The 55,110-nt window shown below is 70.7% G+C and carries 58 protein-coding genes and 1 riboswitch; of the genes, 26 read left to right on the plus strand and 32 right to left on the minus strand.

Translation table 11 applies throughout. From position 1 onward, the window contains the following. Both ABZ910_RS32430 and ABZ910_RS32435 read right to left on the minus strand, forming a co-directional pair. Nucleotides 1-640 (minus strand): maltotransferase domain-containing protein (locus tag ABZ910_RS32430; RefSeq protein ID WP_361372302.1); only part of this gene is annotated, 640 nt, incomplete at its 3' end. Nucleotides 641-709: 69 nt separating this feature from the next. Beyond that, nucleotides 710-1,009, minus strand: coding sequence for a DUF5133 domain-containing protein (locus tag ABZ910_RS32435; RefSeq protein WP_361372305.1), 300 nt, complete (start codon nucleotides 1,007-1,009; stop codon nucleotides 710-712). A gap of 439 nt (nucleotides 1,010-1,448) precedes the next feature. Between ABZ910_RS32435 and ABZ910_RS32440 the strand changes: the two genes are divergently transcribed. Together ABZ910_RS32440 and glgX are read left to right on the plus strand one after the other, a co-directional pair. Next, a complete protein-coding gene (locus tag ABZ910_RS32440; protein WP_361372309.1) occupies nucleotides 1,449-1,952 on the plus strand; it encodes a pep a2 in 504 nt (167 codons plus the stop codon). A 23-nt stretch (nucleotides 1,953-1,975) separates the two neighbouring features. Continuing rightward, a complete protein-coding gene (glgX, locus tag ABZ910_RS32445; protein WP_361372440.1) occupies nucleotides 1,976-4,102 on the plus strand; it encodes a glycogen debranching protein GlgX in 2,127 nt (708 codons plus the stop codon). 108 nt (nucleotides 4,103-4,210) lie between these two features. Here the strand turns inward: glgX and ABZ910_RS32450 are convergent, their stop codons facing one another. Next, complete coding sequence (locus ABZ910_RS32450; protein WP_361372312.1) at nucleotides 4,211-5,011, minus strand: VOC family protein; 801 nt, start codon at nucleotides 5,009-5,011, stop codon at nucleotides 4,211-4,213. A 248-nt stretch (nucleotides 5,012-5,259) separates the two neighbouring features. Then, a complete protein-coding gene (locus tag ABZ910_RS32455) occupies nucleotides 5,260-6,051 on the minus strand; it encodes an RNA polymerase sigma factor SigF (RefSeq protein ID WP_361372315.1) in 792 nt (263 codons plus the stop codon). Nucleotides 6,052-6,543: 492 nt separating this feature from the next. On the opposite strand from ABZ910_RS32455, the gene ABZ910_RS32460 reads away from it, so the two are divergent. Next, complete coding sequence (locus ABZ910_RS32460; protein ID WP_361372318.1) at nucleotides 6,544-7,068, plus strand: hypothetical protein; 525 nt, start codon at nucleotides 6,544-6,546, stop codon at nucleotides 7,066-7,068. A gap of 85 nt (nucleotides 7,069-7,153) precedes the next feature. On the opposite strand, the gene ABZ910_RS32465 is transcribed toward ABZ910_RS32460, so the two are convergent. Beyond that, the gene (locus tag ABZ910_RS32465; protein ID WP_361372442.1) at nucleotides 7,154-7,909 is read right to left on the minus strand and encodes an NPP1 family protein; all 756 of its coding nucleotides are present in this window, start codon (nucleotides 7,907-7,909) and stop codon (nucleotides 7,154-7,156) included. A 217-nt stretch (nucleotides 7,910-8,126) separates the two neighbouring features. Here ABZ910_RS32465 and ABZ910_RS32470 point away from each other — a divergent pair, with 217 nt between their 5' ends. After that, nucleotides 8,127-8,528, plus strand: a complete 402-nt coding sequence (locus ABZ910_RS32470) for a PPOX class F420-dependent oxidoreductase (protein WP_361372321.1) — start codon at nucleotides 8,127-8,129, stop codon at nucleotides 8,526-8,528. A gap of 142 nt (nucleotides 8,529-8,670) precedes the next feature. Here the strand turns inward: ABZ910_RS32470 and ABZ910_RS32475 are convergent, their stop codons facing one another. Further along, complete coding sequence (locus tag ABZ910_RS32475; RefSeq protein ID WP_361372323.1) at nucleotides 8,671-9,024, minus strand: hypothetical protein; 354 nt, start codon at nucleotides 9,022-9,024, stop codon at nucleotides 8,671-8,673. Nucleotides 9,025-9,320: 296 nt separating this feature from the next. On the opposite strand from ABZ910_RS32475, the gene ABZ910_RS32480 reads away from it, so the two are divergent. Continuing rightward, entirely contained in the window at nucleotides 9,321-9,809 is a 489-nt protein-coding gene (locus ABZ910_RS32480) for a hypothetical protein (RefSeq protein WP_361372326.1), read from the plus strand. Between the two features lie 67 nt (nucleotides 9,810-9,876). Here ABZ910_RS32480 and ligD read toward each other — a convergent pair whose 3' ends face one another. From ligD to ABZ910_RS32495, 3 genes are all read right to left on the minus strand, one after another. Continuing rightward, nucleotides 9,877-10,830 (minus strand): non-homologous end-joining DNA ligase, encoded by a 954-nt coding sequence (ligD, locus tag ABZ910_RS32485; RefSeq protein WP_361372444.1) that lies wholly within the window; start codon nucleotides 10,828-10,830, stop codon nucleotides 9,877-9,879. 71 nt (nucleotides 10,831-10,901) lie between these two features. Then, complete coding sequence (locus ABZ910_RS32490; RefSeq protein WP_361372328.1) at nucleotides 10,902-11,717, minus strand: XRE family transcriptional regulator; 816 nt, start codon at nucleotides 11,715-11,717, stop codon at nucleotides 10,902-10,904. Between the two features lie 246 nt (nucleotides 11,718-11,963). After that, the gene (locus tag ABZ910_RS32495) at nucleotides 11,964-12,479 is read right to left on the minus strand and encodes a hypothetical protein (protein WP_361372331.1); all 516 of its coding nucleotides are present in this window, start codon (nucleotides 12,477-12,479) and stop codon (nucleotides 11,964-11,966) included. A gap of 397 nt (nucleotides 12,480-12,876) precedes the next feature. Here ABZ910_RS32495 and ABZ910_RS32500 point away from each other — a divergent pair, with 397 nt between their 5' ends. Next, nucleotides 12,877-13,347, plus strand: a complete 471-nt coding sequence (locus ABZ910_RS32500) for a peroxiredoxin (protein ID WP_361372334.1) — start codon at nucleotides 12,877-12,879, stop codon at nucleotides 13,345-13,347. Nucleotides 13,348-13,473: 126 nt separating this feature from the next. Here the strand turns inward: ABZ910_RS32500 and ABZ910_RS32505 are convergent, their stop codons facing one another. Further along, nucleotides 13,474-14,118 carry a DNA polymerase ligase N-terminal domain-containing protein gene (locus ABZ910_RS32505; protein WP_361372337.1) on the minus strand — a complete coding sequence of 215 codons (645 nt, stop codon included), beginning with the start codon at nucleotides 14,116-14,118 and terminating at the stop codon, nucleotides 13,474-13,476. A 119-nt stretch (nucleotides 14,119-14,237) separates the two neighbouring features. Beyond that, nucleotides 14,238-15,068 (minus strand): aldo/keto reductase, encoded by an 831-nt coding sequence (locus tag ABZ910_RS32510; protein WP_361372340.1) that lies wholly within the window; start codon nucleotides 15,066-15,068, stop codon nucleotides 14,238-14,240. 150 nt (nucleotides 15,069-15,218) lie between these two features. On the opposite strand from ABZ910_RS32510, the gene ABZ910_RS32515 reads away from it, so the two are divergent. Next, nucleotides 15,219-16,229 (plus strand): TauD/TfdA family dioxygenase, encoded by a 1,011-nt coding sequence (locus ABZ910_RS32515; RefSeq protein ID WP_361372342.1) that lies wholly within the window; start codon nucleotides 15,219-15,221, stop codon nucleotides 16,227-16,229. Between the two features lie 14 nt (nucleotides 16,230-16,243). Here the strand turns inward: ABZ910_RS32515 and ABZ910_RS32520 are convergent, their stop codons facing one another. The 3 genes from ABZ910_RS32520 to ABZ910_RS32530 all read right to left on the minus strand — a co-directional run bounded on the left by ABZ910_RS32520 (nucleotide 16,244) and on the right by ABZ910_RS32530 (nucleotide 19,132). Beyond that, nucleotides 16,244-17,398 carry a hypothetical protein gene (locus ABZ910_RS32520; protein WP_361372345.1) on the minus strand — a complete coding sequence of 385 codons (1,155 nt, stop codon included), beginning with the start codon at nucleotides 17,396-17,398 and terminating at the stop codon, nucleotides 16,244-16,246. Between the two features lie 104 nt (nucleotides 17,399-17,502). Further along, the gene (locus ABZ910_RS32525; RefSeq protein WP_361372348.1) at nucleotides 17,503-18,396 is read right to left on the minus strand and encodes a hypothetical protein; all 894 of its coding nucleotides are present in this window, start codon (nucleotides 18,394-18,396) and stop codon (nucleotides 17,503-17,505) included. A gap of 232 nt (nucleotides 18,397-18,628) precedes the next feature. Beyond that, nucleotides 18,629-19,132: a DUF2000 domain-containing protein gene (locus ABZ910_RS32530; protein ID WP_361372351.1), complete on the minus strand. Its 504-nt coding sequence runs from the start codon at nucleotides 19,130-19,132 to the stop codon at nucleotides 18,629-18,631. 48 nt (nucleotides 19,133-19,180) lie between these two features. On the opposite strand from ABZ910_RS32530, the gene ABZ910_RS32535 reads away from it, so the two are divergent. Together ABZ910_RS32535 and ABZ910_RS32540 are read left to right on the plus strand one after the other, a co-directional pair. After that, nucleotides 19,181-20,026: an AraC family transcriptional regulator gene (locus tag ABZ910_RS32535; RefSeq protein WP_361372353.1), complete on the plus strand. Its 846-nt coding sequence runs from the start codon at nucleotides 19,181-19,183 to the stop codon at nucleotides 20,024-20,026. A gap of 395 nt (nucleotides 20,027-20,421) precedes the next feature. Then, the gene (locus ABZ910_RS32540; protein ID WP_361372356.1) at nucleotides 20,422-22,812 is read left to right on the plus strand and encodes a M4 family metallopeptidase; all 2,391 of its coding nucleotides are present in this window, start codon (nucleotides 20,422-20,424) and stop codon (nucleotides 22,810-22,812) included. A gap of 77 nt (nucleotides 22,813-22,889) precedes the next feature. Here ABZ910_RS32540 and ABZ910_RS32545 read toward each other — a convergent pair whose 3' ends face one another. From ABZ910_RS32545 to ABZ910_RS32555, 3 genes are all read right to left on the minus strand, one after another. Continuing rightward, nucleotides 22,890-24,098, minus strand: a complete 1,209-nt coding sequence (locus ABZ910_RS32545; protein WP_361372359.1) for a glycoside hydrolase family 64 protein — start codon at nucleotides 24,096-24,098, stop codon at nucleotides 22,890-22,892. 163 nt (nucleotides 24,099-24,261) lie between these two features. Next, nucleotides 24,262-25,017, minus strand: coding sequence for a dienelactone hydrolase family protein (locus tag ABZ910_RS32550; protein WP_361372363.1), 756 nt, complete (start codon nucleotides 25,015-25,017; stop codon nucleotides 24,262-24,264). Between the two features lie 109 nt (nucleotides 25,018-25,126). After that, entirely contained in the window at nucleotides 25,127-25,747 is a 621-nt protein-coding gene (locus tag ABZ910_RS32555) for an L-threonylcarbamoyladenylate synthase (RefSeq protein WP_361372366.1), read from the minus strand. Between the two features lie 118 nt (nucleotides 25,748-25,865). On the opposite strand from ABZ910_RS32555, the gene ABZ910_RS32560 reads away from it, so the two are divergent. After that, nucleotides 25,866-27,404, plus strand: a complete 1,539-nt coding sequence (locus ABZ910_RS32560; RefSeq protein ID WP_361372446.1) for a helix-turn-helix domain-containing protein — start codon at nucleotides 25,866-25,868, stop codon at nucleotides 27,402-27,404. Between the two features lie 196 nt (nucleotides 27,405-27,600). On the opposite strand, the gene ABZ910_RS32565 is transcribed toward ABZ910_RS32560, so the two are convergent. From ABZ910_RS32565 to ABZ910_RS32575, 3 genes are all read right to left on the minus strand, one after another. Beyond that, a complete protein-coding gene (locus ABZ910_RS32565; protein ID WP_361372369.1) occupies nucleotides 27,601-28,836 on the minus strand; it encodes a cytochrome P450 in 1,236 nt (411 codons plus the stop codon). 74 nt (nucleotides 28,837-28,910) lie between these two features. Beyond that, nucleotides 28,911-29,387, minus strand: a complete 477-nt coding sequence (locus tag ABZ910_RS32570) for a hypothetical protein (protein ID WP_361372371.1) — start codon at nucleotides 29,385-29,387, stop codon at nucleotides 28,911-28,913. A 238-nt stretch (nucleotides 29,388-29,625) separates the two neighbouring features. After that, nucleotides 29,626-30,723, minus strand: coding sequence for a PP2C family protein-serine/threonine phosphatase (locus ABZ910_RS32575; protein WP_361372448.1), 1,098 nt, complete (start codon nucleotides 30,721-30,723; stop codon nucleotides 29,626-29,628). A gap of 282 nt (nucleotides 30,724-31,005) precedes the next feature. Between ABZ910_RS32575 and ABZ910_RS32580 the strand changes: the two genes are divergently transcribed. Then, a complete protein-coding gene (locus tag ABZ910_RS32580) occupies nucleotides 31,006-31,914 on the plus strand; it encodes a GNAT family N-acetyltransferase (RefSeq protein WP_361372374.1) in 909 nt (302 codons plus the stop codon). A gap of 6 nt (nucleotides 31,915-31,920) precedes the next feature. On the opposite strand, the gene ABZ910_RS32585 is transcribed toward ABZ910_RS32580, so the two are convergent. Next, nucleotides 31,921-32,841 (minus strand): helix-turn-helix transcriptional regulator, encoded by a 921-nt coding sequence (locus ABZ910_RS32585; protein ID WP_361372377.1) that lies wholly within the window; start codon nucleotides 32,839-32,841, stop codon nucleotides 31,921-31,923. Nucleotides 32,842-32,957: 116 nt separating this feature from the next. Beyond that, on the minus strand, nucleotides 32,958-33,200 hold the full coding sequence (locus tag ABZ910_RS32590; protein WP_361372380.1) for a DUF397 domain-containing protein: 243 nt from the start codon (nucleotides 33,198-33,200) through the stop codon (nucleotides 32,958-32,960). Between the two features lie 223 nt (nucleotides 33,201-33,423). Here ABZ910_RS32590 and ABZ910_RS32595 point away from each other — a divergent pair, with 223 nt between their 5' ends. Together ABZ910_RS32595 and ABZ910_RS32600 are read left to right on the plus strand one after the other, a co-directional pair. Then, nucleotides 33,424-33,969, plus strand: coding sequence for a hypothetical protein (locus tag ABZ910_RS32595; RefSeq protein WP_361372383.1), 546 nt, complete (start codon nucleotides 33,424-33,426; stop codon nucleotides 33,967-33,969). 116 nt (nucleotides 33,970-34,085) lie between these two features. Next, nucleotides 34,086-34,310: a hypothetical protein gene (locus ABZ910_RS32600; protein ID WP_361372386.1), complete on the plus strand. Its 225-nt coding sequence runs from the start codon at nucleotides 34,086-34,088 to the stop codon at nucleotides 34,308-34,310. 76 nt (nucleotides 34,311-34,386) lie between these two features. Here the strand turns inward: ABZ910_RS32600 and tgmB are convergent, their stop codons facing one another. The 4 genes from tgmB to ABZ910_RS32620 form a co-directional block, all read right to left on the minus strand. Continuing rightward, a complete protein-coding gene (gene tgmB, locus ABZ910_RS32605) occupies nucleotides 34,387-35,346 on the minus strand; it encodes an ATP-grasp ribosomal peptide maturase (protein ID WP_361372389.1) in 960 nt (319 codons plus the stop codon). A gap of 15 nt (nucleotides 35,347-35,361) precedes the next feature. Beyond that, nucleotides 35,362-35,553, minus strand: coding sequence for a putative ATP-grasp-modified RiPP (tgmA, locus tag ABZ910_RS32610; RefSeq protein WP_361372392.1), 192 nt, complete (start codon nucleotides 35,551-35,553; stop codon nucleotides 35,362-35,364). A 119-nt stretch (nucleotides 35,554-35,672) separates the two neighbouring features. Next, the gene (locus ABZ910_RS32615) at nucleotides 35,673-36,539 is read right to left on the minus strand and encodes a fructosamine kinase family protein (RefSeq protein ID WP_361372395.1); all 867 of its coding nucleotides are present in this window, start codon (nucleotides 36,537-36,539) and stop codon (nucleotides 35,673-35,675) included. Nucleotides 36,540-36,595: 56 nt separating this feature from the next. Continuing rightward, entirely contained in the window at nucleotides 36,596-37,465 is an 870-nt protein-coding gene (locus ABZ910_RS32620; protein WP_361372398.1) for a hypothetical protein, read from the minus strand. A 213-nt stretch (nucleotides 37,466-37,678) separates the two neighbouring features. Next, nucleotides 37,679-37,761, plus strand: a riboswitch (cobalamin riboswitch). 59 nt (nucleotides 37,762-37,820) lie between these two features. On the opposite strand from ABZ910_RS32620, the gene ABZ910_RS32625 reads away from it, so the two are divergent. Both ABZ910_RS32625 and ABZ910_RS32630 read left to right on the plus strand, forming a co-directional pair. After that, nucleotides 37,821-38,042: a CbtB-domain containing protein gene (locus ABZ910_RS32625; protein WP_361372400.1), complete on the plus strand. Its 222-nt coding sequence runs from the start codon at nucleotides 37,821-37,823 to the stop codon at nucleotides 38,040-38,042. Between the two features lie 20 nt (nucleotides 38,043-38,062). After that, nucleotides 38,063-38,824 carry a CbtA family protein gene (locus tag ABZ910_RS32630; protein ID WP_361372402.1) on the plus strand — a complete coding sequence of 254 codons (762 nt, stop codon included), beginning with the start codon at nucleotides 38,063-38,065 and terminating at the stop codon, nucleotides 38,822-38,824. Between the two features lie 70 nt (nucleotides 38,825-38,894). On the opposite strand, the gene ABZ910_RS32635 is transcribed toward ABZ910_RS32630, so the two are convergent. Next, nucleotides 38,895-39,491 (minus strand): histidine phosphatase family protein, encoded by a 597-nt coding sequence (locus ABZ910_RS32635; RefSeq protein ID WP_361372404.1) that lies wholly within the window; start codon nucleotides 39,489-39,491, stop codon nucleotides 38,895-38,897. A gap of 85 nt (nucleotides 39,492-39,576) precedes the next feature. Further along, nucleotides 39,577-40,746: a PP2C family protein-serine/threonine phosphatase gene (locus tag ABZ910_RS32640; protein WP_361372406.1), complete on the minus strand. Its 1,170-nt coding sequence runs from the start codon at nucleotides 40,744-40,746 to the stop codon at nucleotides 39,577-39,579. Between the two features lie 180 nt (nucleotides 40,747-40,926). On the opposite strand from ABZ910_RS32640, the gene ABZ910_RS32645 reads away from it, so the two are divergent. The 6 genes from ABZ910_RS32645 (at nucleotide 40,927) to ABZ910_RS32670 (ending at nucleotide 46,205) form a co-directional block, all read left to right on the plus strand. Next, complete coding sequence (locus tag ABZ910_RS32645) at nucleotides 40,927-41,655, plus strand: class I SAM-dependent methyltransferase (protein ID WP_361372408.1); 729 nt, start codon at nucleotides 40,927-40,929, stop codon at nucleotides 41,653-41,655. A gap of 120 nt (nucleotides 41,656-41,775) precedes the next feature. Next, on the plus strand, nucleotides 41,776-42,183 hold the full coding sequence (locus ABZ910_RS32650) for a cold shock domain-containing protein (RefSeq protein ID WP_361372410.1): 408 nt from the start codon (nucleotides 41,776-41,778) through the stop codon (nucleotides 42,181-42,183). A gap of 161 nt (nucleotides 42,184-42,344) precedes the next feature. After that, nucleotides 42,345-43,022, plus strand: a complete 678-nt coding sequence (locus ABZ910_RS32655) for a hypothetical protein (protein ID WP_361372412.1) — start codon at nucleotides 42,345-42,347, stop codon at nucleotides 43,020-43,022. Between the two features lie 197 nt (nucleotides 43,023-43,219). Then, complete coding sequence (locus ABZ910_RS32660; protein WP_361372414.1) at nucleotides 43,220-43,465, plus strand: ferredoxin; 246 nt, start codon at nucleotides 43,220-43,222, stop codon at nucleotides 43,463-43,465. Continuing rightward, nucleotides 43,455-44,846, plus strand: coding sequence for an FAD/NAD(P)-binding oxidoreductase (locus tag ABZ910_RS32665; protein WP_361372416.1), 1,392 nt, complete (start codon nucleotides 43,455-43,457; stop codon nucleotides 44,844-44,846). The genes ABZ910_RS32660 and ABZ910_RS32665 overlap by 11 nt, the downstream gene beginning before the upstream one ends. Nucleotides 44,847-44,963: 117 nt before the next feature. Next, entirely contained in the window at nucleotides 44,964-46,205 is a 1,242-nt protein-coding gene (locus ABZ910_RS32670) for a cytochrome P450 (protein ID WP_361372418.1), read from the plus strand. A 52-nt stretch (nucleotides 46,206-46,257) separates the two neighbouring features. Here ABZ910_RS32670 and ABZ910_RS32675 read toward each other — a convergent pair whose 3' ends face one another. From ABZ910_RS32675 to ABZ910_RS32685, 3 genes are all read right to left on the minus strand, one after another. Next, nucleotides 46,258-47,787, minus strand: a complete 1,530-nt coding sequence (locus ABZ910_RS32675; protein ID WP_361372420.1) for an FAD-dependent monooxygenase — start codon at nucleotides 47,785-47,787, stop codon at nucleotides 46,258-46,260. Nucleotides 47,788-47,884: 97 nt separating this feature from the next. Further along, the gene (locus tag ABZ910_RS32680; RefSeq protein ID WP_361372422.1) at nucleotides 47,885-48,370 is read right to left on the minus strand and encodes a spore germination protein GerW family protein; all 486 of its coding nucleotides are present in this window, start codon (nucleotides 48,368-48,370) and stop codon (nucleotides 47,885-47,887) included. After that, nucleotides 48,367-49,041 (minus strand): class I SAM-dependent methyltransferase, encoded by a 675-nt coding sequence (locus ABZ910_RS32685; RefSeq protein ID WP_361372424.1) that lies wholly within the window; start codon nucleotides 49,039-49,041, stop codon nucleotides 48,367-48,369. Before ABZ910_RS32685 ends, ABZ910_RS32680 begins: the two co-directional genes overlap by 4 nt. An 85-nt stretch (nucleotides 49,042-49,126) precedes the next feature. Here ABZ910_RS32685 and ABZ910_RS32690 point away from each other — a divergent pair, with 85 nt between their 5' ends. From ABZ910_RS32690 to ABZ910_RS32705, 4 genes are all read left to right on the plus strand, one after another. Beyond that, a complete protein-coding gene (locus tag ABZ910_RS32690; protein WP_361372426.1) occupies nucleotides 49,127-49,588 on the plus strand; it encodes a MarR family transcriptional regulator in 462 nt (153 codons plus the stop codon). Nucleotides 49,589-49,657: 69 nt separating this feature from the next. Next, nucleotides 49,658-50,581: a PfkB family carbohydrate kinase gene (locus ABZ910_RS32695; RefSeq protein WP_361372428.1), complete on the plus strand. Its 924-nt coding sequence runs from the start codon at nucleotides 49,658-49,660 to the stop codon at nucleotides 50,579-50,581. Between the two features lie 414 nt (nucleotides 50,582-50,995). After that, on the plus strand, nucleotides 50,996-52,219 hold the full coding sequence (locus ABZ910_RS32700; protein WP_361372430.1) for a hypothetical protein: 1,224 nt from the start codon (nucleotides 50,996-50,998) through the stop codon (nucleotides 52,217-52,219). Beyond that, nucleotides 52,216-52,989: a hypothetical protein gene (locus ABZ910_RS32705; RefSeq protein ID WP_361372432.1), complete on the plus strand. Its 774-nt coding sequence runs from the start codon at nucleotides 52,216-52,218 to the stop codon at nucleotides 52,987-52,989. Before ABZ910_RS32700 ends, ABZ910_RS32705 begins: the two co-directional genes overlap by 4 nt. A 225-nt stretch (nucleotides 52,990-53,214) precedes the next feature. Here ABZ910_RS32705 and ABZ910_RS32710 read toward each other — a convergent pair whose 3' ends face one another. Next, nucleotides 53,215-53,832: a helix-turn-helix domain-containing protein gene (locus ABZ910_RS32710; RefSeq protein WP_361372434.1), complete on the minus strand. Its 618-nt coding sequence runs from the start codon at nucleotides 53,830-53,832 to the stop codon at nucleotides 53,215-53,217. 76 nt (nucleotides 53,833-53,908) lie between these two features. Here ABZ910_RS32710 and ABZ910_RS32715 point away from each other — a divergent pair, with 76 nt between their 5' ends. After that, nucleotides 53,909-55,087, plus strand: a complete 1,179-nt coding sequence (locus ABZ910_RS32715; protein ID WP_361372436.1) for an FAD-dependent monooxygenase — start codon at nucleotides 53,909-53,911, stop codon at nucleotides 55,085-55,087. Nucleotides 55,088-55,110 lie beyond the last annotated feature (23 nt).

The raw sequence follows: 55,110 nt of genomic DNA on the forward strand, positions 1-55,110 counted from the left end.
CCGACCCCTCCGAACGCGGGAAGAACTCGTACCACGAGCCGAACAGCGCACGCTCCCGCTCCACCAGCAGCGGCAACGCCTCCGACGCGGTGACCAGTTCGCGCAGCGGATGGCGGGCCAGCACCTCGTCGACCTCAGGCGCCAGCGCCGCCGCGAGGCGGGTCTGCAGGGAGAGGGAGTCGTCGCCCAGCGTCCGGGCCGCCGCCAGCACGGTGGCGCGCTCCGGCCCCTCGGGCACCCCCGCGGCCGCACGGGTCAGGAGTTCGGCGCCCTCCTCCAGCACCAGCCCGGTGTCGATGCCCGCCGTGACCTTGACGCGGGCGATGTGGCGCCAGGTGGTGACGGGGTCGCTCCAGGCCTCCACCGCGTAGGACCAGCGGCCCGGCGCGGTCGGTGTGACATCCGCGCCCCAGCGGTCCGAGCCGGGGGCGAGTTCCCGCATCGGCGTCCACGGGCCGGGGTGGCCTTCCGGATCGCGGAGTACCACGTTGGCGCCGACGGCGTCGTGGCCCTCCCGGAAGACGGTGGCGGAGACCTGGAACGTCTCCTGCGCGACCGCCTTCGCCGGACGCCTGCCGCACTCCACGGCCGGCCGGACGTCGCGTACCGGGACGCGGCCGATGACCGGAGTCGAACTCATGGATCTCACCTCCGCCGTGCGCGAAGCCGGGCCCGGGGCCCGGCTCTGGATCGATTGGGTGCCGGAAGGTCAGTGCCTTCCCGCGGTGGGACGCCGGTCCGCGGGCGGCGCCCGCCGGGGCGCACGGCTCTGGTGGGTGCGCCCGCCGTACTCCTGCAGGTAGCTGCCGAGGCTGCTGCGCAGGTAGCGCTCGGCGGCATCGACCGCCTCCCGGGCGCAGCGCTTGCCCATCAACACACAGAGCGTGTAGCCCGCGTCCTCGAACGTGGCCCGCACCGTGCGATCGGCCGGCGAAGCGAGCATCACGCGTTCCCACGCCCGGAACCGCCGCAACTGCCGGGCCACTTCGGCCTTCGCGGGTAGCAGCATGGCCTGGCCACCTTCCGACGCAGTCGACTGGACGCGCCTCCCGACGGTCGGACGGGTCTCCGCGTGGTCTCCGCGCACGGGCGCGCACGCAGAGGCACGAAGCCGTTACGGCGATCGAGGGCACTTTCACTCATGGTGCACGTGTGGAGACTCAGCGTCTTGTTGGATCTTCAATCACTCCGCCGGTGGGTCTGGATTCACCCGGCCGGTGCGTGTCGATTCACCCGGCCGGTGCGTCTCGATCACTTTGCCGACTCGCTTCGATCACCTCATTGACGTGCCTCAATCGCCTCACTGGTGCTCTCGTGTTGCACGAATGGCGTAGTGCCCGCACTGTGGATCTGACTCAGAAGCGATCAGTGCTCGACGCTCCGTGATCGGGGCCAAGGGCCCGCGCTTGAGGACGGGCGAGAGCTTCGCCGGTGAGGAGCAAGCGACTATGAAGACCGCAGTGCCCTGCTACTACCACCTCGACGTGGAGGTCAGCCCCGAACGGGTGGGACAGATCAGCCGCATCCTGGCCGCCCACCTCCACTACTGGGACCTCGAGAATCTCGTGGAGCCCGTCTGTCAGGCCACCGAGCTGCTGCTGTGCGCCATCGACCAGCACGCCTCCGACAAGCACACGTCGATCGAGATGTGGTGGAACGGCCAGCACCTGATCACCGCCATCGGCGACGACGACCGCGATCTGCGCCCCGACCAGGATCTGCGCAGCTGTCTGGCCCATCTCGCCGCGACCAGCGACGGTTGGGGCTGCTGCACCTCCGAGACCGGCAGCAAGATCATCTGGTTCTCGCAGCGGGCCCGCGCCGGCGAGCGCGTACCGCTGGTCCCGACGGCCCCGGCGCCCAGCCTGCGCCAAGTCTGCCCGCTGCCTCGCGCCACGCGGGTCGCCGCGCTCGCCGCCTCGGCGGACGCGGCCCTGGAGGCCGCCCGGTGACGGCGCGATCCTCCCGGAAAGGGGTGCCCGTGTGGAGCGGGCACCCCTACCCCTTGGGTGCCGCCTTCGACGGCCAGGGCACCAACTTCGCCCTCTTCAGTGAGGTCGCCGAGCGCGTCGACCTGATCCTGGTCGACGACGCCGGCCGCGAGAGACCGGTCCCGCTCACCGAGGTCGACGGTTTCGTCTGGCACGGCTACCTGCCCGGGACCGGGCCGGGGCAGCGCTACGGCTACCGCGTGCACGGCCCGTGGGACCCGTCCGTCGGCCACCGATGCAACCCGGCGAAACTCCTCCTCGACCCGTACGCGCGGGCCATAGACGGCCAGATGGACAACCACGCCTCGCTCTACGAGCGTGCCCCGCACGGCCCCTCTCCGGCCGACAGCGCCGGCCACTCCCTGCTCGGCGTCGTGACGGACCCGTACTTCGACTGGGGCGACGACCGCCCGCCCCGGCGGCAGTTCTCCGACTCGATCATCTACGAGGCCCACGTACGAGGCCTGACCCGCACCCACCCCGACGTCCCGCGCCGCCTGCGCGGCACGTACGCGGCCCTCGCGCACCCCTCCGTCATCGAGCACCTGACCTCGCTGGGCGTGACCGCCGTCGAGCTGATGCCGGTCCACCAGTTCGCGCAGGACGGCGTGCTCCGGGACCGCGGGCTGTCCAACTACTGGGGCTACAACACGATCGGCTTCTTCGCCCCGCACAACGCCTACGCCGCGTACGGCACCCGCGGCCAGCAGGTCAACGAGTTCAAGGCGATGGTCAAGGCGCTGCACGCGGCCGGCCTCGAGGTGATCCTCGACGTGGTCTACAACCACACCGCCGAGGGCAACGAACGCGGCCCCACGCTGTCCTTCCGTGGCATCGACAACGCGTCGTACTACCGCCTCGTGGACGGCGACTGGGCGCACTACTACGACACCACCGGCACCGGCAACAGCCTGCTGATGCGGCACCCCTACGTGCTTCAGCTGATCATGGACTCGCTGCGGTACTGGGTCACGGAGATGCACGTCGACGGCTTCCGCTTCGACCTCGCGGCCACGCTGGCCCGGCAGTTCCACGAGGTGGACCGGCTGTCGGCGTTCTTCGACCTCATCCAGCAGGACCCGGTGATCAGCCGGGTCAAGCTCATCGCCGAACCCTGGGACGTGGGAGAGGGCGGCTACCAGGTCGGCAACTTCCCTCCGCTGTGGTCGGAGTGGAACGGCAAGTACCGCGACACCGTACGGGACTTCTGGCGGGCGGAACCGGGCTCGCTCGGCGAGTTCGCCTCCCGGCTCACCGGCTCCTCCGACCTCTACCAGCACAGCCGGCGCAGGCCGCGCGCCAGCGTCAACTTCGTGACGGCGCACGACGGTTTCACCCTGCGCGACCTCGTCTCGTACAACGACAAGCACAACGAGGCGAACGGCGAGGGCAACCGGGACGGCGAGAGCGCCAACCGGTCCTGGAACTGCGGCGTCGAGGGCGACACCGCCGACCCGGCCGTCCTGGAGCTGCGCTCCCGCCAGCAGCGCAACCTGCTGGCCACCCTGCTGCTGTCACAGGGCATCCCGATGCTCTGCCACGGCGACGAACTGGGCCGCACCCAGCGCGGCAACAACAACGCCTACTGCCAGGACAACGAGATCTCCTGGATCGACTGGCGGCTGACCGACGAGCAGTGCACGCTCGCCGACTTCACCCGGTACGTCATCGGCCTGCGCGCGGCCCACCCCGTCCTGCGCCGGCGCCGCTTCTTCCGCGGCGAGACGGCCGTCCGGGCCGGACAGCCGCTGCCCGACCTGGTGTGGCTGCTGCCCGACGCGCGCGCGATGACCGCCCGCGACTGGCAGCGCTCCGACGCGCACTCCGTCGGCGTGTTCCTCAACGGCGACGCCATCGCCGAACGCGACCCGTACGGGCGACGCGTGGTCGACGACTCGTTCCTGCTGCTCCTCAACAGCTACTGGGAACCGGTCGACTTCCGGCTGCCCGACGACACCTACGGCGACCGCTGGACCACGCTGATCGACACCGCGGACCCCGACGGGGCCCCCGACGAGTGCGAGCGCAAGGCGGCCACCAGGCTGCGCGTCGAGGCCCGCAGCCTGGTGCTGCTGTCGCGGCCGTCGCGCGGTGGCCGCGAGAAGAGGTAGTGGATAGCCGGTGACGGGAAGGGCCTGTCTGTTTCGGATCCGGAGCGGGATCCACCAGACAGGCCTGGTGAGTTGAGACATTCAGGGGTTCAACGAGGCTTCCCGGGCTCACCGTTCGAGGCGTGAGGTCACCGTGAACTGCGCGCCGTCCGGGTCACGCAGGATCGCCTCGTTGTCGCTCTCCCGCAGGACGCTGCCGCCGTGCTTCTCCGCGGCCCGGGCACACGCCGCCGCGTCGTCCACGGCGAAGTGGATCTGCCAGTGCGGCCGCACCGACGGATCGGGGGCCGCCTCCGCCGCGCCCGAGTCGATCCGTGCCACCACGTCGCCCCGGCTGCGCAGTACGACCTCGCCGCCCTCGTACTCGACCTCGCAGCAGCCGGGGCGTTCCGAGGCCCAGTCGAGGATCTCGCCGTAGAAGATGGCCGAGTCGAAGGCATTGCGGGTGTGGAGCCGGATGAAGGTCGGGGACGCCTGCCGCCACGCCTCCCAGTTCGAGACGAGTTCCCCCTCCCAGATCCCGAACGTCGCCCCGTCCCGGTCGGCGAGCAGGGCCGCCCGCCCGGGCGGGAAGGCGAGCGGACCGACCGCGGCCGTCCCCCCGCGCTCGCGGGCCCGGGACACGGCGACATCCGCGTCCGGCACGGCGAAGTACGGCGTCCACGCCACGGCCATCTGCCACATGCCGGCGACGGCGGCGATCCCGGCGACCGGCACACCGTTCGCCAGCGCGATCCGGAAGTGGTCGCCGAGCTTGACTTTCCGCCACTGCCAGCCCAATAGGGCCGTGTAGAAGTCCTCGGTGGCCTTGATGTCGCGGCTGGTGAGGCTCACCCAGCACGGGGCGCCGAAGACGGAGTGCGTGGAGACGACGTCCTGTGCACCCACGGAGGTCCTGTCGTGATTCATGGCTGTCGCGTCCTGGTCTCGGAGACCGGTGGCCACCGGTCTCCCCCCAGTGTCCAACCGGAAGCGGCGGTGCTGCCTGTCGAGCGGCGCGGTGGCGGTACGAGACGCGTTCACGAAGTGCGGAGCGAGATGGGTGATGCGCGCGCCGAGACGTGTGGCGAAACGTGCACGGAGCGTAGTGCGACAAAGTCGACCAGAGTCGACCAGAGTCGATCCGAGCCGAGTGGAGTCGACGGATCTCAGGCCGCTCAGCCCGCCCCGGCGATCAGTTCCTTGCGCAACCGGTCGCAGCAGCCGCTCAGCAGCCGGGAGACGTGCATCTGCGAGATCCCCAGCTGATGGGCGATCCGGCTCTGCGTCATCCCGCGGAAGAACCGCAGGTAGAGGATGGTGCGCTCACGCTCGGGCAGCGCCTGCAGACAGGGCTTGACGGCCGCGCGGTCGACGACCAGGTCGTAGCCGGGATCGGGTCCGCCGAGGGTGTCCGCCAGCGAGTGCCCGTCGACGCCGGGTGTCTCGGCGTCCAGCGACAGCGCCGTGAAGCACTCCAGGGCCTCCAGGCCGGTGCGGACCTCCGACTCCGTGAGCTCCGCGCGTTCGGCGATCTCGGAGACGGTCGGTGCCCGGCCCGGGGTCGTCTGGGCCAGCTCCCGCGAGGCCCGGCGGACCCGGTTGCGCAGATCCTGGACCCGGCGGGGCACGTGGAGGGTCCACATGTGGTCACGGAAGTGGCGCTTGATCTCCCCGGCGACGGTGGGCACGGCGTACGCCTCGAAGGCGCGGCCGCGCGCCGGGTCGTAATGGTCGACGGCCTTGACGAGGCCCAGCGCCGCCACCTGGTACAGGTCCTCCAGCGCCTCGCCGCGACCGCGGAAACGTACGGCGATCCGCTCGGCCATGGGCAGCCACAGCCGGACCAGCTCGTCCCGCAGGGCCCGGCGCTCACGCCCCTCGGGCAGTGCCGCGAGCCTCTCGAAGGCCTCGGCCGTGTCGGGCGCATCGTCGTGCGGATGGGGCCTGTTTCTGCCGGTGACGGGCATCCCCGCACCTCCTGCAGCAGATGCTGGTGGGACAGACACCGCGGGAGGCGCGCTCCGACTGCACGGAACGGAGAAGACCGGGGCCCGGTCGGCCCGCCCCCGCGGGCGTGCCTCCTGTCCGAAGCACTAGGGCACCACTGAGGTGCCGATTCCCGTGATGGGATATATCCAAACAATTCATCCGAATCAGTGACGTAATCCCAGTCTGCTCCTGATCCCCCGGGGAGGAAACGCGATCTTGCCGCGAACGTGACGCGGGCATGCCGTATCCGTGCCCGCGCCCGTGCCGCGTCCATGTCGCGCCCGTGCGGCGAACGTGATGTGCGGCACGCGTACGCATGCGCCCTCGGGGCCGCGGGCGGGATCCTCGCTGCGTAGCGCTTGATCGCTGATCAAAGGGCGTGAATCCCCTGACCACAGTGCATTCCGCTCATTTGACAGTGCACTGAGCACACAGATAGACAGCAGCTCTCTGAGGTCGAGAGGGGCACCGTGTACGAGCCGAACGTGGTCGGGGACTGGCAGGAGTACGACGAGCATGCCGGTCTGCGGGTCCGCGTCCACCGACTGGAGGCGGCCGAGCCGCCACGCGGACGCGACGACGCCGCGGTCGGGCTGACGTACTTCAGTGTCCGGGTGACCGTCGAGAACCGCGGAGCCCGGAACTTCTGCGTGCACCTCGAGGACGGTCAGTTCGACGTCCGTGTCGGCTCCGACGGGGAGGGCGCGTTCATCGACTGGCGCAACTCCCAGTTCATCGAGGGCTTCGACGTCTACCCGCTGCGCCGGGCCACCGCCGTGCTGTACGCGGCCGCACCCGAGGCCTCCCTGGGCCTCGTTGACGTACAGGTCCAGCTGCGCGTCGACGACGAGTGGGCCGACCGCCGGCTGTGGGTCGGCTGCATCGGAGGGGCGGAAGGGTCGGTGACGCCCGCGCCCGCGGGTGCCGTTCCGGGCGGTCTTGCCCACCAGGCGAGCGCTTTCCTGAGGGACCAGCCGGAGCCGGGCACCGCCTGACGGCCGGGGGTGCTGCCGGCCCCGGCGGCCCCGGGTCGGTCAACTTGCCACGATCGCACTCGACTTGGGCGAGCGAGCCGCGGCCTCAGGCGTTCGGGTCGAACGGGATGCCGGACGGCTTGGCCGAGGCCAGGTGTGACGCGAAGTTCCCGTCCTTCAGGGCGAAGTGGGCGCTGCCGAAGTCGTACGCGCTCAACTTCTCGCGCAGGCCGGCGGGATAGCCGTTCCAGCCGACGAGCGGCGGGTACTGCCAGGTGCCCTTGTGGTTCTCCGGCGGCTCGTCGTTGGCGTTGGCCAGCCGGAAGCAGTGGGTACCGATGCCGTCCTTGTGGTAGACGATCTTCGGGTGCGTGCCGTCGAAGCGGACCTCGGACGCCGCGTGCACGGTGAACGAGCCGTGGTTGGACGTGGACACGTACTGGACCCGGTTGTCCTGCACCCACACCACCACGTGCTCCCAGTCGTTCCGGTGCCCGCCGATGCTGCTGCCGGGTACGGCCTGGTCCTTCTCGAAGTACAGGCCGTACATATAGCCGCACCAGCCGTTGTTGCACTTGTAGCGCGAGTAACTGTTGGTGTTGTCGAGGTCGGAGGCGTCGTGACACTGGCCGTTGAGGGCGCCCGTCGGATTGAGACCGGGATTGATGGTGCCGTCCGGGCCGATGGCCGGCGTCGGATAGCAGCCGTCCGTGTCGTAGTCGAAGGCGGGCTGGTACGTCTTCTCGACCGCCTCGGCGTTGCCGGGCAGGGCCTGGGGCGGCACGGCGAAGGCGACGGCGGGAAAGGCGACGACGAGAGCGACGGCACCGACGAGACCGGTGAACCATCTCCGGGGGCCTATGGGTAACGTCCGAAGCGACGTCCGTAACGGTGTCCGTAACGACACGGATTCCTCCAACGGCGGTGGGGGGCAAGGGAGTTCAGGATCCACGCCGTAACTGTCGTTGCCAAGATGCCACGGGCGCAGCGCCGGTGAAGTTCCGCTTGAGCACAGTGGCTACCGTGGCCCCAGCAGTAGCACTCGCACCTGACCGCTCAACCACCCCTGGAGAACCCCCGTGCCCGTACCGCTCGACGAGGAGGTGCTGGCGTTGCTGCGGCGCGCCAGCACCTGCTACCTCGCGACGACGATGCCTGACGGCTCCCCTCAGCTCACCCAGACATGGGTCGACACCGACGGCGAGCACGTCCTGATCAACAGCGTCGAGACGCACCAGAAGACCCGGAACATCGCACGCGACCCGCGAGTGGCCGTCGCCGTCTCCGACCCCTCGGATCCCGCCTCCTATGTCCAGATCCGCGGCCGTGTGGTGCGTGTGACCACCGAGGGAGCGGTCGACCACATCGAGACGCTCGCGCAGAAGTACCTCGGCGGCCCTTACCCCTGGTTCGGTGGCCGCGACCAGGTCCGAGTGATCTACGTGATCCAGCCCGAACGGATCACCAGCCCCCGCGGCTGACAACTTGCGTGCCGGCGGCGGTCGTTCAGCGGCTCTGTCGATCGCCGTTCCGGCCATCACGTCATCACGCCGAAGGCCCAGTCCCCGGCCCCGACCAGGGACTCACGATCTCAGCCGGGGGAGGCTCTCCCGGCACCGCAGCTCAGGTGCCCAGGGAACTCAGATCACGACGGAGAACGTCGCGAGCGGCTTCGGTCGTATCTCTGTGTGCCTGCCTGGCCGCCTGATAGGCCGGTGTCGGCACGGTGGAGCCGGAGGCCAGCACCTCGCGGATCTCCCGGAGCGAGATGTACGACGCGTCGATGGCCGCCACCACTTCATCGGTTTCCTCGTGCACTCTCCGAAACGCGACGAGACGGTCCACGTACATGCTCCGGCGATCGTGCAGCTTGTTGTCTCGGGTGGTGCGCCGCCAACGCACATGCTCCCCGGCCAAGGTGGCCCCCACCCCCAGTACGGCCCCAAGCCCCGTCCCCACCAGGCTCAACCACTCCACGGCCACGGATGGTGCCACACGGGCACGGGACGCAAAACCCTCTGCTTCCGTGCGGCGACCCCGGCCAGTCGGACAACGGGTCGGATCGACCACCCGTTGCGCGCCCGGGGTCCGTATTTCCGACCGGGGCCTGCCCCGCCTGACCGCCGCCTGCTGCATTGGCGTCACCGGCGTCACTGGGTCGGGGGACTGGGCCTTCCGCCGCCGAGCCGGATATTCCGGATAGGTGTGACGATCACATCATGGTGGCGTTGCGACTCCCGCCCGCCACCACAGTTGGCAGGAGGAACCAATCGATGAACCTCACTCCGAAGCGCCTGCTCGGCGCTACCGCCGCGGTGGTCACAGGTGCCACGGCCCTGCTCGGCACCGGCGTCGGCACCGCAGGCAGCGCGGGCGCTGCCGACACGGCAGTCAGAGCGGACAGAGCAGCCAGGGCGGATGGCGCAGTCAGGGTGGCAGTCAGCGCGGCCAGCGTGAACAAAGGGGGCAGCACGCAGAGAGCGCACAGAGCGCACTGTGACCGCGTCGAGCGGCCCATCTGGAGCGGCGATGGGAGCGGCGATCCCAGCCGCAACATGACCGGTCACGGCTGCAGTCTGCCGGACAGCAAGCGCCCCTGGTACAAGGTCGAGATCGACACCCTCGTGGAGCCCCACCACAAGACAAACTACCTGAACGGAGAGGTCGACCGGACCGAGACCCTGCACGACAGAACCATCACTTGCATGGGTTACACATCCGACAACGGCACGGTGAACTGGTTCGGCTGCATACCCCACTGACACACCTGCCGGGGGTCCCGGCGGGATGCGAATCCACGTCCGTGCACGTGCCTCCCAGGACGCCGGGTCACACCGCATCCTCCGGGAGGTCGGCGGCCGACTCCTCGGGCGTGAGGTCCGGGCGCAGTCGTAGCCAGGACGGCTGGCGCAGGAGGCCTGTGCGGGTGCGGGTGCTGTAACTGACCTCGCCCACCAGTCGGGGGAGCACCCAGCGCGCGCCGGGGACACGAGGGGCCGGGGTGAAGGGGCAGGTGTCGGTCTCGGCGGCCCGTAGCAGCGCGGCCAGTTCGGCGCGTTCCGCCTCGCTCCAGCCGGTGCCCACCCGGCCGACGTACCGCAGATGGCCGGCCGCGCGCTGGCCCAGGAGTACGGCACCGGGGAGGCCGGTCAGTCGTCCCTTGCCCGGTAGCCAGCCGCCGACCACGACATCCGCGCTGCGCATGTTGCGGATCTTGATCCAGGAACGGGAGCGAACGCCCGGCTCGTACACCGAGTCCAGTCGCTTGCAGACCAGGCCCTCCAGACCGTGCTCGCGCGTGGCCCGGAGGGCCTCGGTGCCGTGGCCCACGACGGCGGCCGGAGTCGACCAGGTCGGGCCGTCGAGGGTCAGTTCCTGCAGCCGCGCCCGGCGCTGGGCGTAGGGGAGGGTGAGCAGAGGGCGTGCCAGGTGCATCACGTCGAACAGCACGAGGTGCACGGGGGTCTGCGCCGCCAGGCGTGCCGCCCGCTGCGGTGAGTGGGCCAGGCCCATGCGGCTCTGCAGCAACTGGAAGTCCGCGCGCCCGTGTGCGTCGAGGGCCACCACCTCGCCGTCCAGGATCGCGGGCGTGCTGCCCAGGGTGCCGCCCAGTGGCCGCAGTTCGGGGTAGGCGCCGGTGATGTCCTCGCCGGAGCGGGCGCGCAGGAGCACACTGCCGTCGCCGGGCAGGTAGACCACCACGCGCTGGCCGTCCTGCTTGGTCTCGTAGGCCCACCGGTCGTCCTGTGCCGGGGGCGGCAGTGTGCCGGGCGTGGCGAGCATCGGCGGGATCAGCGGCAGGGGTACGGGGGATGGTGCGGTCACGGCTGAGATGTCGACCGCGACCGGCGGCCTCACGCGCTTTGCGATGCCCGTTCGCCTGAACGGGGGGCTCTGGCATCCGCGAACTCCTCCACGTTCAGGCCGGTGCACGCCAGCTCCTCGTCCACCTCCGCGCACGCCTCCGCGCCCCGCGGTGACGACACGGCGAGCATCGGGCTGGCGTACCCGGTGGAGTTCCGGGCCGGGTAGGTCGCCGAGAGCACGTCCTGGCCCGCACGCACGGAGACCTCCCGAGCGTGCCCCGAACGCACCAGCACCTCCGCCCAGACGGTGCCGCAGGACGGCGAGTGGCGCAGCCGGACGACGTACGCGGGGCCGGTGACCGTGCTCTTGGTCCGCGCGTCGCGCGCACAGGCCGACGCGTCCGGCAGCATGCCCTGGCAGGACCTCCCGTGGCAGCGGGGTGCGGCGACCACGTTCTGCGCACCGTGTGGGCTGTGCCGGCCCGACATGGCGAAGGCTGCGATGGCCGCGGCGGCGAGGGTCAGCAGAGCGAGCATCGGCAGTGGCAGTCGGCTCCGCAACCGGGCCCCACGCGGGCGCACTTGATCGGTCTCGTCGGGTGGCCTCGCGATCGGCGGGGCGTCCGCGGCCTCCCAGAGGGACAGTACGGGGAAGGGGTCGGCGTCGGCGAGGCGGGCGAGGGCCTCCACGGCCGAGCGGGGCGGGCGCTGGGTGCCGGACAGATAGCGATGCCAGGCGGACTTGCTGTACGGGGTGCGGGCGGCCAGCGCCACCAGGCTCAGTCCCGTACGGTCCCTCAGTTCGCGCAGTCTCACCAGCAGCGGCTCGTCCGGAGTGGCCTGTTCGTGGAGCTGCCGCATCATGCGTTCCTCGACTCCCGTTCCGCTATGGGCGTTTCGCCCCTGTTGTCGGAATGAATGCCCAGGGTGGCGCTGCACAATCGGCGGCGAGGTATGAGGAAGGTGAGGCAACGGGCAACGGGCAATGCGTAATAGGCAATGGGTCGTGGGTATCGGGCGTTGCGCGACGTCGTGCCGAAGGCCCGTTCGGGAGCGCGGGCTCGCGAACAGGCCTCGGCGGTCAGGGCGTCGTACGGAGGGGCGGAGCCGTCAGCACCACGGCACGGCGGAGCCGACCCGCACGTAGCGCGCGGAGACGTACCCCCTGTGGTGAGTGAGCCGGTACCAGACGTAGTTGCCGCGCACCCGGGACCCGTACGTCTTGCAGGTGAGCGCCAGGAGCCGGTTCCTGTACCGGTGGCCGACCACGCGGTAGCCGGTACCCGGACCGGAGCGGACGTTCAGCCGGACGCGGTGCGTGGCCACGCGCCCCACGGCGGGCAGCCCACGGCCGTACACGGACCGCCGTGCGGAGTGACGGGATCGCTTCGCGCACCCCGTGGTGCCCCCGCGTACATGGTGCCGCCGGTGCTTGGTGCTGTGCAGCGCCCGAGTGTGCCGGGTGGGAACCGGCACGAGTCCGGGGCGGGGGGACTGTGTGACGACGGCTGCGGGCAGGGAACTCGGCGCGGCGTGGCCCGAGTCGGCGGCAGCGGCCGCCGTGGGCAGGAACGCGAGCACCGCGACCGCGGTCAGCACGCCGCTCCTCACGGTCTGTCGGATCATGGAAACCTCCGGGCTGTCGTTCTCGTGACCACGAGGCGCGATCACGACGATCAGCGTTGCCGTGGCGGGCCGTCAGGATGCCGTCCCCGCATCCCGTGGGACATTCGGGACGTCTCGGGGGAAGGGGGCGCCAGACCGGCGCGCCGCCGGCGTCCGTGTGTCGGCCATCGGATCTGCCTGCCCCCGGCAGCAAGGTCGAACGGCGCCCAACTCGCTTACCGTCAAGTAATATCCGGCGGCAAGTCGTCAGAGGAGAAACCGTGTCCTGGTCCCAACGCTCCCCCCTGCTGCCGGCCGGCCTACCGGCCACCGGGGGTGCCGCCCACTTCGCTTCACCACACAAGTTCGACGAGACGACCCCGCGCACGTCGCCGGGTTCGCACGGGGAGGTTCGGTCGTGACGGAACAAGTCAACGTCGGTGACAGCATCGAGGACTTCGCACTGCCGGACGAGAGCGGCACGGTGCGACGGCTGTCCGAGCTGCTCGCCGACGGGCCCGTGGTGCTGTTCTTCTACCCGGCCGCGCTGACGCCGGGCTGCACCGCCGAGGCCTGCCACTTCCGCGACCTCGCCGCCGAGTTCGCCGCGGTGGGCGCGCGGCCCGTCGGGATCAGCGGAGACTCCGTCGAGCGCCAGCAGGAGTTCGCGGGACGGCACACGCTCGGCATGCCGCTGCTGTCCGACGCCGACGGATCGGTCCGTGAACGCTTCGGCGTGAAGCGGGGTTTCTCCCTCGCGCCCACCAAGCGGGTCACCTTCGTCATCGCCGAGGACCGCACCGTTCTGGAGGTCGTCCGCAGCGAACTGCGCATGAACACCCACGCGGACCGCGCCCTGGCCGCCGTGCGTGGTGCCCATCGGGGGTGAGGTGACGTACCCGCCAGGGCCGCCAGGGGGTAATGACTGGGATTGCTGACGGGCGTCACTGGAAGGAGCAGTCCGTGTTCGGCGCCCTCGGAGAAGGGCGCCCCGTGCGGCGGGATGTACAGCACATCAATCCGCGGTCCCGGTCTCGCTCCCGTTCCCGGACCCGGTTCCGGTCTCGTCTTCCGAGACCTGGGCGAGGGTGCGCCCGGTACGGACCGAGCGGGCCCGGCGCGGATCCGGTGTGCCGTGTGCCGACGCCCGCCCGGAGCCCTTCTTCACCAGCAGCCACGCGTCCTCGCCGTCGCGGCCGCGGAACCGGGTCAGGGCGTACTCGCCGCGCAGCTTGCTGCCGTGCAGCCGGAACGTCGCGTGTCCGCGCTCCAGCGACTCCTCGAAGTCGACCGGCCGCCCCTTGCGGTCGTGGCTGAGGGGCTCGTACGTCCCGTGGTCCCAGACGATGACCGTTCCGCCCCCGTACTCGCCCTTCGGGATCACCCCCTCGAAGTCCTCGTACTCCAGTGGGTGGTCCTCGGTCGGCACGGCCAGCCGCTTGTCCTGCGGGTCGTCGGACGGTCCCTTCGGGATCGACCAGGACTTCAACACGCCGTCGACCTCCAGCCGGAAGTCGAAGTGCATCCGGCGCGCGTCATGGATCTGGACGACGAACCGCGGCTCGTCCCCGGAGGAGGCGCTCTTGCCCGACGGCTCGCGGGTCCGCTCGAAGTCACGCTTCCCGCGGTACTTCCGCAGCCGGTCGTCGTCCGTACCCACCTGAGACTCCTTCCGTACGAGCGGTACGACTCGTACACCCCGTACGACGCCCACAGTGCCTGCGATGCGTACGTCCACCCCGCGCGTCCCGAGTACCCGTGCGAGCCTGTCCGACCCCCTCAGAACTCCTCGTGCGTCTCGGGGTCTCCGCCGAGCCGTCGGCGGACCTGGCCGGAGATCGCGGCGACCTGGGCGGGGTCCAGCCGGAAACCGAAGACGTCGAGGTTCTCGCGCTGGCGTTCGGGGGCGGCGGATTTCGGGATCGGAACGACGCCCAGCTGGATGTGCCACCGGAGCACCACCTGCGCGGGCGTCACGCCCAGCTCCTCGGCGATCGCGACGACGGCGGGCTCGTGCAGCGGCAGTCTGCCCCGGCCCAGCGGGCTCCAGCTCTCGGTGAGGATGCCCTTGTCCGCGTGGAAGGCACGGCGTTCCTCCTGCGGGAACAGGGGGTGCAGCTCGATCTGGTTGACGGCGGGGAGGACGCCCGTCTCGTCCTCCAGCCGCGCGATGTGCCGCGGCGTGAAGTTCGAGACGCCGATGGAGCGGGCCAGACCGTCCTCCCGCAGTTTGATCATCGCCTTCCACGAGTCGACGTACTTGTCGAGGCGGGGGAGCGGCCAGTGGATCAGGTACAGATCGACGTACTCCAGGCCCAGCCGCTGCCGGGACTCCTCGAACGAGGCGAGGGTCTCCGCGTACCCGTGGTGGCGACCCGGCAGCTTCGTCGTCACCACGACCTCCTCGCGGGGGACGCCACTACGTGCGATGCCCCGGCCGACTCCCGTCTCGTTGTGGTAGTTCGCCGCGGTGTCCACCAGTCGGTATCCGAGGCCCAGCGCGCCGCTCACGGCCTCCTCGGCCCGCACGTCGTCCATCGGCCAGGTTCCCAGGCCGATGGCGGGGATCGTCGTACCGTCGTTGAGTGTGTGCGCCGGGATGCTGCTCACAGGGGGACCTCCGTCGGCTGTGTCCTACCCCCAGCGTCATGGAGGGGGCGCGCTGTCGCCAGGCCGTGGATTCGCTGTCACGATCTTCGTGGGGCCGGTACGACGACCAGCGGACGACCATCCGTGGAGACGACCATCATGGGAGCACGCATGACGACGGACAGCGGAACCCCACGGCAGACACGGCGGGCAGGGCAGACGCAGCGGACGGACCGCCCGGAGCCGGTCGCAGGCATCGGCGTGCACCCGGTCGCCGGGCACATCGGCGCCGAGATCACGGGCGTCGATCTGGCCGACGCCCTCGACGCTGCCGTCGTCGCTCTGATCAGGGAGGCGGTGCTGCGCTGGAAGGTGGTGTTCTTCCGGGGGCAGCGGCTCGACCACGCCGGTCATGTCGCGTTCGCGAGCCGGTTCGGTGAACCGGTCGTGCTCGGGCGGCGCGGCAGCGCGTCCCCGGCCGACTTCCCGGAGGTGGAGACGACCGCCGACCGGCTGGAGCTGGGCGGAAGGTTCGGCATGGAGCACGAGGAGTGGCTGGGGAGGCGCCGGCACACCCTGCTGCGCGGCTGGCACTGCGACCACGGCGCCCGGATCGACCCGCCGGCGGCGACCATCCTGCGCGCCGAGACGGTCCCGCCGTACGGCGGTGACACCACCTGGTCCAACCTGGCGGCCGCCTACGCCGGGCTGTCCGCACCCGTGCGGGCGTTCGTGGACGGGCTGCGGGCCGAGCACCGGCTCGGCGTCGGCTACCAGCCCCGGCCGGGCGACGACGCCTACCTGCGCCACCTGCTGGACCATCAGGTCGCTTCCGTACACCCACTGGTGCGCGTGCACCCCGAGACGGGGGAGCGGGTGCTGTTCGTCAACGGCTACTACGTCGAGCAGATCACCGGCGTCTCCCGGCCCGAGAGCGCGGCGCTCCTGGAGATGCTGCTGGAACAGGCCGTACGGCCCGAATACACGGTCCGCTTCCGTTGGGAGCCGGGCAGCGTCGCCTTCTGGGACAACCGGGCCACCATCCACCTGGCCCCCAGCGACAGCACCCACCTGGAATTCCCCCGGATCATGCACCGGGTGATGCTCGCCGGCGACGTACCGGTGGGCGTGGACGGACGGCGGTCACAGGCGGTGGTGGGCACGGAACCCGGGCGCTGGTGAGCGGCTGAGGTGCGTCACGGGGAGGGATAGCCGAGCATCCAGTACCGATACGTCGAACGGCGCCTGCCCTCCTCGGAGTTGGAGTCGATGTCCGGCGGCGGACAGAAGGCGCTGACCACCAGGTTCTTGTGGTCCGGCGAGAACGAGGTGCTGAACTGCGCCGGGGGCGCGGGCTTGGTGACCGACGCGCAGACGGAGGGGAAGGGAAGCGGGACGGTGGCCAGGGTGCGGCCGGACACGGGCTCCCAGAAGAACAGGCGCGCGTCCTGCAGTACGGCCGCGACACGGCCGGCGTCCGCCACTGGCTGGATCGGGCTGCGCCGGGTGCCGACCGTCTTGTCGGCGATGATGTCGCCCAGCACGGGGCGGGGTTGCCCGGGTGCGGCCTGGGCGCTCGGCAGCGGGCTGGTCCTGAGGTAGTTCAGCAGCAGGGCGTGGCGGAACGTGCCGTAGAGGATGCGGCCGTGACCGACCATGCCGTTGCCCAGGCTGGGGAAGTAGACCTGACGCTCCAGACGGAGTGTGGACGCGTTCCAGACGTTGGCGCAGGTGTCGTAGGACGCGATGAACTCGGTGCCGACGAAGCCCATGTCGCGGGCGCCGGAACAGTCGTAGGTGGCGCCCGGAAGCCAGTGGGGTGAGCCGCTGCCGTGCAGGTCGAGGATGCCGATGTCGTCCGTCTGCGCGGCGACGCGGGTGCCCGTGGTGTCGATGGCGAGCTGGCTCGGCGGGATCTCGGCGGCATAGGGGGAGTCGGTCCGAAACCAGCGGCGGACGACGCGGGAGTCCGGGTGGGCCGTGTCCACCACGGCGAGTTGGCCGAATTCGCTGGCGGCCGCCAGCCACCGTCCTCCACGGTCGAAGGCCAGTTTCACCACTCGCCCGGTGAGGCCCGTGATCCGTCGAGGGCCGGAGTGCGTCGACGCGGCGTAGACGCCACCGTCCGCGGTCCCGTACACCACGGTGCCGTTACCTGCCGCGACCGTGACGACCAGTTGCCCCGCGACGGTCCGTGGCAGCGGGTGAAGACGGGGCGGGGCCGACGGCCGAGGCGGCCCGGCAGCGCCGTCCGGGGATGCGTTCCCGAGCCGTAGGACGAGCAGGGACAGGAGCATGCCCATCGCGACGGCGGCGGCGAGTACGGCGACGACGACGCGTCCGCTCAGCACGCGCCCGTGCGCCCGGCTCTCGGACCGCCCAGCTTCCCCGGCCTCCTCAGACTTTGCGAACCGCCCGGCATCCTCGGCCTCCGCGGACCCCGTGCTCCCGGGGTTCACGACGTCGAGCCCGACAGGCTCGCGGAGTCGCCGCTGCCGTTCGTCTGCCGATGCCAGCCGCTTCCGTGGGGATCCAACTCCCATACGGCCATGCCGTGGGGGCGGGTCACGGTGGTGAACGGCCGTCCGTCGTCGTCCACGACAACGGTGCGCTTGTGACCGTCCTCGACGAGATCCACGGCCAGTTTCCACTGGGCGGCACCATGGGAGATGTCGGCCGTGACCAGGAAGGTCTCCAGGCCGCCGCCGGCCACCGTGAACTCCGGCGGACCGCTCTTGCCGTTCTTCTCGTAGACGCCGTACGGCTGGGCCTTGTCGAGGTTGATGCCCACCGAGTACACCTTCGCCTCGCCCTGGGTGCGGCACATGGTCTCGACGACGGAGGACACAGGCTTGCGGGAGATCACCTCGGCGCGCATGCCGGTGATCAGCGCCGTGTTCGACCCGCTGTTGGACACCGTCAGCTGCATGCTCGTACGGTCCTCGTCCACTCCTCCCCGGGCCCGCGTCCAGTGCCAGAAGCCGGCGCATCCGTCGCGCGGGGTGCTGTTGTCGAACCGCTGGGCCGGGACGAGTTGGACGAGATCCTGCTCGGCGTCCAGGCGCATGGGGTCCGTCTCCACGGACAGGGAGACCTTCGACGAGTCGGGCCACAGGTTCAGCACGCCGGTGAACAGTGCGGTGGCGGCCGCGGCGCACAGGGTGGTGAGGACGGTGGAGGCGGCGAGGCCCGGCACCGTGCGCAGCCACCTGCCCGTACGCCCGCGGAACGTGGCCGGCGTGGCGGCATCCCCGTCGGGTGCGGCAGTCGAAGGGGCATCGCCGGTCCCGCCCCGAGCGGGCGGCGGCGCCGAGCCGTCCTGCGGTTCCGACTCCGATTCCGGCTCCACGTCCGGTGCCGGTTCCGATGGCGAATCCGAATCCGGTTGCGAGTCCGGGTGGTTGTCGCCGTCGTGTCCCGCAGGCGCCGGTAATCCTGCCGTCACCGCAACCACCCCCAGAGCCGTCTTCGCGAGCCGCGCCCATCCGGCACTCGGCTCCCCACCGTCCGCTTCCCCCACTCATACCAGGAGCGCCGCCGTGACGCGGGCGGCTGCCGGAGTATTCACCGGTCCTGTCTGCTCAGGAGTGCATGCGCGCCCCCTTGAGCGCCTTGTCGACGCTGTTGCGCGGCCCGTACACGGCGAGCCCCACCAGGTCCAACTGGTCGCGCGGCACGGCCCGTACAGCCGCCCGGTTGTCGTGGTCGTTGCCCGTGGCGAAGAGGTCGGAGGTGAAGACCGACCGGGGCAGGCCACGGGACAGGGCGCGTGCGTGCGCCGCGGTCAGCGTCTCCTTCGTCGCCTCGAAGATCAGCACGGGCTGGCGGAACATCGGCAGATACGGGGTGCCGTCGGCGTCGGCATACGGCTCGCCGATCACCTCGGGGACCTTCGCCCCGAGGCCGCTGACGAGGAACGCGGTGACGTTCAGCCGCTGCCAGGTCTGCAGGTCCTCGCGCAGGACCACCGCGATCTTGGTGTCGAAACGTGCGGGTCGTGCGGGCGCGGAGGTGGTCTGAGCGGAGGCGGTCTGTGCAGAAGCGGGCTGCTGTGAAGTGCCGGGCTGGGGGCTGTCGTTCGTCATGCCTCTATGCTTTCGATCCCCTGTCACACCGTCTTGTACGTTCTTTGCATGCCGTCCCAGCAGGAGACTTCCGCGTGGCGCCCGCAGGTGCCGGGTGTCGTCGAGGTCTTTCACGCGCACTTCACCGAGCACGCGTACCCGATGCACGTCCACGACGCGTGGACCCTGCTGATCGTCGATGACGGCGCCGTACGCTACGACCTGAACCGGCGCGAGCGGGGCACCCCGCACGACACGGTGTCGCTGCTCCCGCCCCAGGTACCGCACAACGGCTCACCCGCCACCGCGCACGGCTTCCGCAAACGCGTGCTGTACCTCGACGCACCCCAGCTCGACGCGAGCCTCATCGGCCCGGCGGTGGACGCCCCCGACATGGCCGACCCCTTGCTGCGCCGACGCGTCGGACAACTGCACGCGGCCCTGGCGCACCCTGGCGACGAGCTGGAGGCCGAGAGCCGGCTCGCCCTGATCGGCGAACGACTCCGCGCCCACCTGCGCCCGCGCCACGCGGCAGACCGCTCGACGTCGGATCATCCGAAGCCGGACCGCGGAGCGGCCCTGGCCCGCACCCTGCGAGAACTGCTCGACGAACGGCTGCTGGAGGGCCTGACGCTGGACGAGGCCTCGACCCTGGTACACGCTCATCCCACGCACCTGGTACGGGCGTTCAGCACCGCCTTCGGCATCGCCCCGCACCAGTACCTGACGTCCCGCAGGGTCGACCGCGCCCGCCGGCTGCTCCTCGACGGCCGCTCACCCGCGGAAGTGGCGACCAGGGCCGGCTTCTACGACCAGGCGCATCTGACCCGGCACTTCAAACGAGTCGTGGGGGTCACGCCGGGGCGGTACGCGGGACGGCCCGCCGGCCGGGATCGTCCGGCGACCCGCGACTGACCCATCCGGTCCGTCCCGCCCTTCCGGACCATCCCGCTCATCCCGACCGTCCCCGTCCTGCCCGACCGGCCGGCCCCGCACACCTCATCTCATCCTCATCACGCGTCGCCTCTCCCGTCTCAAATCCCCCCACCAGGCTCGGCAGACACGGCCGTCTGACCAGCGACATAGGGAAAACCCTCGATTGTGCGCAGCGACAGTGGCATGGACGCATCAAAGCTGCCATTCTCCCCCCGGCACCCGCAGAGATCCATTTCAGTTCTTTCACGGATCGCGGGCCCGTACCGCCCCGCACAGCTCGCAACGCCCGCACAGCCCCGCTGTTCCCGGTCAGCACACCCGTCTGCCCGGTCTGTCATCGGCCGCCCCCAGTGGCCGCAGCAGGAGGAGTTCGAGTGAGACGCATTCCCCACAGGCGCTCCGCGGTCGGAGCGGCCTTGCTCTCCGCCGCAGCCTTCCTCGCCGTCGGTATGCAGTCCGTTCCGGCTTCCGCACAGTCCGCCACTCCCCACCCCAGCCACCTCCGCACGGGCGGTCTCGAGGCGAAGCTCTCCCCGGCCCAGCACTCCGCGCTGGTCAAGAGCGCCAAGGACAAGGCCGCCACGACCGCCCGCACCCTCGGCCTCGGCGCCAAGGAGAAGCTGCTCGTCAAGGATGTCGTCAAGGACAACGACGGCACGCTGCACACCCGTTACGACCGTACCTACGACGGGCTGCCCGTCCTCGGCGGCGACCTCGTCGTGCACACCCCGCCCGCCTCCCTGGCCGCCGGCACGGTGAGCACGACCTTCAACAACAAGCACGCGATCAAGGTGGCCTCCACCACCGCGACCTTCACCAAGGCCGCAGCGGAGTCGAAGGCCCTGAAGGCCGCCAGGACGCTCGACGCCAAGAAGGCCGAGACGGACAGCGCCCGCAAGGTGATCTGGGCCGGCACCGGGACGCCGAAGCTCGCCTGGGAGACCGTGATCGGCGGCTTCCAGGACGACGGTACGCCGAGCCAACTGCACGTGGTCACCGACGCCTCCACCGGCAAGGAGCTGTACCGCTTCCAGGCGGTCAAGTCCGGTGTCGGCAACACCCAGTACAGCGGCACGGTCACCCTCAACACCACGCAGTCGGGCTCCACCTTCACGCTGAACGACGGCACGCGCGGCGGACACAAGACGTACAACCTGAACCACGGTACGTCCGGAACCGGCACCCTGTTCTCGCAGACCACCGACACCTGGGGCAACGGCACCACGTCCAACGCCGCGACCGCCGGAGCCGACGCGCACTACGGCGCCGCGATGACGTGGGACTTCTACAAGAACACGTTCGGCCGCAGCGGCATCAGGAACGACGGCGTGGCAGCCTACTCCCGCGTCCACTACAGCAACGCGTACGTCAACGCGTTCTGGGACGACACCTGCTTCTGCATGACCTACGGCGACGGCACTGCCAACAACGACCCGCTGACCTCGCTGGACGTCGCCGGTCACGAGATGAGCCACGGTGTCACCTCCAACACCGCCGGGCTCAACTACACCGGTGAGTCCGGCGGGTTGAACGAGGCCACCTCCGACATCTTCGGCACCGGCGTGGAGTTCTACGCCAACAACTCCTCCGACCCCGGTGACTACCTCATCGGCGAGAAGATCAACATCAACGGCGACGGCACGCCGCTGCGTTACATGGACAAGCCGAGCAAGGACGGCGGGTCCGCCGACAGTTGGTACTCCGGAGTCGGCAACCTGGACGTGCACTACTCCTCGGGTCCCGCGAACCACATGTTCTACCTGCTGTCCGAGGGCAGCGGCAGCAAGGTCATCAACGGCGTGACGTACAACAGCCCCACGTCCGACGGCGTCGCCGTCACCGGCATCGGCCGGGCCGCGGCCCTGCAGATCTGGTACAAGGCGCTGACGACGTACATGACGTCGAGCACCAACTACGCCGGTGCCCGTACCGCCGCCCTGAACGCCGCCTCCGCCCTGTACGGCACCAACTCCGCCCAGTACGCCGGGGCGGGCAACGCCTTCGCGGGCATCAACGTCGGCAGCCACATCAACCCGCCGCCCAACGGCGTCACGGTCACCAACCCGGGCAACCAGTCCTCGACCGTCGGCACCGCGGTGAGCCTGCAGATATCGGCCAGCAGCACCAACCCCGGCGCCCTGACCTACGCGGCGTCCGGCCTGCCCGCCGGTCTGTCCATCAACAGCTCGACCGGCCTGATCTCGGGCACGCCCACGACCGCGGGCACCTCCAGCACCACCGTCACGGTGACCGACTCGACCGGCGCGACCGGCACGACCAGCTTCACCTGGACGGTCAGTACCACCGGCGGCTGCACCGCCCGACAGCTGCTGGGCAACCCGGGCTTCGAGTCCGGCAACACCACCTGGACCGCGTCCTCGGGTGTCATCACCAACGACCCCAGTGAGCCGGCGCACGGCGGCTCGTACAAGGCGTGGCTCGACGGGTACGGCATCACGCACACCGACACGCTGTCCCAGTCGGTGACCGTCCCTGCCGGGTGCCGGGCGAGCCTCACCTTCTACCTGCACGTCGACACGGACGAGACCACCAGCAGCACGCAGTACGACAAGCTGACGGTGGCCGCCGGTTCGACGACCCTGGCGACGTACTCGAACCTCAACGCCGCCACCGGCTACACCCAGAAGACCTTCGACCTGTCCTCCTTCGCGGGCTCGACGGTCACGCTCAAGTTCACCGGCGTGGAGGACTCCTCCCTCCAGACCAGCTTCGTCGTCGACGACACCGCCCTGACGACCAGCTGAACTGCCCGGCGCGCTCGGCGCGCTGACGGAGTGTGCGTCCCGCACGCGGAAACCATCCGCGTGCGGGACGTCGTACGTCAGCTCAGCGGATCCAGCGTGAGGTACGCCTGCCGCGGGCCGCCGTCGTGGACGAGCGACTCCTGGCCGCCGACGTCGTCGAACGCGAACGCGTACGCCTTGCCGTCGGCCATCTGCGTGTGCACGAACCGGGCGTAGTGGTTCGTCACCGCGTCCTGGTAGAAGTCGGCCGGGTCGGTGTCCGGCTGGTGCGAACTCGTCAGCAGTGTCGACCGGTTGAACCCCGCGCAGAGCGTGCGTGAGATCGGGCCGCGCACCGCGTCGTTGGGCGCGTCGAGCAGCTTGTGACAGCCGAAGACGCTGTCCGCGTCCGGCTTCTGGAAACTGGTGACGACCGCGCCCGAGCTGTCGGTGAAGCTCATGACACCGCCCGAAACCCGGCCGGAGAACACCGTGTTCGGCTGGTCGGCGAACGGTGTGACCGTCAGCGTCGACGTGGCGTACTTCTGCCACACGCGGTTGACGTAGTCGTCCATCACGGACGCGGGCAGCGCACCGGTCTCCAGCCCGTGCCCGGGTGAGAGCGCGCGCAGCACGGTGCCGTCGGAGCGCGTCTGGATCAGACCTCCCCAGCCGCCCGCCTGTCCGCGCAGCGCGTTCAACACCCCGTTGTAGCCACCCGGCTTGAGGTGCCCGGTCTCACTGAGACTCCCGTCGGAGCGCCGCACACCGACCGCGTAGGGTGCGGAGAACATGTCGACCTGGGTGCTGTTGAGCCACAGCCCCGCGTCGTTCAGCGTGTACTCCGACCAGTTGAAGAGGATGTCCCGGTTCGGGTCGCTCGGATTCTGCACGGCCGGCTGCACCAACCCGCCCGTGGTCAGCTTGAACACGAGCTTCTGGCCGTAGGAGAAGTAGATCCGTCCGGAGAACTTCGGGATCCGGATCGTCATCGACTGCCCGGCGGCGGGCCCGGGGATCGAGGCGTCCGGCGCGGGTGTGGGCGGGTTGCCGCCCGCGGGCCACGCATGGAACGTGCCGTCGGCGTCGGCCCAGCCCTGCTGTCCCGTCGAGAGCTGGGTACCGAGGTCGTAGAGGAACACCGGGTCGCCGCGCCCGGAGTTGTTGGTCACCTGCAGCGGGATCGTGTCCGGCAGGGCGGCGGCAGCGACCGGTCGCGGTGCTGCCGGCGCCGGAGTCGTCAGCGCGGCGGCCAGGGCGGCCGCGGCTGCCAGGGGCAGCGCGAGGCGCTTGAGTTCTGTGAGCACTCTCCACCTCCGTGTGGGGGTCGGGGTCGTACGGACGAGGGTCCGTACCTGTGAGAGCGCTCTCAGCGTCGCGCTGGGTTGCGTACATGTCAACGAGTGGGGCGGGGCACGCGCGTGCGGTGCCCGTCGCGTACTGAGGGCACCGTACGTACGAGGCGCCGACTCAGAAGGTGCGGTCCAGCAGGTCGAGCAGGGCCGCCCAGTGGCGCTCGGCGGCCTCGCGGTCGTACGCCGCGGTGTCCGCCTGCGTGTAGCCGTGCTGCGCGCCCGGATAGACCTCGCCGCGGTGCCGTACGCCCGCCGCGGTGAGGGTGTCCTCAAGTTGCTTGATCTGCTCGGCGGACATCGACGGATCGTCGTCGGCGTGGCCGAAGTACAGCTCGGCGGTGATGTGTTCGGCGCCGAGGTGCGGGCTGTCCGGGGCGTCGGTGACGAGCCGTCCGCCGTGGAACCCCGCCGCGGCCGCCACCCGGTCCGGGTAGACGGCCGCGGTCCGCAGGGCCAGCCCGGCGCCCATGCAGTAGCCGGTCAGAGCCACCGGACCGTCGGCGACCAGGGGACTGTCGGCCAGCCGGCGCAGATAGGCGCCCGCGTCCCGCATCGCGAGCTCGGGAGTCAGTGACTGGACGAGCGGGCCGATCCGCTGCCACATCTCCGGGCGCGCGGAGGGGTCGATGAACTCGGGCAACTCCACTACGGGAGCACGCCCTTGGCGGTAGAACACGTTCGGGACCAGGACCGCGTAGCCGGCCGCGGCGAGCCGGTCGGCCATCGACTTCAGGTGCGGGCGCAGCCCGAAGGCGTCCTGGTAGAGCAGCACGCCGGGATGGGGGCGCCCGTCGTCGGGGTGGACGAAGTACGCGTCGGCGGTGCCGTCCTCGGTGGGGATGTCGACAGTGGTTCCCTGTGCGGCGGTCATGACCAAAGTGCCTCTCTGCGGGGCGTCGTCCGGGACCGCCGGCGACGCGCGGTCCCTCGACGCGGAGTGTCCCGATCATGGTGACACGCGCAGTGAGCCCGTCACCGGGTCACTCGAAGCGCGTCGGGTCGCCCGCTCCCCGCCGGACGATCTCCGCCTCCCCGCTGGAGAAGTCGATCACCGTGGTCGGTTCCGTGCCGCAGTCCCCGGAGTCGACCACCGCGTCCACCACATGGTCGAGCCGGTCCTTGATCTCCCAGCCCTGGGTCATCGGTTCGGGTTCGTCGGGCAGGAGCAGGGTGCTGGAGAGCAGGGGTTCGCCGAGATCGGCCAGCAGGGCCTGGGTCACCACGTGGTCGGGGATGCGCACACCGACGGTCTTCTTCTTGGGGTGCAGCAGCTTGCGCGGCACCTCCCGGGTCGCCGGGAGGATGAAGGTGTAGTTACCGGGTGTCGATGCCTTGACGGCACGGAACACGTCGTTGTCGACCCGTACGAACTGGCCGAGCTGCGCGAAGTCCCGGCACATCAGGGTGAAGTGGTGCCGGTCGTCGAGGTGCCGGATCGACCGGATCCGGTCGATGCCGTCACGGCTGCCGAGTTGGCAGCCCAGCGCGTAACAGGAGTCGGTCGGGTAGGCGATGAGCGCTCCCGACCGCACGGCGTCGGCGACCTGGGAGATGCTGCGGGGCTGAGGATTGTCGGGGTGCACGTCGAAGTACTTGGCCATCCGCCGAGCTTATGCCGTGCGCGGCCCCTCGCCGCGCAGCCCGGACCCCGGGCCGGTGCGTCCGGTAACGTCCCCTCAGCACAGCGACGTCAACGGAGTGAACGAGGGGAAGGTCGACGTGTCCGGCCGAGTGGACGAGGGCGCATACGCGCCGGCCGGCTCCGACGCGGCGTGGGCCGAGAAACTTCTCGACCAGTTGCGCCCCGCCGGGCGCGATCTGGGCCGGGTGGTGGTCTGGCTCGCGCAGGCCGTGCGCGGTGACGTCTGCCTGCAGAGCAGCGACGGCGCCGTGCTCGCCGGAGAGCGGATGGCGCTCGACGACGCGCTGGTCGCGGAGATCGTGGGCGGTCGGATCTCCTCCGCCGCGATCGAGGGCGCCGGACGCCACGTACGCCTGGTCGCGGTACGGCACGCACGCGCGCATCCGCCCGCGGCCGGCGTCCTGGCCGTGGCGCGCGCGACCCCGTTCGACCGACGTGCGACCGACATCGTGAGCCACACCGCCGCGGTCGTCGAACTGCTGCTCAGAGAGCGGGAGTTGGCGGCAGCGGGAGACAGGCTCCGGCGTGCCGCCGCCGATCTGCGGCTGGCGATCCTGCAACTGCTGATGGTGGAGGACACCGTCTCGGCCCGGCGCGTCGCCGCCGGACTGTGGCCCGGCCTGCTCGACACCGACACGGCGCGCGTGTACGTAGTCGAGGGCGCCGTCGGGGAGCGGGACCGCATCGCCGACGCATGCGTGGACGTGACCGGAGGCCAGGCGCTCGTCGTGCGCTGTCCGGCCGTGGACGGACACGTCATCGTCCTGAGCGCCGCGGCCGCGGCGGGGGAGCGGCTGCGGTCGCTGGTCGAAGGCCGCCGGGACATCTTCCTGGGCGGCAGCGCCCGGCAGAGCCTGGCGCAGACCGCCGCGGCCTACGGCCAGGCCATCAGTGCCCTCGCCGTCGCCCATTTCCGCCCGGACCGGTCGGCCGTCTACGCCGAACGCACCCATCCGGAGCGGCTGATGGACCCCGCCGCGCTCAGCGCCTGGTCCGGCCACGTGCTGCGCCCCCTCGACACGCTGCCCCACCACACCCGGGCCGAACTGCTCGCGACCACCCGGCTGGGCCTGGAGTTCACCGCCGTGAGCGCGGCCAAGGTCCTCGGCGTCAGCCGGAACACCGTCCGCGCCCGCATGGACCGCGTCGAGGGCCTCCTGCACACCGACTTCTCCGACCTCACCGTGCGGGCCGCCGCCCACCTCGCACTCAACACCCAGGCCGCCCGCGAGGAGGAGGGAGGCGAAGGGGGAGAGGACTTGGACGACGGCGGCGCCATGCCGCGCGCCCGCGCCGTCCCCTTCCCCGACCTGGTCGCCGGGACGGCGATCCGCACCTGGGCCCACGAACTCCTCGGGCGCCTCACCGGAGACGGACGGGACCTGCGCGGCACGCTGCGCGCCTGGATCGCCGCCGGCGGCAACGCCGAACGGGCCGCACAGGACCTCGGCGTCCACGCCCAGACCGTGCGCGAGCACGTCCGCAGCGCCGAACCCGTCCTCGAACGCCAGCTGTTGGCCGGAGGCACCGACCTCTACGAGGTCGTTCTCGCCCATCTGGCCGTCGGCGACCTCGCCGAACCCGCCCTCCGCCGTACGCAGCACAGCCGTACGTGACAGCGCCGTGCACGACGGCGGCGTACGGAACGTAGCTGAAGCGGGCCAATCGGACGCACCTGTGCACGGGTGAGTGCTCAGGCCGCCGAACCGGGCACGGGCGCGATACCCAACGCCCGGGCGTCGCACGTAGGTTCAAGAGTGTCCGCAGGGGGCACGACCGGAACGGGGGACCGGTCGCGCCCCTGCGGCGTGCTCAGCCCCGCAGCCGGACCGGTATCTCCTGCCAGCCGAAGGCGATGAACGACGGCACCTGACGCAGCTCACCGTCCTCGAAGGCCGGCGTCAGATCTGGGAAGCGCTCGAACAGCGCGGGCAGCGCCGTCAGGGCCTCCATCCGGGCGAGCGGCGCGCCGATGCAGCGGTGTACCCCGATGCCGAAGGCCAGATGGTCGTCGGCCCCGCGCGCGGCGTCGAAGTCGTCCGCGCCGCCCCCGTAGTGCGCCGGATCGAGCCCCGCGGCGGCATACGTGGTGATGATCGCGTCCCCGGCCGGAACCGTGACGTCCCCGACCTTCAGGTCGCTGACCGCGAAGCGCAGTGGCAGTGAGGCGATGGAGGGGTGCACCCGCAGCGTCTCGTCGATCACGGCGTCCCAGGAGACCGCGCCGGAGCGTACGGCGGCCAGTTGCCCGGGGTCGCGCAGCAGGGCGGCGACCGCATTGCCGATGAGGTTCACCGTGGTCTCGAACCCGGCGCCGATCACCAGCAGCAGCGTGTACAGCAGTTCCTCGTCGGCGAGCCGGTCGCCGTCCTCGTCCCGGACCCGGATCAGCTCCGTGGTCATGTCGTCGCCCGGGTGCTGCGTCTTGTGTGCGATCAGGCTGCCCAGTACGGTCCCGATCCGCTCCTGCACGAAGGCAGCGTGCTCCGGGGTCGGGTCGGAGGTGTCCATCATGGCGGCGATGAGCTGGACGACGTCCTCGCGCAACTCCTGAGGCACACCGAACAGTTCGCAGATCATCCGCATCGGCAGCGGGTGCGCGAACAGCTGCTTGACGTCCACCACCCGGCCGTCGGCGCCGGCCGACTCCAGGGCGTCGAGCAGGTCCGCCGTGATGGCCTCCACGCGCGGGCGCATCGCCTCGGTGCGCCGCAGCGTGAAGCTCGGCGCCACCAACTTGCGCAGCCGCGCGTGGTTCCCGCCGTACGTGGACAGCATGTTGACCACGCCCACCCACCCCAGGATCCAGCCCCAGGAGGGGTGTTCGCCGATCTCCGGCCACAACTGCCAGTGCAGCCGGGGGTCCTTGCTGACCTGCGGATCGAGGATCAGTTCCTTCAGGACGTCGTAACGGGTGGGCGCCCAGGCGGGGATGCCGCCGGGCAGCTCGACGGGCACGATCGGGCCGAGGTCGCGCAGCTTGGCGCTCTCGGCGGGGATGTCGGACCCGAACGGGTCGAGGGCGAAGCGGCCGGGGGACTCGGTCACGGTGACGGTAACTCTCCTGAAGGGAGGGGGCTGGAGCGCCCAGGCAGAAACGTCAACTTGCAGGGAGCGAAAGCTTAGTTGGAGACATCCCCGTGCAGCGGAGACAGTATCGCCAGGGTTCCGTTTGCCTGGCGCAGGGCGATCTCCAGGGTGACGGGAGCATGGAGCCTGCCGGTGCCGTCCGGCGGGACGAGCCACTCCAGGCGACCGGCGGGCCGATACGGCGGGGGTACGGAGACCCAGGCTCCCCTGCCCGTGTGGCGTACCCCGGCCCCGATCCAGTGGCTCTCGGGGTCGGGCGGCAGGAAGAAACCGACGCGGTGGGCTTCCATGTCCACGAGCGTGGGCCCCGGCACGGGTAACGAGGGCCGCCACAGCAGGTCCAGCGTGAGCAGCCCCAACTCGTCGGGGACGCTGAGCACGTCCCAGAAGCGGCCCGCCTCCAGCAGCGCGATGCCGTCGCCCTGATCCCACCCCCGTTTGCAGGCCCGGGGGTCAGGTGCCGCCGCCGCGAGCCACTCCACGCCCTGCGTCCACATCATGTTCGCCATGTGCTGCTCCGGGTGATCGCACACCTGATTACGACGCGAGGAAGCCGTCGCCGGGCTGTGACCGGGGTGCACTTGTGCGTTGCACACCAATCCGGCATATGCATCCTCGTAGATATTTCTATGCTGCGGAAGGGGTGGCGCACCATGGCGTTCGCGGTCGGGATGCTCGAACTTCGCGCAGGGGTTCGCGAGTTGGAGGCGTCGCCCGGGGGACGCGTCCGGTCGGGTCGTGTTGACCTCAGGCGGGGGAGGACGCGAGGACGAGCATCGTCACGTCGTCCCGGACCGTGCCGCAGTGCCGTACGAGATCCGTCCACACGCGTTCGGTGAGCGCGGCGGAATCCTCCAGGGCGAGCTCGGTGAGCCGTGCGACCAGCGGGTAGAAGGCGTCGGACGTGTCCCGTGCCTCCCACACGCCGTCGGACGCCAGGACGAGCCGGTCGCCCGTCCCGAGGGCCACGGTCACCTCCTTCGGCGGATCGATCGCACCCACGCCGAGCCCCAGCGGAAGCCCCGCCGGAGCACCGATCTCACGGGCCCGCACGCCGTGCAGCAGCACCGGGGCCGGATGGCCGCACGTCACGATCCGCACGGACCGGACGTCGGCAGAGAATTCGAGCAGGACGGCTGTGGCGAACAGCTCCGCGTGCCGTACGGCCGCCGAGTCCACCACCAGCCTGCGGTCCATGCGTGCCGCGACCGAGTGCAGGTCCGGCTGGTCGAGCACCGCCTCCCGGAAGGCCCCCAGCAGCGACACGACCGTGGCGACGGCCGACAGCCCGTGCCCCTGCACATCACCCAGCACCGCCCGGACGCCGTACGGCCCCTCGCGCACGTCGAAGAAGTCCCCGCCGACCAGCGTCCCCTGCTCGGCGGCCCGGTACAGCCCGGTGCACGCGACCGCCCCGACCCGATCCGGAGGCGGCGGCACGGCGGCGCGCTGCACGGCCTCGGCGACCGTCCGCGCCGTGTCCAGCTGGGCATCACGGTGACTGCGCACATACGCCACGAACACACTCAGTACGGCCACGAAGGCAAGGGTGAGCAGATCCGTGTTGCCGGGACGGTTCAGCTGTGTGGCCGGCACGTTCAGCACGACGACGACCAGCACCCCCAGCAGGGCCGTCATCAGCGGGCCGTACGACAGGACGGCCAGCGGCGGGACGGCGCCCAGCAGGAAGCCTATGTCGAGCGCATCAGGACTGACCAGCGTGGCCACGGTGATCGCCGCCAGCAGGGCGACCGGCAGCACCCGCACCCACCGTGGTGGCGGCGCGCCCCGCAGCCAGCCACGCTCGTCCCGGTACCGGCGCGAGGGCCGGTCGAGCAGCCACATCACATCCCCACGCTACGCCCGGCACCCGGCACCCGCGCGCAGCGGACGCTCGCACCGAACGAGGTGCCCGCCCCTCCGGGAAGCCGATTCCCCGCGCTTCGGAAAAGCGATGGACGCGCGTGCGTCCGCCGCCCTAGCGTGTGACGCGACGCCCGGAGAAGGACGGAAGGAGACGAGTGCCATGTCAGTCACAGCCATTCAGCGCTCCCTTCCCGTTGCCCGGGCATGCCGCGTCTGACCTGACCGGGAGCGCTCCACGCAGTACGCATCCCGGAGGAACCCATGACCGATCTGGTCATCCACACGCTCGACGCGAGCACGGTCCGGCTCTTCGACTCCCTGCCCGATCCGCTGCGTGCGGGTGAGGCGCACGGACGGACGAGCCACCGCCCCGACTGGAAGCGCGTCGCCCTGCGCGACGGCAAGGTGGTGGCGCGGGGCGCCTGGTGGGGCGGCCCGGACGACCCGCAGCCCTTCCTGATCGACTGGTTCGACGTCGCCGAGGGGGAGGAGGCGGCCGGGGCCGAGCTCCTGCGGACGGCGCCCTGGCAGGTCGACGACCTGGAGCTGAACCTGCCCGGCGGATGGCGCGAGACACCCGAGTTGCGCGCCGCGGCCGAGGCGCGCTTCACCGCCGCACGGGCGGCCGGATACGAGCTCCTGGTGGAGCGTTTCCTGTACCGCTGGACGCCGGAGTGCGGCCTGCCCGAGCGCCCCGGCCGACTCGTCTTCGGACCGGAACCGGACGACGCGGTGTTCTTCGACGCCCTGCGCCGCATCCACTCCGTCACCCTGGACGCCCACGCCCGCAAGGCCATCGAGAAAGGGGGAGTGGACCTGGCCGCCCAGGAGGAGCTCGACTTCTTCCGGTGGTGCCCGTCGCCGCGCGAGTGGTGGCAGGTCGCGCGCAGCCCCGAGGGCGAACCCGTCGGCATCCACATCCCCGCGCACAATCCGTCGGGGCCGTGCATCGGCTTCATCGGGGTCCTGCCGCAGCAGCGCGGACACGGGTACGCCTACGACCTCCTGGCGGAGTGCACCCACTTCCTGGTCGGTGGCGGCGCCGAGTTCATCGCCGCCGCCACCGACCAGGGGAACCTCCCCATGGCCGCGCACTTCACGAAGGCCGGCTATCCCGTCGTACGGGAACGCGTCCATTTCCACCCCGCACGGCGAGCCAGTGCGGGGTGAGACGGCTCAGCGGGCCGGGTAGCGCTCGTCCATGATCCGCCGCAGTAGTTCGACGGACTCGCGCGGCTGGAGCGCCTCGTCGGCCAGCCGGTCCAGGGCGAGCCGGTACTCCTCCGTCTCGTCCCTGTCCTCGAGGAAGTTGGCGCTCCCGATGTGCTCCAGGTAGACCACGTCGGGCAGATCCAGGCCGCCGAAGCGCAGATACGTGACGGGGATCGCGGGAGCGGAGGCGTTGGTCACGTCGAGCGGAACGATCTGCAGGGTAACGTGCGGTCGTTGGGCCATGTCCCACAGGTGCGCCAACTGCTCGCGCATCACCTCGGGCCCGCCCAGGACGCGCAGCAGGACCGACTCGTCGATGACCGCCCACAGCTGCGGGGCGTCCGGTCGTGACAGCAACTGCGCCCGGCGCGTGCGGAGTTCGACGCGCCGGCGCACCTCGCTCTCGGGCGCGATCGGGAGGCCCCGCTTCACCACGGCGCGGGTGTAGGCCGGCGTCTGCAACAGGCCCGGAACGTACTGGATCTCGAAGGTACGGATCGCGGCGGCCGCCTCCTGCAGCCCCACCAGCCGGTCGAACCACTCGGGCATCAGCCGCTTGTCGTAGCGCTGCCACCAGCCCGGCTCCCCGGCTCGCTTCAGGAGCTTGAGCAGGAGCGAGGCCTCGTACTCGTCCGTGCCGTACAGCTCCAGCAGGGCGCGGACGTCACCCTCGGCGGGAGGCCTGCGTCCCTTGCCCGACTCGATCCGCGACAGTTTCGCCGGGCTGAAGCCGAGGGCCTTGGCGGCCTGCTCCTGAGCCAGCCCGGCGTCCTCGCGAAAGCCCGCCAACTGCACTCCGACCAGCATCTTCAGCAATGTCGGAGCGGGCTCGGTGCGGTCCAGGTAAGGTTCGAGTCGGGAGAGGCGAGGGGACTCGGCTGACATCCTGGCTCCCAGCAGACCGGCGGATTTGACTGCCAGGTTATCGCACAGGGGCGTAAGCGGCCCCTGTCTCGTCCGCAGCTGAGTGGCTGTGGCCGGCGGACTTCACCACGAAGAGCTCAGGCTCCCGCCTTCAGCAAGTGGTCGAACTCGCCGTCCTTCGCGGCCGCGATGAACGCGGCCACCTCGGCTGACGCACAGACCAGCGCGGGTCCGTCGGGATCACGGGAATTGCGCAGGGCGATGGCTCCGTCGACGAGGGGCGCGAGCTCCACGCAGTTCCCCTCGGCATTGCTGTGGCGGCTCTTGATCCAGCCGGCGTCCAGCGAACTGGCCCGCACTCCGTTCGGCACTGGCGACATCGGCGGCCTCCTTGCTCGTTCACGCCCCGCTCCCACAGGACCGGGACCGGCGCCCCGCGCGTCGTGACGTCGCTCGCGCGGGCCCTGTGTTGCTGTCTACCCCGATCTCACGCAATTTCCCGTGCAATTGCACAAGAACGCCGTGGGTATGGATAATAGACGGGACGTCAACACAGTTGATGACGTCATCACCTGACGTCGATTCAGGGGAGATCTCGTGGCCATGCCTGCACAGGGGACGGAGCAAGCCAGCACGCCGCGAACCGATCACGCCACAGCGCGGCTCGTGGCAGCCGGAGAGTCGCCGCTGAGGTCGGTGGGGCAGGTGCCGTGGCACGAGTTCAAGGACTCCATCGGATCGGCGGAGGGCATCCCGCTGCTGCTCGACGCCATCGCCTGGGGCGATCCCGACGCGGCCCGGACGGCACTGGCCCAACTGCGGGAACGTATCTGCCAGTACGGCTTCGTCGTCCAACAAGCCACGGCCGCCGTGGTCCCCTTCCTCTGGGAACTGGCCCGCTCCCCCCGCGTCACCTGCCGCGCGCAGATCATCGACCTGCTGAGCAGCATCGCCGCGGCACGCCAGTGGGAGGACACCGCGGCCGTCTATCCCAAGCTGCTCAACCACCGCGAGAACCCCGTGGTGTGGGAGCGCCAGGCCCGGGAGGCCGTACAGTCACGCCGGGGCCTCATCCGCCACCTCGCCGTGGGCGAGAGCCCCGAGATCGCCCGCGCCACGCAGGAACTCGCCCGCGCGCTGGGCGAGTAGACGTCCTCTGGTGACGTCAAGCGCAACGGGGAAGTGCAAACCGGCTCTCTCCCGATCCTTACACTCGTCAACCGTGCCCATGTCCATGGGCCGTTGTCGGAAAGGCGCATTGACGGGTGTTCCAGGATTCCCCCATTTACGACCGGCTCGTCGCAGAACGCGGCGACGTACCCGCAGGAGTGCGGAGAGAGGCGGACCGAGTACGCAGGGAGCTGGAGGTGGCCATGATGCCGCTGCAGTCGCACGGGCACATGTCCGCCTCCTATAGTCCGCCGCCGCCCCCGAGCAGGTCAGGGGAGTGGCAGCGCCTCCCCGAGCTGCCCGGTGGCGGTCCGTTCTGATTCTTTCCACGGACCTTCCGACGGGTCGTGACGATCCGTCGGAAGGTGTATCCGCAGGCCGCTGCACTCGCCGATCTCAGCCGGGAGAGCCCGACACACCCGTCCCGTCCGCCAGCCACTCCGCGATCGTGCGGGCGATCGGCTGGCCGGTGTCCATCTCCACGAAGCCGAACTGACCCGACTGGTTGCACTCCAGGAACCACCAGATCCCGTCCATGTCCTCGGCGAAGTCGAAGGCCCCGTAACTCAGTTCGGCACCCCTCAGATAGGTGTGGACCGCCGCCGCGACATGCGGGGGTACGTCCACCGGAAGCCAGGGGGAGAGGGACGGGGCGAAGCGCACGTCCACCTCGTCGGGGTCCGCGTCCGCGGCGACCGCCTTGCGCGCGGCCAGCAGCCGGTCGCCGACGGCGGTCAGCCGGATGTCGGCACGCTTGGCCACCCGACGCTGCAGGAGGGTCGGGCCGAAGGCGACGGCCGCGAAGTCCGTGCCCGGAGCGACCCGGCTGGTCGGCACCGCCCGGGGCGGCTCCTGCGGGTGCGCGCCGGAGACCGGTTTGACCACCAGATCCGGAAAGCGCTCCGCGAACTCCCGGGCGGCCTGCGGAAAGGTCGTGATCAGCGTGGCCGGCACCGGCATTCCACTGAGCTGGGCGAGCCGCAGCTGCCAGGGCTTGTGGCGGGCGCGCCGCGCGGCGTCGGGATGGTTCATCCAGCGCGCACTGGTGCCGCGCAGCATGCCGTACAGCGCCTGAGAGGCCTCCTCGGTCAGCCAGGCGGACGGCTGGGCGGCGCGGGCCGCGGCGACGCCCGGTCTGCGCACCCAGACGGAGCGCAGACCGTGCATGCTCACCAGGCGGCCCGCCACGGACAGGTGTCCGTGGCTGACGCCCTGGACGAACTCGACCGACAGGGCGACCCCACGCGTGAGGTCGGCAGGATCGAGCCGGACCACGGGCACCCCGGCCGCGTTGAGGCGGAGGATCACCATGTCCGCCGTCACGTCCTCCTCACAGGTCAGGATGAGAACGGTCATCGTCGGTGCCCGACGTCAGTCGTCGAAGTGCGTCTTGGACCCCGCCGTCGAGGTCGTGGTCCCCAGTGCCCTGAGTGTGGCGTGGTCGGTGGCGGCGATCCTCCCGTCGGGCAGCACGTTCAGCTGCAGTTCAGAGTCGTAGCTGTACGGAATGCCGCCCTCTAACTCCCCTGCAGGCCGCGCATAGTTGAGCGTGAACGGTTGCATGGTCTCTCCCTGTTTCGGCTTCCATGCACTTATACGAACCGAACGCACGGTTGGGTTCCTTCGTGCTCCACCTGGTGCTGGTCGGAGGAGTGGTGAACCGCGGGCCCCCGTCCCCGGTTTCAGACCGCGAGTGCGCTCCGGGCCGCTGCGAGCGCCTGTTCCGCGTAACCGCGGCCGAACAGCACCGCGTGCACCAGCAGCGGGAACAGCTGGTGCAGGCCGATGCGGTCTCTCCAGCCGTCGGCGAGGGGCGCCCTCTCCTGGTAGCCGTCCAGTACCCGGTCCAGGCGGGGACAGCCGAACAGGTGGAGCATCGCCAGGTCGGTCTCGCGGTGCCCGCCGTGCGCGGCCGGGTCGATGAGCCAGACGTGTCCGTCGGCGCCCCACAGCACATTGCCGTTCCACAGGTCCCCGTGCAGCCGGGCCGGCGGCTCGGCGGGACCCGCGAGCTCGGGCAGCCGCTCGCAGACGCGCTCGACCACGGCCGCCTCGGAGCGGAGGAGGGTGCCGTCGTCCGTCGCCCGGCGCAGGTAGGGCCGTACACGGTGTTCGGCGTACCAGTCCGGCCAGTCGGTGCCGTGGACGTTGCGCATCGGAGCCAGACCGATGTACGCCTCCTCGGGGCCGCCGGGCGGCGCGGCGCCGAACGCGGGCGCACCGGCGGCGTGCAGGGCGGCCAGCTCGCGGCCGAAACGGACCGCGGCGTCGGCGTCGGGCCGCCCCGTCCGGACGCGGTCGACCACCATCCACCGCTCGTCGTGCCCGTACACGGACGGCACCCGGACCGCTCCCGCGGCGTCCAGCCAGCGCAGCCCGGCCACCTCGGCCGCCACGGCACGTGGTGCGTCCGCACGCTTGACCAGCACCACCGGCCCGCCGCCGAGGGTGACTTGAGCCAGTGTCCCGGACAGCGGGCGCTCACCCGTCGCCGACTGTCCGGTGAGCCGGGACGCGGCCGCCTCGGGACCTTCACCGTCGTTCACCACGCACACCAGGGTACGGCGGCCTGCGACAAACCCGCCCTGGCCGGGGCTCTTGTCGGTCAGCGGACGGAGGTACGGGTCAGTCCCACGGGGTTGGCGGCCGGCAACAGCCCCGACTCCTGGACGGTCTTGGTCATCGGATCGAGGAGGTGTGCGAGGCGCGCGGTGGCCTCCTGGCCCAGCGCGGTCCACGGCCGCTCGGCGACGGCGTCGGTCTGTGCCTCGACGGCAGCCCTCCCCGCCGCGCCCTCCGGCGTCAACTGCCCGCCCTCGTCCAGCCATCCGCGCTCCCGCAGCCCGGCCGCGGCTGCCTCCCACGCGGCCAGGTCCCACTTGCGCGTCTCCCGCAGGAACGCCCCGTCCGACCCGCCGACGGCTGCCTTCAGCACCATCGCCGCGACCGGGCCGAGACCGTGACCGACGAGGCCCGCGAAGTGCCCGTCGCCGCGGTGCTCGCGCAGCGTGGTCAGGGCCTGCCAGAGCTGTACATGCGGCCGTTTCGGGCGGGGGAGGGCCTGGTTCGTGGCGCTGAGCACGCGCCCCTCCGTGTCCGCGGCCTGCGCCGCCTGCCAGGCCAGCTCCGCCGCTTCGGCCATCGCAGGAGAGGTGATCATGTCTTTCCCGAACACCCGAGTCATCGCGGCATCGATGGCCTCCTCACGCGCCGCGAGGACGTCGGCCGGGGCGGCGCGGTGCCACGCGTCGGGCAGCGCCCGCGCCACGCGGCCGGGGTGGAAGACGTAGAAAGCGCTGGTGACGACCGCCGGCGACGCCGCGCCGAGCGGGGCCGCCCGCATCGCGAAGTACCCCATCCAGTAGCCCAGCAGGCCGAGGTCGTCCGCGACCTGGCGCACCTCGGGTGTGAAGTAGATGAGCGCGTGCACCGGCTCGTACCGCTCCCACATCGCCCGCGACCAAACAGCCTTCACCGCGACCCCCGCATCCTCGGCCTCAACTCCCGTAGCAGTGTTGAGCGGTGACGGCTGTCATGACAAGACCGGAACCGGCATCGGGACGGCAGCCGGACCTCGGTGGGACGGGGATCACACAGGGCCGGAGACCCAAATCACGTGCACCCGCCCGGTCTTGGCCGCGCCCCCCGGCACACGGTACGGTCACAGCGTTATCGACGACGGTATGGCGGAAGCCGGTGAGACTCCGGCACGGTCGCGCCACTGTGAGCGGTACGCATCGGCCCTGAGGCCGGGCGCCCCGCGAGTCAGACCCGCAGCCCTCGTCCAATGCACCACCGAGATGGGACGCGAACTCCCGAGGAGGTCTGCCATGGCGCAGCACGTCGCCCAGCCGACAACCACCGCCCCTGCCCTTCCCGCCAAGCTGCCGATCGGCGCGATCGTCCCCTGGGCGGTCTTCTTCGGCATCCTGATGCTCGTCCTGCTGTACTTCGTCGGCGCCGAGCAGGGCGCCACCTCCGTCGTCGCCGGCGAGGACGTCCACGAGTGGGTGCACGACGCCCGCCACCTGCTCGGCTTCCCCTGTCACTGACGGCGGGGACGCCGCGCATCATGAACTCCGCAACCGTCCGCAACCTCCTCGTGCGGGGCATGCTGGCCGGCCTGGGCGCCGGCCTGCTCGCCCTGCTCGTGGCCTACTTCCTCGGTGAACCGCGCGTCGGCGACGCCATCGGCTACGAGGAGGCCCACGCCGCCCCGGCGCACGCACACGAGGTCGAAGCCGTCACCCGCTCCCTGCAGTCCACCGCCGGCCTGGCCACCGGTGTGCTGATCTACGGGGTGGCGTTCGGCGGCATCACCGCCCTCGCCTTCTGCTTCGCGCTCGGCCGCGTCGGCCGCTTCACCCCGCGGGCCACCGCGCTGCTGCTGTCCGGCACGGCGCTGCTCGCGGTGTACGTCGTCCCGTTCCTCAAGTACCCGGCCAGTCCCCCGTCCGTCGGCGACGCCGACACGATCGGACAGCGTACGGCCCTGTACTTCCTGATGATGCTGCTCAGCACGCTGTTGGCCGTCGCCGCCGTACTGCTGGGCAAGCGGCTCGCTACGCGGCTGGGCACCTGGTACGCCACCGTCGCAGCGGTCGCGTTCTTCGTCCTCGTGATCGGGCTGGCATACGCCTTCCTGCCCGCCGTCAACGAGGTCCCGAAGGACTTCCCGGCCACCCTGCTGTGGCGGTTCCGCGTCTCGGCGCTCGCCATCCAGCTCACCCTGTGGACTGGCTTCGGCCTGGTCTTCGGCGAGTTGGCCCAGCGACTGCTGTCCCCGCACCCGGCGACGGTCACGGGGACACCGACGGCACCCGCGCCGAACTGAGCGATCACCTGCGCGACATGTGAGGGCCCCGGGTGTCTTTCCGGGGCCTTCGCCCTTTCCCCTCCCGGCGTCAGGCGTCCTGCTCGACCGACTGGTCCCGCGAGCCGAGCGCCTGCCCGAGCCGTACATTCCAGCGGCCCGCACGTCCGCTGAGACCGGTCGCCGTCAGCGGCGGTACGTCGAGCCGCCAGAACGCAGCCTCGGGTGCGGCGAGAACCCGGACCACCACGGCCCGCACGAACTCCGGCTCCACCACGGCCAGAACGCCACCCTCGGCCTCCCGAACCGTGTGCAACCAGCGCTCCGCCCGCGCGCACAGGGCACGCACCGACTCCCCGCCGTGCGGCGCGGCGTCCGGATCGGCCAGCCACAGGGCGACCGCGCCGGGTTCGCGGGCGGCGACCTCGTCGAGCGTACGGCCGCGCCAGCGCCCCATGTCCAGGCCCGCCAGCCGGGCTTCCTCCGTGGCCTCCAGCCCCAACGCCGACGCCGTCTCACGGCAGCGCACGGTGGGGGAGACCAGCACCTGCCGGGCCGTACGCAAGGTCCCTGCGGCCGCGCGGGCCGCCGCCGTACCGCTCGCGTCGAGCGGAGCGCCGTCATCGAACCGGACTTGACGCACGGACGCGCTCCTGGCGGCCGAGACCAAGGTGACACGACTGGTCACGCGGCTTGCTCCTCCTGTCGTACGGTGCGGCCCCGGACGGAACCGAAACCGGGATCGTGGGCACAGTACGCCCCAGGATCGCCGCCTACGGCGCCGTCATGCGTGACGAAGCCGCCTCCAGGTTCCGTCCGTGGAGCCGACGGTGTGCGGTGGAGGTGTGGTGGAGGGCGACGAGGGCGGCGTCGTCGCCCAGGCATCCGTCGCAGTGGTGGAGGAGGTCGCGCCGGATGTGGTGCAGGAGTGCCTCCGGTGTGGCCCCCGCCCACTGGGCGACGCGCTCGGCGAGCGGGTAGAAGCGGCCGTTGCTGTCGCGGGCCTCGACGACGCCGTCGGTGTACAGCAGGAACGTGTCCCCCGATTCGAAGGGGAACACGTCGAGCGCATGGTCCGCGGTCTCCGAGCAGCGCACTCCCAAGGGCGGGGACGGACGCAGCTTCGGGATGCTGACCGTGTGGTCGGCGCGGAGCAGCAGGGGTGGCGGGTGGCCACAGCTGGTCATCCGGATGACGCGGTCGCCGTCGGGGACCTCGGCCAGCAGGGCCGTGGCGAAGCGCTCCCCGGCCTCCTCGGGCGGTTCGAAGTCGGCCGCGTAACGGGTCACGCTCTGTTCCAGGGTGGCGGCCAGATCCGGTAGGGAGGCCTGCCGGTGGGCGGCCTCGCGGAAGGCGCCGAGAAGCAGGGCGGCCTCACCGACGGCGGGCAGGCCCTTGCCCCGCACATCGCCGATCAGGATGCGTGCGGCGCCGTCGTCGGCCCGGGTGGCGGCATAGAGGTCGCCGCCGATCTGGGCCTCGTCCTCGGCGGCCAGGTACAGGGAGGCGATCCGCAACTGGCCGATCCGTTCCGGCAGCGGGGACATCAGCACGTGCTGCGCGGCCTCGGCCACCGACCGCACCTGGTCCAGCTGTGCTCGGCGCCGATCGCGGACCGCGCAGTAGATCACGACCAGCACCGAGAGTACGGCGAGGGCGACGATCTGCACGATGTGGTTGGGGGTGGCCAGCCCGCCGTGCAGGTCGCCGATGACGACTTGGGCCGCCACCGCCAGCGCGCCGATCAGCCCCGTCGTCCAGGGCCCGGCGAAGGACGCGGTGATCGCCGGGGCGATGACCAGCGCCGGGCCCAGATGAATGTCCGCGGGGAAGCGGACGTCCACTACCGTGATCACCACGATGAGCGCGATCGGAAGCAGTAGCAGCGCGTGACTCGACTGCCACGGCTGCCGGACACCCGTACGGCGCTGCCGGGGACCCATGGCATCCAGCGTGCCCCAGGCCTCGCCGAGCGGCCATCGCGCCCACTGTCGTCCCCGTAGCCACCTCGTGCCCGTGTGCTCGTATCGCCCCAGGTGGAAAGCCCGCTCCACGAGATGGAGGATCGCCATACAGCCCGTCCACACACGGCAGGAGCAAGAACGGCGGGAGACAGCGACATCATGCGGGACGGCCAAGGAGACGAACGCGAGCACAGAGGCGGCGACGCGGACAAGCTCGGGAGCCGGGACCAGGGCCCAGCCCGCGACCTCGCGGCCGGTCAGCGCGATCACTGGCAGGACGCGTACACCAGCCACCCGGGCATGTACGGCACCGAGCCCTCCGCCCCCGCGATACACGCCGCGGGCGTCTTCCGTACGGTCGGGGCCGAGGACGTCGTGGAGCTGGGCGCCGGACACGGCCGTGACTCCCTGTACTTCGCGCGCGAGGGCTTCACGGTGCGCTCCACCGACTTCAGCCCGGTCGGCCTGAGCCAGCTCGAGGCCGCCTCCCGCGCCGAGGGCCTGGCGGAGCGGATCACCACGACGGTGCACGACGTCCGCGAACCGCTGCCGCTGCCCGACGCCTCGGTCGATGCCGTCTTCGCGCACATGCTGCTGTGCATGGCTCTGTCCACCGAGCAGATCCATGCCCTCGTCGGCGAGGTCCGGCGCGTTCTGCGCCCCGGGGGCGTATTCGTCTACACGGTGCGCCACACGGGCGACGCCCACTACGGCACCGGCATCGCCCACGGCGACGACATCCACGAGCACGGCGGCTTCGCCGTCCACTTCTTCCCGCGGCGGCTCGTCGACGACCTCGCCGAAGGCTGGGACCTGGTCGACGTGCACGCCTTCGAGGAGGGTGACCTGCCGCGCCGCCTGTGGCGGGTCACGCAGATCGCCCGTTGAGGCAGGACGCTTGTCGAGGCGGCCCCGAACCCGTCATCGGCCCTTTGTCCGGAACACCGGACTGCTACACTCGCCCGCGCATTCTTTCGGGCAAGGGGCCCGGGTTGTCTGGGGGTTGGTGTGGTCGCAGGCCGTGTAGTGAGGTTCGACAGCACACGGGGATATGGGTTCATCGCTCCGGAGCACGGCGCGGAAGACGTCTTTCTGCACGTGAACGATCTCCTCATTCCCGAGTCCATGGTGCGCACCGGGCTGGTGGTCGAATTCGAGATCGAGGAGGGGGACCGAGGCCCCAAGGCCTCGTCCATCCGACTGGCCCAAGGCGCGACAGTGCGCTCCGCCGCGTCGGCGTCGGGCGGTGCGTCCGGCGACGACCCGCTCTGTGACGTCCTGCAGACGACCGAGTTCACGAACGTGGTCACCGAGCTTCTGCTGCAGGCGTCACCCGCCCTGAGCGGGCAGCAAATTCTGCATATCCGCCAGGAGTTCCTGCACTTCGCGAAGAAGCACGGCTGGGCCGAGGACTGACATCACCGCGGGTTGCGCCTCCTCAGCGCTTCCCCCACCGTTCCTGAACTCCTTCCCTCGACGCCGGTATGCGATGTGCCGTTCGGCCGCCTCGCGGTGGCGGCGCTCCCCGCGTGACGGCTTGCTGGTGCCAGGAACGCCGGAGAGGAAGCGAGCCGCGCATGCAGACGACGGGGCCGGGGCAGCGGGCACTGCAGACCCCACGGGCCGCCGCGCTGGCGGGAATCGTCTTCGCGCTGCTGCTCGCGGCGGCCATCGTCCTGATCCGGCTGTCGGTCCCCGAAGGGGCCGGCGCGCAGACCGCGAGCGGTTTCACCGACGCGACGCAGCGTGCCGCCGTGCGGGCGGCCATCGCCCTCGTGCCGTTCGCCGGCATCTTCTTCCTGTGGTTCGTCGGCGTCGTACGCTCCCATGTCGGTGAGGCCGAGGACCGCTTCCTCACGACCGTCTTCCTCGGCAGCGGGCTGATCTTCGTCGCCACCATGTACGCGGCGGCCGCGGCGGCCGGTGCCGTACTGGCAACCGGGCATCCTCCCGGCACCGACCCCGGACTGCCTACGTGGAACTTCGGCCGCCACCTCGCGTACTCGCTGATCACCGGCTACGCCATGCGGATGGCGGCGGTCTTCACCTGCTCCCTGTCGTTGATCGCGCACCGCCTCGGAGTCCTGCCGCGCTGGCTCACCGTGCTGGGCTTCCTCACCACCCTGACGCTGCTCTTCGTCTCGTCGAACGTGCGCTGGGCCGAGATGGTGTTCCCGGCCTGGTGCCTGGTCCTGAGCACGCACCTCCTCGTCGTGGGCGGTCGTCCGGCGCCTGACATGCCGGCGGCGCGCTGACGACGGTGTGCGGCCCCACGCCGTGCGCGTGAAGTGAAAGAGCCTGGGCCCTTTCACTCCATCGGTGGTTCTCCGCGCGCGACGGGCATCCGGCCTCTTCCATGCTGGCGTGGGGGGAGATGACCGCAGTCCGGAGGTGTGCCCTTCACACGCATGTGGCACACACCGGACCTGGCCGCCGAAAGGGCAGAGCATTGATGAGGATTGTCGTCGATCTCAACAGATGCCAGGGATACGCCCAGTGCGCCTTTCTCGCGCCGGACATCTTCACCATGCACGGCGACGAGGCACTCGTGTACAACCCACGAGCCGCGGACGAGCACCGGGAGAGCGTGGCCCGCGCCGTCGCCGCCTGCCCGGTGCACGCGATCACGGTCGAGGGACTGGACGAACCGAGCGCCACGCGCTCCGAACACGTCCAGGAGAGCACCCATGGCCGCTGACTACGTGGACTGGCTCAAGCGCGAGGGCCGGATCGTGATCGTCGGCGCCTCGCTCGCGGGCCTGAAAGCCGCCGAGACCCTGCGCGCCGAGGGCTTCAAGGGCTCCCTCACCCTGATCGGTGCCGAGCCGTACGAGCCGTACGACCGGCCGCCGCTGTCCAAGGCGGTCCTGCTGGGCAAGGCGTCCGCAGAGCACACCGAGCTGCCCCGGCGCCACGACATCGACGCGAAGTGGCGCCTGGGCGTCTCGGCGACCGGCCTCGACATGACGAACAAACGGGTACGGCTGTCCGACGGCGACGAGGTCGAGTACGACCGGCTGCTCATCGCCACCGGCGTGCGCGGCCGGCCATGGCCGAAGGAGACAGAAGCCGAGCTGGACGGTGTCTTCGTCCTGCGCACCCGCGACGACGCGGCCGCCCTGGAACGGCGGCTGAGGGGCCGCCCGCGCCGGGTGCTCGTCATCGGTGCCGGGTTCGCCGGCTCCGAAATCGCCTCGGCCTGCCGGGAGATGGGCCTCGAGGTCACCGTGGCGGAACGCGCGGGCGCGCCTCTGGTGGGCGCCCTCGGCGGAGTGATCGGCGCGGTCTCGGCCGACCTGCACCGCGAGAACGGAGTGGACCTGCGCACCGGAGTCACGGTCACCGCCTTGGAGGGCGACGAGGCGGGCCGGGTGCGGGCCGCGCATCTGTCCGACGAGAGCGTCGTCGAGACGGACGTCGTGGTCGTCTCACTCGGGTCGATCCGCAACACCGAGTGGCTGACCGGGTCCGGGCTCGGTGCGGGCCCCCGCGGCATCGCCTGCGACGCGGGCTGCCGCGCCTTCGACTTCCGGGGGATCGTCACCGACGACATCTTCGTCGCGGGCGACGTCGCACGCTCCCCGCACGGGCTGTTCGGCTACCAGTTCCTGTCCCTCGAACACTGGGGCAACGCCGTCGCCCAGGCCGAGACCGCCGCGCACAACATGATCAGCTCCAGCGCCGACCGGCGCCCGCACCTGTGGGTGCCCGCCTTCTGGTCGTCGCAGTTCGGTGTGAACATCAAGTCGGTCGGCGTGCCGTCGATGGGCGACCAGCTGATGATCACGCAGGGGTCGCTCGCCGAGCGCCGCTTCGTCGCCGTGTACGGCTACCAGGGCCGGATCATCGCCGCCGTGAGCTTCGACAACGCGAAGTGGCTGGAGTTCTACGAGCGGGAGATCGAACGGGGCGCGCCGTTCCCGGTGGAGTACGCGACGGCGGACCGTCGCCCCGAGGGCCGTCAGCCGGTTCCGGCGGAGTTCCCCGACCCGTCCCTGCCGACGCACGGCCCGACCGTGACCCTCACCGGTTACTCACCGGCCGACCGGCGCCTGGTCTTCACTCCGGCCCGCCACTGACCGGTGCCCGGCCCGTCGCCGACCGGTGCCCGGCTCACCCCTGACCGGCGCCCGCCCCGCCACTGACCGGTGCCGGCCCATCGGCTTCCTCGCCCACCCACGCCCCAAGGACCCCGCATGACGCACGCCTCGCTCCTGCGCCAGATCACGGACTTCGCCAACCGTGCCAACCCGTACCCCCTGTACGAGGAGCTCCGCAAGACGCCGGTGCTGCACGAGGAGGACGGCGGTCCGTACCTCATCAGCAGCTACTGGGACATCGAGAGCCTCCTCCACGACCCGCGGATCAGCTCCGACGCCGCCAACCTCGCCGCCGCAGGCGGCGGCGAGGGGCTGTCCGGCCCCGAGGCGACGGGACTGCCGCCCAGCTTCATCCGGCAGGACCCACCCGAGCACGACAGGCTGCGAAGGATGGCCAACAGCTCCTTCGGCCCGCCGCACAAGCCCCACCGGATCAACGACATGCGCGGCGAACTCGAGCGGATCGTCACCGAGTTGATCGACGCGTTCGGGGACGCGCGGGAGATCGACGTGGTCGACCAGTTCGCCTACCCCTTCCCGGTGACCGTGATCTGCCGGCTGCTCGGAGTGCCACGCGAGGACGAGCCGCGTTTCCGCGCCTGGGTCGACCCGATCGTGGCCGGCCTGGACCCGCAGTCGCAGGACGCGGCCGGCGCCGAAGCCCAGAGGGCGGCGCAGGAGGCGCGCACGCAGCTCGGCATGTATCTGGCCGGGCTGGTCGAGGAACGCGTCAAGGAACCCCGCGACGACATGCTGTCCGACCTGGTGAACAGGCATGGCCCCGACGGCGCCATGACGATGATGGAAGCGCTCAGCACCGCGGTGCTCCTGCTCATCGCGGGCCATGAGACGACCGTCAACCTGATCACCAACGGCATGCTCACCCTGCTGCGCCACCCGGAGTACCTGCACCGACTGCGCGAGGACCCGAGCCTGTCCGTCAAGATCGTCGAGGAACTCCTGCGCTACGAACCGCCGGTGCAGCTCGTACCGCAGCGCACCTGCATCGCGGACATCGAGCTGCGCGGGGTCACCATCCCCAAGGGCTCGCGCATCTGGCTCGTCCTCGCCGCCGGCAACAGGGACCCGGAGCGCTTCCCCGACCCCGACCGCTTCGACCCCGACCGCGAGGACATCCAGCACCTGGGCTTCGGCAGCGGCATCCACAGCTGCTTCGGCGCCCCGCTGGCCCGCCTGGAGGCCCAGATCGCCCTGTCCGAACTGGCCCGCCGTCTGGACAACCCCCGCCTCCTGGAGGACCCGCCGCCCTACCGCCCGAACGCGGTTCTGCGTGGCCCACGGCATCTGAACATCGGCATTGACGGGGTGCGTCCCTGAGACGGCTCCTGGCCTGCTCCCCAGTGTGTTCCTCCAGCCCGCCTCTTTGTCGTCAGCCGTGGTGCCTCGGCAGCCACCGGTCGAGATAGGTGTGCAGCCCCGCCACCTGCGTCCCGCGAGCGACATAGCCGAGGTACCCGTCAGGGCGTACGAGCCCGTGAGTCACGCCCGGCCAGGGGCTCTGCCGGTCGAGCCGGTGTACGTCGATCAAGTCGTCGCGTCCGTGCAGGACCGGGGCGAGTTGATCCCCGGGCCAGGCCTCGGGCGGTCCGGACAGGAGCAGATGCCAGCCCGGCCCCGCCGTGCGCGCCTGGAGTCCGCTCGGCAGGTCCGGCAGGCGGTCGCCCGCGTGTGGGCCGCGCCCGGGCGGGCGCGAACCCGCGGTGGTGGCGGGGCCGCGACGGTAGTGGATGCCGAGCTCCGACACCGTACGGAAGGCGCGTCCGCGGGGCGCGCTCACGCGCAGCGCCAACGGGGCCAGCCGCGAAGCGAGATGGGCGCGGGCGAGACGGGCAACCGGATTACCGCTGGTGCCGAGGGCGAAGGCGCGGGCGGTGAAGCGCAGCACGGTGCGACCGACCGGGGCGCGCTCGGCCTCGTACGTGTCCAGGAGTTCCTCCGGGGCCCTGCCCCGGCACACGAGGGCGAGCTTCCAGCCCAGGTTGAGGGAGTCCTGGATGCCGGTGTTCATTCCTTGCGCACCGGCCGGACTGTGGATGTGCGCCGCGTCCCCGGCGAGGAAGAAGGGGCCCGAGCGGTAGTGGGCGGCGGCGCGGTTGTGCAGGCGGAAGTCGGTCATCCACACCGGGTCCCGCAGCACCACCCGGTCCGTGGTGTATCTGTCGGCGATCTCCTGGAGGAGCTCCAGCGTCACCTCGGTACCCGGGGCATCCGGTGGCCGGATGGCGAGCAAGCGCCAGGGGGCGGGCGAGCCGAGCGGGAAGAAGAGCAGCACGCCGACCCCGGTCACGTACGCGTGCACGGACCCGGGCTCCAGCCCGTCGACGTCGAGGTCGGCGAGCAGGAACGTCTGGGGAAAGGCGTAGCCCTCGAATCCGATGCCCGCCTCGGCCCGTACCGTGCTGTGCGCGCCGTCGCAGCCCACGACGTAGCGCGCGGCCACGGTCTCCTCGGTACCGTCGCCGCGCCTGAGCCGGCAGCGGACGGACGAGCCCTCCTCCCGCAGCCGCACCACCTCCGTCCCGCGCTCCACGCTCGCTCCCTGCCCCGTCACATGCTCCGCGAGGACCTTCTCGGTCTCCGCCTGGGAGAGGAACAGCAGGAAGGGGTACGCCGTGTCGGCCAGCCCGATGTCGAACAACGGCACCTGTACGACCCGTCGCGGTAGGTGCAGTCTCACCCGCATCGTGGGATTGCCGCGCGCGACCAGTTCGTCCGTCACCCCGAACCCGGCGAGCGCCTCCAGCGTGCGTGGCTGGATACCCAGGGCGCGCGACTCGTGGACCCGGTCGAGCGAGCGGTCGACGATCCGGAAAGCGGTCCCGCAGGCGCGCAGTTGCGCGGCGAGTGCCAGCCCGGTGGGCCCTGCCCCGACCACCAGCACGTCCAACGGCACCGTCATGCCTCCACGGTACGCATCGCCCCTTCCCGGCGCCCGCGCTGACGACGCATCGCGGCCGCGTCGAGCGCCGGTCCCGTCTCCGTCCGGGCAGCGAGCCTCATCCCCGCTCCCGCAGCGGGCGCCGTCCGCGTCCGCTCAGCCGGCGGAGGATCTTCGGCAGGGCGCCTCCGACGAGGAGCGCCGCGAGGGGCAGGACGACATCGGACCAGGGGGCGCGGAGGGGCTTGTAGGTGGCGATGCCGTCCCGTATCTCGATGTAGCCCAGCGGCCTGGCGTCGGCACCGCCTCCGCCGCCACCGCCTTCAGCGTTCCTGTGCGGGCCGACCTCGCGTCCGGCGCCACCACCGAAGCCGAAGCCGATTCTGGCGATCGGGATGATGGTGACGCCGTCGGCGATGACGGGTTCGCCGTAGACGGCGGTCACCGAGGCGCGGCCGCCGAGCTTGTCGGCCAGGCGTTCCAGCAGTGCGACGGAGGCGTGGGCGGGCGACAGGTGCCCGGGGGCGTCCGGCGGGGCGTCCGACAGGTCATAGGGGGCGTCCACTCGAGGCGCGGGCCGGGTCTCGCGCTCGGAGAGTGTCATGGGGTGTCGCCCGGCCGGGGGCGCTCGGCGGTGCCGAGGATGTGGGTGGCGGCGGGCGCGGGAAGGCGTGTCTGCGGGAACATGAACTTCTCCACCGAGGTGACGGTGAACCCGGCGTCGGTGATGGTGGTCAGGGTGTCACGACCGGTGTGGCAGCCGCCGACCAGCAACGGCCAGAAGGTGGCGTCCACGACGCGCTGCACCCGGCGCAACCCGGGCGAGTCGGCGCGCACGTGCTCGAAGAAGCGAAGCTGCCCGCCGGGCCGTAGGACACGGTGGAGTTCACCGAGCACGGCGTGCGGGTCGGCCACCGAGCACAGCGTCAGACACGCGACGGCCGCGTCGAACGAGGCGTCCACGAAGGGTAGTTGCTCGGCAATCCCGCCGGTCACCGTCACGTCGACCGGAGCCGTTCGGGCGCTGCGCTCGGCCAAGTCCCGCAGATGCGGCTCCGGTTCGACGGCGAGCACCCGCTTCACGCCCGGCGGGTAGTGGGCGAAGTTGAGCCCGTTGCCGGCGCCGATCTCGATGACCTCACCGGCCAGGCCGGCCAGCAGAGTCCTGCGGTGTTCGGCGACTCCGGCCTTGTCCAGGGCGGGGGCGAAGACCTTGGTGTAGAGGCGGGCGAAGAGCGGATGGTGCGGGGACGGCGGGGTTGTCCGTGCGGTCATGGCTGATCACTGTCCTCTTCGACAACTGTTCCCTGAGGGCTACGATGCATTGCGGAGGTAGTACACAGTGAAGTCACTTCACGGTATGCCCGAGGTCACCGCTTCCGCCAGCGTCACGTTGGACCGGCTCTTCGAACTGACCGAGGTGCTCGGCAGCATGATGGAGCGCGGGGTCGCCGAACACGGCCTGACCCGGGCGAGGGCCGGGCTGCTGTGGACGCTGTTCCACGACGGGCCCATGACCCAGCGGACACTGGCCGCACGGCTGAACGTCACTCCGCGCAATGTCACCGGACTGCTGGACGCCCTGGAGAACGACGGGCTGGTGGCCCGCACCGCCCACCCCGGCGACCGGCGCGCCACGCTGGTGTCCCTCACCGACACGGGCCGCACTCTCACCACCGGACTGCGCGACGGTCGTGACGAGATGGCCCGGGGCCTGTTCGGAGACATGCCGGCCGCACAACGGACCGCGATCCAGGACGGTTTGGAGACAGTGATCGCCCGACTGCGTGCCATGGACCGGACGGCCCGTGAGGCACGATGAACGTCGTCAGCACCGGCTCCACGGTTCGTACACTGACCGCATGCCGCGGCCCGATTCGAGGAGGTGCCGGTGGATGGGACGGAACCGGTAGCGGAGAAGCACCCTGAAGGCCTGTTCGTCGGCCTGTGCACTCTGGACGTGATCCAGTTGGTGGACCATGTGCCGGGTTCCGACGAGAAGATGACGGCCCATGACCAGGCGTTGGCCGCGGGCGGCCCCGCCGCCAACGCGGCCGCCGTCTTCAGCGCTCTGGGCGGCTGGGCCAGGCTCCTCACCGGCATCGGCTGTCATCCACTGGCGCAGGGAGCCAAGGCCGACCTGCAGAGCCTCGGTGTCAGTGTGACGGACCTGGCCGCCGAGCTCACCGAACCGCCCGCGGTCTCCTCGATCCTGGTGACGGCGGCGAACGGCCGACGCGCGGTCGCCTCCACCAACACGGGCCGCCACCATCTCGCTCCGCCGGACGACCTCGACGCTCTGGTGGCTGCCGGCGACATCGTGCAGTTCGACGGTCACCACATGGAGTTGGCGATCGCCACCGCGGAGACGGCACGTACTCTCGGCCGCCCCACACTGCTGGACGGCGGGAGCTGGAAGAGCGGTACGGAGAGGCTCCTGTCCGCCATCGATGTCGCCCTCTGCTCGGCCGACTTCCATCCGCCCGGAACCCGGACGACCGCGGACACGCTGGAGTACCTCCACGACCACGGCGTGACCTGGGCCGCCGTCAGCCGCGGCGAACACCCCATCGCGTGGTCGGGCCCCGGCGGCAAGGGCGCGGTCGACGTGCCGCCGACCCGCGTCGTCGACACGCTGGGTGCAGGGGACGCTCTGCACGGGGCGTTCGCCTACCACTGGGCGCGAGGCAAGCGGGACAATGTCGATCGTTTCGTCACGGCCCTCGCACACGCCGCAGAGGTGGCGTCGAGGTCGTGCACGGCATTCGGAACGCGCTCCTGGCTGCGCGGGGAACTCTCGGAGCCGCCAGCGTAGAGGAGCAGAGAGCGTTCGGAGGACACTGGACAAAGACCCGGACAACGACACCTCGTGCTAGATGTCCAAGCTCTCGTGGCATCGGTCTGCGAGGCGAGCTTGGTGGTGGTAGCTGAGGGCGTCGGCAACGAAGGGTGCGGGCATCTCCAAGACGTGCTGACGGATGGCTGCTGCACGGCCGGCGGTTGTCCCCACCCCTGAGACAGCCCGGCTGGCGCAACCGGGCGCCGATCCGCCGCGCCAGCGCGGGCGCGGCACCTGCGGCCTGCTACAGGAGGTCTTTGGGATCGACGGACCCTGACGGGCGAGGCGGGATGCGGGCGGGACAACGCGCCGCATCAGATGCCTGTAATGGATCTCCAAGAGACGGTAGCCTGCAACGCCGAGATGTCTGAATCGCCGGGGGACGGTTGCATGGACAGGTCCGAACTTGTTCAGGAGAAGGGCGGGGCACCGGACGGAGTGGAGCTGCCGCATGCCCGTGTGGCTGTCGGGCCGCTGCCTGCGGAGTCAGGTGACGTCGACTTCTGCGGCGACGCCCTACTGCTGCTGACCGGGCCCTTCTATCCGGGGTCCGAGTCGCTCACGGACCGTCCCAGCTTCGCCGTTCCGGTGGACGGCGCGCTCGAGCCGGAGAGACGCCTTACGGTGGTGCAACGGTCCCTGGATCAATTCCTGCGTGGCTCGCTCACCTTCGGCAATCCCCCCGTCAACCCGCTCACGCACCTCGCCGGCTCCGATGCGTTGCACGCGCGGCTGACGACGATCGTGCAGGAGGCGACGCTGCTCCCGGTGGAACTGAACGTCTCCGGCATTCTGTTCCCGGACGGTTACGGCTCGGTGGCGGTGTGCATGCGCATCGCCGACGGGTGGTCCGAGGTATGGCGGGAGCGGCTCATCGAGGGCTTCGGGCCGAAGGGCCGCGACGATGTCACCGCGCGCATCAGGGACGAGCTGCTGCCAGCCCTTACCGCGATGTCCGACCGATGCCGACAGGGACCGCCGTGTCCCACGGTCCTGCCTTATTTCAACCTCGCCTACGCGGGTAGCACCAGCCACCCAGCTCCGGGCCGGGCGATGCTCTCCGATTCCCTACGGCACCTGATCTACCCTCGCTCCGCCGAGCCGATCCCCTCCGAATCGACGTGGCCGGAAGAGTTCTTCTACCCCGGGTACGCCTTCTTCCTGTTGGCCTCCCGGAACCCTCACGACACGCTCGGCCAGCTTGAGCACCTGCTAGGTCAGCTGAACGTGCACTACGCCCGGCTGGAACACTCCGCCAACGCCGCGGAACGGATCATCCGCGAGTCGGCCCTGGACGAAGACCCCGAATTGCTCATCAGGCTGGAACGACGGCTGCGTGCCGACTATCAGGCGTTAGTGCGGCCCACGTTCAGCTACGACTTCCACGTCCTCAAGTTGCGTGACAGCGTACTGAAGGCGTGGGAGACCGAAAAGGTGCGCGAGCGTACTGACACCCTGCTCGAAATAGCGCGGCACGCGGTGGAACGAAAGCTGGAGCATGAGCAGCTGCGCCGGGTAGCGCGAGTCAACCTGGCCGTGACGATCGTGGCTATCCTGAGTTTCGTCCAGTGCGTGGACGCGGCGGCCAACCTGTGGTCGAGGTTCTTCGGATGAAGGGGGAGATCATGCCGGTGGACGTGCAGATCTGTGTCGCGGACGGGCTGATCTACGACGGTCTCGACTACGCCGACCGGATCGAGCAACGACTGATCCGGGCCGGCCTGAGCTGTGGCCGCCTGAACCTGCTGGCCGAGGCGGCCGATCCGGCCGCGCGCTTGCCCCGACCGACCCTGGCGTATGTATTCACTGGAGGTCAGACCTCGGTGCACTCGGACGCCGAGTGGATGCGCGCGACCATCGCGCTGGTGCGGGAGCTCATCGCGGACACGGACAAGCGCGACGAGGGTGCCGAGCCCGCAAGCCCAGGTCCCGCGGTGATCGGCGTGTGCCTTGGCTCGCAGTTGATCGCCGAGGCACTGCGTCCGGATTCGATCATCGGCACCTCGGGCATGGAGGTCGGCCTGACCCCGGTAAGCCGAGCTGGCGACAGCCACCGCAGCGGGGGCGGCGACCACGGCATTGGTGTCGTGCCGTCGTTCCACTATCAGGCAATCAGTCCGCAGATCGAGGAGGTCGACGGGGTGCGCATTGAGTACCGCAACGAGCACACCTCCGTCCAGGCACTGAGCTTTGGCGAGCGGGTCTTCGGATGCCAGTTCCATCCCGAGTTGACGCCGGACGACGTACACCGCCTGATCGACTTCAACGAGGACGTCATCACTGACTGGAACGGGGACACGGCGGCCGCGCACCGGTCGGTCGAGCAGTACCAGCTCCACGACGACCTCTTCGAGCGCTTGGTGATCGACCGGATCACGCGCTGAGGCGACGGAGTACGCCGCCGCTCGACGGGGCGGAAAGAGGCTCGACGGCGCACACGGCCACCTCGCTGCCGATGCCCCCGGTCGCCAGCCGCTCGGCTATCGATCCCGCACAGTCGCCAGCTGAGGCCAAGGCCCCTGCCGACAGGCACGTCCCCCGAGCGTGGCTCCTGCCGACAGCGGCCCGTCCCGAGCCAAGGCCGAACGGCACCTGGCAGCCGCACGACCTCATCTGGCCCCGGATGACGAGGCCAGGAACGGTCGCAGCGCTATCTCGGTGGCCGCCTGCATCCGCTGCTGGAGTCGCTGCGGATCGGTCAAGGCGTCCGGCTCGGCGAGCAGTACTTGCAGTGCGCCGGTGACCGCGCCGATGAAGGCCCCGACCATGGCTGCCGCCTGCACCGCGTCCAACTCGTCGGGGAACGCCGCCTGCAGGTGCCGAGCGATCTCCAGCTGGGCGTCCAACTGCTCTTGCAGCGCCCTTCCGCGTACGGCGGGAACGGACTGCGTGAGCCGCATCCGGAGGCGGGCCGTCGGGCCAGCCATCTCCGTGGTGGTCTCGTTGACGTCCTGTAGCGCCCGCAGTAGCAGGTCGGCGGGGCGGTCTGCGGGCTCGCGCGCCTCGATCGCGGCGACTGCGGCGGCGACACGGGCATCGCTCTCAGGGAAGAGCAACTCTTCCTTGCTCGCGAAGTAGCTGAAGAAGGTCCGCGTGCCGATCTCGGCCGCGTCGGCGATGTCGGCGATCGTCGTCCCCTCGTAGCCGCGGCGCTCGAAGAGGTCGGCACCGGCGTCGATGATCGCTTGCCGGGTGCGTTGCCGCTTGCGCTCACGATGCGAGGTCATGCTGGAGAATTTATCGCACTCACTGCTGAAACACACTCATTGCATACCTGCACTCCATGCAGATATCTTCGCGCTCATGGCAACTCGAGCCGTTCTGATCTCCGGAGCCGGCATCGCCGGCCCCACGCTCGCGTACTGGCTGGCCCGCCACGGGTTCCAGCCGACCGTCGTTGAGCGCGCGCAGGGCCTGCGCTCCAGCGGCAGCCCCGTCGACGTCCGCGGCCCGGCCGTCTCGGTCGCCGAGCGGATGAGGATCATGCCCCGGCTGCGTGCCGCGGGCACTGAGGTGACGGAACTGAGCTTCGTTGACGACTTCGGCCGCCGGGTCGGTCGCATCCCGATGCGGCCGACGGACGACTCGGTCGAGGTGCCGCGGTTCGATCTTGCGGCGATCCTTCTTGAGGCGGCACGCAATGAGGCGGAGTTCCTTTTCGAGGACTCCATCGCCACGCTGCACCAGGACGTGGGCGGCGTCGACGTCACCTTCGACCACGCCCCGCCGCGCCGGTTCGACCTGGTCATCGGTGCCGACGGGCTGCACTCGCGAACCCGGCGACTCGCCTTCGGTCCCGAAGGCGCTTACGTGCGGCACTTGGGGGTCTGGGTCGCCACCATTCCCGCGGACGACCTGGGCCTCGACCGGCACAAGGTTCTCCTGCACAATTCGCCCGGCCGGGCCGTCTCGCTGCACCCCGGCCGCGGGAAGGCCATGGCCGCGTTCATGTACCGCGGGCCCGGTGATGACAGCTTCGACTATCGCAACACCGTGGACCACAAGCACCGTCTCATCGAGGCGTACACCGGCGTCGGTTGGCGCGTCCCCGAGCTCCTTCAGCGGGTGCACGAGGTCGACGACGACCTCTACTTCGACTCGGTGAGTCAGGTCCGGCTGGATCGATGGTCCACCCGCAGAGTGGCGCTGCTCGGCGACGCCGCCTCGTGCGTATCGCTCTTCGGAGACGGCTCGACCCTGGCGATGGCGGGGGCGTCGACGCTTGCCGAGGCGCTGGCCGCGACCCCGGCGGACCATGAGGCGGCATTCCGGCGCTACGAAAGCGAGCACCGGCGGCTGGTAGCACCCAAGCAGCGGGCCGTCGGACAGGCGACCGCGCTGCTCATCCCGGCGAGCCGGTCGGGCATCGCGGCCCGGAACGCGGCGACACGGCTCTGGCCCCTCGCGTCACGGGTGCGGACGGTACACCGCGTGCTGTGCCGGCATCGCGCGGCCTCGACCGATCAGGAGCCGTCCAAATGATCACCACGCCGTTCGGAGCAGGG

Origin of the sequence: Streptomyces sp. NPDC046805 (assembly GCF_040645355.1) — a bacterium.
Taxonomy (GTDB): Bacteria; Actinomycetota; Actinomycetes; order Streptomycetales; family Streptomycetaceae; genus Streptomyces.

Excerpts from the sequence above, each read along its gene's own strand:
- ABZ910_RS32435 (WP_361372305.1), bottom strand. The coding sequence starts at position 1,009 with ATGCTGCTACCCGCGAAGGCCGAAGTGGCCCGGCAGTTGCGGCGGTTC.
- ABZ910_RS32440 (WP_361372309.1), top strand. The coding sequence starts at position 1,449 with ATGAAGACCGCAGTGCCCTGCTACTACCACCTCGACGTGGAGGTCAGC.
- ABZ910_RS32450 (WP_361372312.1), bottom strand. The coding sequence starts at position 5,011 with ATGAATCACGACAGGACCTCCGTGGGTGCACAGGACGTCGTCTCCACG.
- ABZ910_RS32455 (WP_361372315.1), bottom strand. The coding sequence starts at position 6,051 with ATGCCCGTCACCGGCAGAAACAGGCCCCATCCGCACGACGATGCGCCC.
- ABZ910_RS32480 (WP_361372326.1), top strand. The coding sequence starts at position 9,321 with ATGAACCTCACTCCGAAGCGCCTGCTCGGCGCTACCGCCGCGGTGGTC.
- ligD (WP_361372444.1), bottom strand. The coding sequence starts at position 10,830 with ATGCTCGCCACGCCCGGCACACTGCCGCCCCCGGCACAGGACGACCGG.
- ABZ910_RS32490 (WP_361372328.1), bottom strand. The coding sequence starts at position 11,717 with ATGATGCGGCAGCTCCACGAACAGGCCACTCCGGACGAGCCGCTGCTG.
- ABZ910_RS32495 (WP_361372331.1), bottom strand. The coding sequence starts at position 12,479 with ATGATCCGACAGACCGTGAGGAGCGGCGTGCTGACCGCGGTCGCGGTG.
- ABZ910_RS32515 (WP_361372342.1), top strand. The coding sequence starts at position 15,219 with ATGACGACGGACAGCGGAACCCCACGGCAGACACGGCGGGCAGGGCAG.
- ABZ910_RS32530 (WP_361372351.1), bottom strand. The coding sequence starts at position 19,132 with ATGACGAACGACAGCCCCCAGCCCGGCACTTCACAGCAGCCCGCTTCT.
- ABZ910_RS32535 (WP_361372353.1), top strand. The coding sequence starts at position 19,181 with ATGCCGTCCCAGCAGGAGACTTCCGCGTGGCGCCCGCAGGTGCCGGGT.
- ABZ910_RS32550 (WP_361372363.1), bottom strand. The coding sequence starts at position 25,017 with ATGACCGCCGCACAGGGAACCACTGTCGACATCCCCACCGAGGACGGC.
- ABZ910_RS32555 (WP_361372366.1), bottom strand. The coding sequence starts at position 25,747 with ATGGCCAAGTACTTCGACGTGCACCCCGACAATCCTCAGCCCCGCAGC.
- ABZ910_RS32570 (WP_361372371.1), bottom strand. The coding sequence starts at position 29,387 with ATGGCGAACATGATGTGGACGCAGGGCGTGGAGTGGCTCGCGGCGGCG.
- ABZ910_RS32575 (WP_361372448.1), bottom strand. The coding sequence starts at position 30,723 with ATGTGGCTGCTCGACCGGCCCTCGCGCCGGTACCGGGACGAGCGTGGC.
- ABZ910_RS32580 (WP_361372374.1), top strand. The coding sequence starts at position 31,006 with ATGACCGATCTGGTCATCCACACGCTCGACGCGAGCACGGTCCGGCTC.
- ABZ910_RS32585 (WP_361372377.1), bottom strand. The coding sequence starts at position 32,841 with ATGTCAGCCGAGTCCCCTCGCCTCTCCCGACTCGAACCTTACCTGGAC.
- ABZ910_RS32590 (WP_361372380.1), bottom strand. The coding sequence starts at position 33,200 with ATGTCGCCAGTGCCGAACGGAGTGCGGGCCAGTTCGCTGGACGCCGGC.
- ABZ910_RS32595 (WP_361372383.1), top strand. The coding sequence starts at position 33,424 with ATGCCTGCACAGGGGACGGAGCAAGCCAGCACGCCGCGAACCGATCAC.
- tgmB (WP_361372389.1), bottom strand. The coding sequence starts at position 35,346 with ATGACCGTTCTCATCCTGACCTGTGAGGAGGACGTGACGGCGGACATG.
- tgmA (WP_361372392.1), bottom strand. The coding sequence starts at position 35,553 with ATGCAACCGTTCACGCTCAACTATGCGCGGCCTGCAGGGGAGTTAGAG.
- ABZ910_RS32625 (WP_361372400.1), top strand. The coding sequence starts at position 37,821 with ATGGCGCAGCACGTCGCCCAGCCGACAACCACCGCCCCTGCCCTTCCC.
- ABZ910_RS32630 (WP_361372402.1), top strand. The coding sequence starts at position 38,063 with ATGAACTCCGCAACCGTCCGCAACCTCCTCGTGCGGGGCATGCTGGCC.
- ABZ910_RS32640 (WP_361372406.1), bottom strand. The coding sequence starts at position 40,746 with ATGGGTCCCCGGCAGCGCCGTACGGGTGTCCGGCAGCCGTGGCAGTCG.
- ABZ910_RS32645 (WP_361372408.1), top strand. The coding sequence starts at position 40,927 with ATGCGGGACGGCCAAGGAGACGAACGCGAGCACAGAGGCGGCGACGCG.
- ABZ910_RS32655 (WP_361372412.1), top strand. The coding sequence starts at position 42,345 with ATGCAGACGACGGGGCCGGGGCAGCGGGCACTGCAGACCCCACGGGCC.
- ABZ910_RS32660 (WP_361372414.1), top strand. The coding sequence starts at position 43,220 with ATGAGGATTGTCGTCGATCTCAACAGATGCCAGGGATACGCCCAGTGC.
- ABZ910_RS32665 (WP_361372416.1), top strand. The coding sequence starts at position 43,455 with ATGGCCGCTGACTACGTGGACTGGCTCAAGCGCGAGGGCCGGATCGTG.
- ABZ910_RS32670 (WP_361372418.1), top strand. The coding sequence starts at position 44,964 with ATGACGCACGCCTCGCTCCTGCGCCAGATCACGGACTTCGCCAACCGT.
- ABZ910_RS32675 (WP_361372420.1), bottom strand. The coding sequence starts at position 47,787 with ATGACGGTGCCGTTGGACGTGCTGGTGGTCGGGGCAGGGCCCACCGGG.
- ABZ910_RS32680 (WP_361372422.1), bottom strand. The coding sequence starts at position 48,370 with ATGACACTCTCCGAGCGCGAGACCCGGCCCGCGCCTCGAGTGGACGCC.
- ABZ910_RS32685 (WP_361372424.1), bottom strand. The coding sequence starts at position 49,041 with ATGACCGCACGGACAACCCCGCCGTCCCCGCACCATCCGCTCTTCGCC.
- ABZ910_RS32690 (WP_361372426.1), top strand. The coding sequence starts at position 49,127 with ATGCCCGAGGTCACCGCTTCCGCCAGCGTCACGTTGGACCGGCTCTTC.
- ABZ910_RS32700 (WP_361372430.1), top strand. The coding sequence starts at position 50,996 with ATGGACAGGTCCGAACTTGTTCAGGAGAAGGGCGGGGCACCGGACGGA.
- ABZ910_RS32705 (WP_361372432.1), top strand. The coding sequence starts at position 52,216 with ATGAAGGGGGAGATCATGCCGGTGGACGTGCAGATCTGTGTCGCGGAC.
- ABZ910_RS32710 (WP_361372434.1), bottom strand. The coding sequence starts at position 53,832 with ATGACCTCGCATCGTGAGCGCAAGCGGCAACGCACCCGGCAAGCGATC.
- ABZ910_RS32715 (WP_361372436.1), top strand. The coding sequence starts at position 53,909 with ATGGCAACTCGAGCCGTTCTGATCTCCGGAGCCGGCATCGCCGGCCCC.